Source organism: Bacillus sp. FSL K6-1033 (assembly GCF_038630765.1).
In the GTDB taxonomy this organism is placed as follows: Bacteria; Bacillota; Bacilli; order Bacillales; family Bacillaceae; genus Bacillus; species Bacillus altitudinis.
Genome location: NZ_CP152041.1, coordinates 346029 through 403699 on the forward strand (window position 1 = coordinate 346029; position 57671 = coordinate 403699).

Below are 57671 nucleotides of genomic sequence, written 5' to 3' on the forward strand. Positions count from 1 at the left end.
ACACACTTCGTGATGAAACAAAGGAAACCGTCAACCTGTATGTGCTGGATCACAAAAGCAGGGTATGTATTGAACAAGCCGAAGGGCTGCAATCGATTCGGCATCTTGTGAAAATCGGTGAGAAGCTGCCGTTATACGCTGGTGCTGGTGGAAAGGTGCTGCTTGCTTTCCAAAGCGAAGAGTTTCAACAGCAAGTTTTCGCGTCTGAGGCTGATCACATGACGATGGAGGAATGGCGAAAAGAATGTCGTCATATTCTTGAAACGCACACCGCTTGCAGTATTGATGAACGGGAAGTCGGATCGGCGGCAGTGGCGGCACCGATCTTTAACATTCATGGGGAGGTGCAGGCATGTTTATCCATATCTGGACCGACCCAACGATTTACTGAAGATGTCATCCCTCAGCTGCAGCAAAAAGTGAAAGAGCATGCCGAGAAGCTCTCCGAACAGCTCGGTTACGTCGTCAAACACAATTTTTAAGAATGCCTATCTTTTCTCAGTCCATTTATCATATAATAGAAACATTATGTAGCATTCCTTGTCGTAAGGAGGACGTGTCACGAACATGAAAAACAATAGAGAGATTCCTGTGAGACAGCGAAATATTGTCCTCATTGGCTTTATGGGCGTTGGGAAAACAACCATTGGGCAGCTGGTTGCCAAAAAGTTATATAGAGATTTTATTGATGTTGATCAGGAGATTGAGAAAAAGTACAACATGACGATTCCAGAAATGTTTCAGCAAAAAGGAGAAGCTTTCTTTAGGCAGGCTGAAAAGGACTATATCGTCGATTTATGTGAACATACTCAGCTAAAGATCGTGTCTCTTGGAGGCGGTGCGTTTAAACAGGAAGAAATCAAACGATCTTGCTTAAAGCATTGTACGGTTCTTTTCCTTGACCTATCTTGGGAGAATTGGAAACAGCGGCTGGATATTTTAATTGAAAACCGTCCTGTTCTTCATAACCGTACGCTTGACGAGATGAAAGAACTGTTTGAAGAGCGCCGGGAAATTTATTCCCTTCATAACTCAAGAGTGGAAACAGATCATCTAGAAGCTGAAGAAGTCGCCAATTATATTGTCGACACACTCAAGCTCGGCTGGGATTTATATTCGAAATAAAAAAGTCTATCCTAAGGGGATAGACTTTTTCTATTAGATCAGGAGTAGTCAAAGAAATGACAGTCTAAGTTGGATGATGGATGAAAAAAAGAAGTAAAAGATGTTTTTTTCTTCGTCATTATATCAAAATGTATGCATCCTTTATGTGGTGTGTCTAGCCATTTGAAAAAAGTGGTGATCAGACTACAACTAGGTCAAGATGATGAGGTTTTTTGATTGATGTGGGAAACGAAATATATCTCTCATTTTCTTTTTTTGAAAAAATTAAATAGTATCTAAATTCTAATAATAGTTTTTTGAATTATTATAATTTTTAAAAATGTTGTTGACACCTTCGGTTAGATCATTCTATGATTATTAACGTAAACGCTTACCGTAAACGTTTACTATAACGGATGGGGAGGAATTTGTTGATGAAAAATAAAGAAAAATGGAGCGGTGTATTCCCGGCAGTCTTAATTCCTTTTAAAGATGACTATTCAATTGATGAACCTGCTTTTCGTAAGCTTGTTCGCTGGGTGGCGGAGCACGAAGGGATTAATGGGATCGTTGTCAATGGACATACTGGCGAGATTATGACTTTGTTGCCACATGAACGAGCTGAAGCTGTGCGTATTGCAGCCGACGAATTAAAGGGAGAAGTTCCTGTCATTTCTGGGGTTTCAGCTGAAGGGACAATTGAAGCGATCCAGCATGCAAAAGCAGTGGAGGAAGCTGGCGGAGAAGGTATTCTTCTTATGCCGCCACATTCATGGCTGAGATTCGGTATGCAGCCTGAGTCACCTGTCCAATTCTTTAAAGATGTTGCAGAAGCAATTGACATTTCAATCATCGTCCATCAATATCCAACATGGACAAAAACCTCTTATACAACCAGTCAATTATTAGAAATGTCGGAGATTCCAAACGTTGTCTCATTTAAAATCGGTCAAAGAGACATGGCGCAATATGAAGTCGATGTGCGCGCACTGAAAAAGCATGCACCAGATGTATCGTTGCTCACATGTCACGATGAATATTTATTGCCAACATTAGTTCAAGGAATTGATGGGGCGCTTGTAGGTTTTGGCTGTTTTGTCCCAGATTTGATTGCTGAGCTTGTGAAATGTGTGGAAGAACAAGACCTTGTAGCGGCTAATAAAGTGTACGATAGAATCTTTGAATTAAAGCATGCTGTGTATAAAATGGATGAACCTTCCTCTACCTCTCATCTGCGAATGAAGGAAGCGATGTTCCAGCGAGGTTTGATCAGCAGTTCGCTTGCGAGGAAGCCAGTATTACCTTTAACTCAAAAGGAAAAAGAAGAGATTCGTCAGGGCCTTCAAAGTGTTGGTTTACTTAAGGAAAACGTTAGTAAATAATAGACCATTGATTTCATGATGAAGGTGAGTCAGGTTATAATAGAGTATAAAACAACAGACTCCCGGAGGTATGAAATGTGTCAGTAAGTATTAAAGATGTCGCATTGAAAGCTGGAGTATCTATCGCCTCTGTTTCCCGAGTATTAAGTGGCAAACCAGGAGTAGGTGCTCAAACGGCTGAAAGAATCAAACAAGTGATTGATGAATTAGGCTATCGTCCTAATTTAGGAGCTAGAGGGCTCGTTAAAAGAAAGACTGGCAATATTGCTGTCGTGGTTCCACGTGGTTCATATATTTTGAATAATCCATTTTTTTCGACGATTTTAGATGGGATAGCGAAGGAATTAGATGAGACTGAATTCAATATGTTGATGTCATTTACATCTGTACAGCAGCAGCGATTACTTGAAACGCAGGCTGTAGATGGTGCCATTTTATTTTCTCCAAGAAATGAAGAATTGAGCATGGATTGGTTAAAAAGTTTAGCTATTCCCATTATCGTTGTCGGAAGTTACTTAGAGGATTCTCCATTTCCATGTGTCAGGCCTGATGATGAAGAAGGTGTGTGCCAATCTGTCACGGCCTTATTTGATAAAGGTCATCGAACCATTGGACTGGTCAATGGTCCAATGAGTTCGATGCATAGTGTGAGGTATTACAAGGGGTATGAGCGTACACTGAAAAGTTTAGGATTAACAATGAACAAAGAGCTTGTGTTTGAGTTAGATGAATTTGATGGGGGAAAAGTAGTAGAAGTGGTTTCTCAATTTCTCCAAGGAAACCAGCACATGACTGGAGTTGTTTGCTCTTCAGATTTTTTGGCGATAGGGGTCATGAAAGCGGCAGATATCGCAAATGTGTCAATACCTCATGATTTGTCTGTCGTTGGTGCTGATGATGTGCCCATTGCAAGTTTTCTAACCCCTTCTTTATCTTCTGTTCATGTTGATTTAGTTGGAATGGGAAGAAAAGCGGTTTCTTTACTAACGCAGTTAGTAGAAGGAGAACAGTTAGAGAAAATGGAACATATCTTCCCGATGTACTATGTAGATCGTGGCACCACGGGAACGCCAAAAAAGAAATGATAGATGCTGAAAACTCATATGATCGCTTTAGAATGTCTCTTCATTTAAAATGTAAGCGATTTCTTTTGTGCTCATCAGCATGTACTTTTGCATCATTTCCTCTATTAAGGAGGAGATATCATGACGTTAGAACTCAGCGGAAATTCAAATTCTCATGATGAGCAAGTTGTTGATAGAGCTTCACAACTATTGACTAGGATGGAAAGTGTACCTTTTTCGAGATGGCATTTAAAACCTCGTATCATTATGGGATCTGCTACCTTTTTTGATGCTTTTGATGCGCTATCTTTAGCGTTTGTTCTCCCGGTTCTCATCGGCATGTGGAATTTATCACCTGCTCAAATTGGTCTTCTTATTGGGTCTGGTTATATCGGACAAGCGATTGGTGCTATTTTCTTTGGGTGGTTAGCAGAAAGACGTGGCCGTGTATTTAGTGCAAAGTGGACTGTATTTCTCATGTCTATTATGAGTATCGCATGTGTATTTTCAGGTAACTTTATGGCCCTTTTTATTTTTCGTTTTATACAGGGGATTGGAGTAGGAGGAGAAGTGCCAGTAGCGGCCTCATATATCAATGAGTTGTCCCGGGCCCAAGGGAGAGGGAGATTTTTTATGCTCTATGAGATGATTTTTCCATTAGGATTAATGATCTCAGCTCAAATTGGTGCATTTGTTGTACCTAGCTTTGGGTGGAAATGGATGTTCTTGATTGGTGGAATTGGCGGTTTAATCGTCTTTGTCTTCTTTTTCATGTTACGCGAGTCTCCAAGATGGCTTATTTCAAAAGGCAGGTTAGATGAAGCCGAAGGAATCATTGAAGAGATTGAAGCTAGTACAGACAAACGAATGCCTGTTGCAAAGCAAGTGTCCAGCAGCACTGAAAAAGGCGACTGGAAAGAGCTCTTTTCTACTTTTTATCGTAAAAGAACATTGATCGTATGGGGACTATGGTTTTCTGCCTACTTTGTATCGAATGGATTAAATAACTGGTTACCGAGTCTTTATAATACGGTTTATAATTTGCCAGTTGGAGATTCATTAAGGGCAGCCTCTCTCACAAATATTTTACAGACCATAGGGGTATTCGCTTGTGCATTTTTAATCGATAAAGTAGGACGGAAGCGTTGGGCAACCATTGCATTTATCGTAACAGGTGCTTTATTAACGGCTTTATGGATCAGCGGAGCAAATTCTCCAGAAAGCGTTATTTATTTAGGGTCCGCTGCCTACGGAATGATGGGGACAATTACAGTTCTTCTCTATTTATATACACCTGAAATCTATCCAACCCGTATGAGGGTAATTGGTACGGCATTTGCTACAGCGTGGCTTAGGCTGGCCTCAGCGATTGCTCCTATTATGATAGGTTTTATTTTAGAGGTGAGCGGTGTTTCAACTATTTTTATTCTTTTTGCAAGTGTGACTGTAGTGGGAGCAATTCTTGCTTTTAAAATGATCGAAACGAGAGAGAAAGTATTAGAGGATATTGCACCGTAAGTGATGCATGCAGTGAAGAACTTATTCTAAAGAGGGTAGGTTCTTTTTTTATTCAGAGGATTTACGTACACTTTTGAAAAAGCCTAACCTACCTCAGTTCAATTATCTTATAATAGAAACATCATGCAGCACTCCTTGTCACGAACATGAAAAGTAATATCTATCAGATAGTGTAAATGTAGAATCAAAATATAAAAGTCTACCGGCCAGGGTAGACTTTTTCGATCAGTTTAATGTTTGATCCCTTGAAGCAGTGCAGCTTTTAGGCAAAAGGATGTTGGCTGACGATGTTCGTCGAATTGCAGTTGAAACAGCTGTTTCGTTTCATCGTCTGCAGCATGAAGGTGGGCAACGATTTCCTTTTGAACATTTTCTGGTGTACGTCCTCGTATGATCCAGTCCTGATAATCAATATGCAGATCCCAGTAACGGATATCTTCTTTCGTCAGATGGTTGTCAGCGAAAAGCTCTTTCCATTCTGATAACGAGCTTTCTCGCACATGGGAGGGATCTCTCAGTCTATTTAAATGATTAATAAAGTCATCCTGTGCTTGGTTTTCAGGTGCATAATGATCGACAAGTAGAAATTTGCCGCCTTTCTTTAAGACTCGGCTGATTTCAGACATGGCTGCCGGGAGATGTGGAAAGTGATGAGCAGCAAATCGGCATGTGACCAGATCAAATGATGCATCAGAAAAGGGCAATGCGTCTGCGGATGCCTGCTCAAACGTAATGTGGCTCAACTGGCGCTCTTCCGCAAGAGCTGTAGCAACCTCGATCATTTTGGGTGTGACATCAATCCCGATTCCTTTAGAGATGACGTCTGAAAAGGAAAAAACGGTATGACCTGCCGCGCAGCCGATATCAAGTAGATGCTCATCGCCCTTTGCCTTCGCCGCCGTTTTCATCCATTCAAGTTCTTTTCCAGCTGCAAAGATGGGTGAATCTCGGTAGTTCTCTGCATTTTGTGAGAATTGTTTCTCGGCTTTTGAATATGGATTCATTCCTTTACCCCCTTTTTGTTGTTTCTTTATCGTAGGGTTCTTCCCGTGATTTGTCTAAGACATAAAAGATATGATATGAATAGTTAAAACCTATGAGGTGAGAGAAGTGGATATACGAATGATGGAATATGTCATGGAAGTGTACCGGCAGCAAAGCTTTACAAAAGCAGCGGAAAAACTTCACATTGCACAGCCCTCGTTAAGTCAGCAAATTAAAAAACTTGAGGAGGAATTAGATACTCCTCTGTTTATTCGGAAGTATGGACAAGTCACTCCTACACCTCAAGGAAACCGATTGATCAAAAGAGCAGAAACCATTTTGAAGGAACGAGATGATTTGTTGCGTGAGATGGGGGAAGCTGCTTATGAGGTAGGGAAAGAACTGAAGATCGGTGCGCCAGCTGTCACAGGGGGATATGTCCTGCCAAGTTTATTAAAAACCTATTGTCAAACGTATCCGCACGTTCACGTTCATTTGATAGAAGAATCGCCTCGTGAGCTAGAAAGACGTTTACTCGCTGGGAAACTGGATCTGGCGATTCTTTCTCTGCCTGTCGAGCATGAATCATTGAAAACAAAACAAATGCTAACAGAGCCGCTTCTCCTCGCCATTCCGCAAACGGCTCAGCCGTGGTTGACGGATGAACTGAATGAAATCATCAATCAAGCGGATCAAGAAGGGTCTGTCCCGTTTCACCTTCTGGAAAACGCCCCATTTATTATGCTGAAAGAGGGATATGGCTTTCGGCAAGTGGTCACGGAACTGTGCAGTCATCATGGCTTTCGGCCGAGAATTGCATTTGAAACAAGTCATATTCAAACAGCTCAGGCATTGGTTGAAAATGAGCTAGGTGTGACGGTGGTGCCGAAAATGGTGGCACAAGAGGAAAGGAAAGCAGTCACTTATTTACACATTGATTCATGCCCAACCCGTACTCTTGTGTTTGCATATATGGAAGAAAGATATTTAACGAAAGCCGCTCAAGCCTTCATGGACCTTCAACAGAATCAAGGAAAAGCTTAAACAAACGTTTAATTAAACGTAAAAAGCAGGGGAGTCCCCTGCTTTTACCTTTTTTCAGCGTGATAGAAAACCTTTGCAGTTTAGGAAGGACGAGTACCGACGCGGAGCGAATTTGACATTCGTGAGCACCGGCACGCAGGACTGACACCGAATGCGAGGGTTTGTCTACACGCTGAAAGCAGGGGGCCCCTGCTTTCTAATATAAATCCAGCCGCTGATCTGTCATGACGGGGATTTGTTGTCTCACTTCATCTACGAGCTGAAGATCAATGTTTGCATAATAAATGTCTTCTTCATCATTTGTCTCAAGTAGAATGCGTCCGAGCGGGTCAATCACCATGGAGTGACCAGGGAATTCAGTGTCTCTGCTTGTGCCCGTCCGGTTCACCGCAATCACAAATGACTGATTCTCAATGGCTCTTGCGATGAGCAGACTGCGCCAATGGTCCACTCTTGCTGACGGCCATTGAGCGGTATTAACAAGCACCTTCGCCCCTTTGTTCACGAGCGTCCGAGAAAGCTGAGGGAAGCGGAGGTCATAGCAGATCATCGCACCAATCTTGACATCTTCACCATAGTCAAATAAACCAAGCTGATCACCAGCGGTTAAATAGTTATGCTCATCCATTAAGCGGAATAAATGAATTTTATCATAATCTAACAAAAGCTCACCTTGGCGGTTAAAGACATACATTGTATTGGTGATGTTTTCATTTGTTGTCCGTTTATTCAAGACACTTCCAGCGATGAGATACACTTGGTGCTGACGAGCAAAGGAAGAGAAGAGTTGTTTTGTCCGCTCACCATCTGCATCGGCAAGCTCATCCGCTTGCTCTAACGCATAGCCGGTATTCCACATTTCAGGTAGAATAATCAAATCAGGCTGTTGGCGGATGGCTTCTTCTAAAAACGCTTCTGCTTTCTGAAAGTTTACATCAGGTTCTCCTATTTGTACGTCCATTTGAATCAGGGCGATGTTCATGTCGGTCTGCCTCCTTTATTCGTTTCATGCAATGAATGGTTCGGGTGATATTGCCTGAAGCATCTAGTCTTCAAGCCAGTTTCTTTATCATAAAGCTTTCCGCCATCTTTGCCAATAGAAATGTCAGAAGGTTTTGTTAAATGACTTTCTCAATCAAGAAATGAGTGGTATGATACTCATAACTAATAAAACAAAGGGGAATAGTATGATATGCAATTGTTCGATTTATCACTAGAAGAGCTAAAAAAATATAAACCAAAGAAAACAGCACGTCCTGATTTCTCAGACTTTTGGAAGAAATCGCTCGAAGAACTGCGCCAAGTGGAGGCAGAGCCAACACTTGAATCTTATGACTATCCAGTGAAAGGCGTCAAGGTGTACCGCCTGACGTATCAAAGCTTTGGACATTCTAAAATTGAAGGCTTTTATGCTGTGCCTGATCAAACTGGTCCGCATCCAGCGCTCGTTCGTTTTCATGGCTATAATGCCAGCTATGACGGCGGCATTCATGACATCGTCAACTGGGCGTTGCACGGCTATGCAACATTTGGTATGCTCGTCCGCGGTCAAGGTGGCAGTGAAGACACATCAGTGACGCCAGGCGGGCATGCATTAGGATGGATGACAAAAGGCATTTTATCGAAGGATACGTACTATTATCGAGGCGTTTATCTAGATGCTGTTCGTGCACTTGAAGTCATTCAGTCTTTCCCCGAAGTAGATGAACATCGTATCGGCGTGATCGGTGGAAGTCAGGGGGGGGCGTTAGCGATTGCGGCTGCAGCCCTTTCAGACATTCCAAAAGTCGTTGCGGCAGACTATCCTTACTTATCAAATTTTGAGCGTGCAGTTGATGTTGCCTTGGAGCAGCCTTATTTAGAAATCAATTCATACTTTCGCAGAAACAGTGATCCAGAATCTGAAGAAAAGGTATTTGAGACATTAAGTTACTTTGATTTAATCAATTTAGCCGGCTGGGTGAAACAGCCAACATTGATGGCGATCGGTCTGATTGATCAAGTGACACCGCCATCCACCGTGTTTGCGGCATACAATCATTTAGAAACAGATAAAGAGCTGAAAGTGTACCGATATTTTGGGCACGAGTTTATTCCTGCTTTTCAAACAGAGAAGCTGTCCTTTTTACAAAAGCATTTGCTTCTATCAACATAAGAGCATGACAAAGAGCTAAAATGACATTCATTTTAGCTCTTTGTCTTTTTCAGCTATTGGAGCGATCAGCTTAATAACTGGTGTTCTGTCTTGTTTTTTCATCAGGCACTAATGCTGTAACGATCAGGGCAAGGGCTGTGATGATGTGAAGGATGAATCCGAGAATCGGAATCCATGCAAGGCAGGATGTGACAATTCCAATGATACTTCCAATCATTGGTCCCTGGTCTCGCTTCGATAAGACGAGTGTGATAATATGCAGAATAAGCATGACCATGAGCGGTGAATAGCCATTGCTGATAACGAATAGACCTCCGATCACAGGGATAGCAAGGCAAGCTTCAAAAATCCCAGTGATCCATTTCATAATGCGAGATATAGACATCAGATCCAACTCCTTTTTCATATATGTCTTATTCGTATTTTCCCAAAAGGTGAAGAAGTCATGCAGAATTCTATAGAAAGAGTTGATGGACACTTGAGAGAGAGAATTAAGGAAGAGCTGAAAATCATCGAAGAAACGTATGACGTCAAGATTTGTCTTGCCGTCGAATCAGGCAGCAGGGCATGGGGTTTTCCCTCGACCGATAGTGATTATGATGTTCGCTTTTTATATGTTCCCCGGAAAGAATGGTATTGGGCGATGGAAGAGCATCGTGATGTCATAGAACGACCGATTGATGACATGCTTGATATCAGCGGCTGGGAGCTTAGAAAGGCACTGCGCTTATTCAATAAATCAAATCCGTCCATTATGGAATGGCTGTCTTCTGATATCATCTATGCTGAATCTTTCTCTTTGGCAAAGCAGCTAAGAGAATTAAAGGATCGAGCGTTTTATCCTGCGGCTTTGATGTATCATTACCTCAATATGGCGAAGCGGAATGAAAGCCGGCATTTACGAGGAGAGCAGGTGCGAATCAAGAAGTATTTCTATGTGCTTCGTCCGCTGCTTGCCTGTCAGTGGATTGAACGTTACCGAACAGTTCCACCAATGGACTTTCATGAATTACTCAAGGAGCTAGTGGAGGAAGGTCCGCTGTTAGCAGAAATTCACGAACTGCTCAAACGTAAAATGGACGGAGAAGAAATGGATGTAGAGAACCGTCTCGCTCATGTCCATCCATTTATTGATCAAGAGCTGGCGCGTTTTGATGAATTGGTGAAAAGCTACAATCAGCCGAAAGACAATCTGATGCAAGAATTAAATGAGCTTTTGCAGTCTACCCTTGATGAGGTGTGGGCGTAGGAGGGGAGAGTCAGCCGGATAGCGGCAGACTCTTTTTTTATCTCCTATTGTGATAAAACCACAAAAAAAGTCAGAATTTTTGTCATCTTCAAATATTGTAGCGGACAGCTCATGAGCCTTACAATAAAGACATAGCTTACAAAGAGTGGGAGGTGCCCTTTATGGAGTCGGTCACAAGAAATTTCTTCTTGTTTTTGTCAAAGAGCAGTCTCTTGAACCATATTGCTCGTAATTGGGGAAGTGCTGTTGCATCAAAGAAAATCATCGGTGGGAAGGATTTTGAGAGCGCTATCCCTGTCATCAAACGATTAAACGATCAAGGTATGGCCGTAACGGTTGATCACCTCGGTGAGTTTGTCACAAAGGCAGAGATTGCAAATGAGCGGACGAATGAGTGTATTCAAACCATTCAGCGAATTGCAGAGGCGGGACTCAATTCCCACGTGTCACTTAAAATGACATCGCTTGGCTTAGATATTGACGATGACCTTGTGTATCGCAATATGAAAAGCATTTTAGATACGGCAGAGAAACACCGTATTATGGTGACAATTGATATGGAGGATGAACAGCGCTGTCAAAAAACGCTGGACATTTTTAAAGAAATGAAATCTCAATATGAGTATGTCAGTACGGTTTTGCAAGCGTATTTGTACAGAACAGAACAAGATCTTGATGACCTAAATGAGTTGCAGCCATTTTTAAGACTTGTAAAGGGTGCCTATAAGGAATCCGCCGAAGTGGCGTATCCAAACAAAAAAGACGTCGATCAGAATTACAAGAAGCTGATCGAAAAGCAATTACTCTCAGGGAACTATACAGCCATTGCGACACATGACGATCAAATGATCGAGTTCACGAAACATATTGTGAAAAAACACAATATACAGACAAGTCAGTTTGAATTTCAAATGCTGTATGGCATGAGATCAGAAACGCAGCAAGCACTCGTGAAGGAAGGCTATCAAATGAGGGTCTACACCCCGTATGGACGAGAGTGGTATGGCTACTACATGAGACGTCTTGCAGAACGACCAGCAAACATTGCATTTGCTTTAAAAGGGATGACGAGAAAATAATTTGAAACGGGAGCGTGACAAAGATGACAACACCTTACAAGCATGAACCATTCACGGATTTTAGCCAGGAAGAAAATCGCCAAGCGTTTGAACAAGCATTAGCCAAAGTAACAGAATCACTTGGGCAAACCTATCCGCTTGTGATTAATGGAGAAAGAATCGAAACAATAGACAAGATTGTCTCGATCAATCCGGCGAAGAAGGAAGAAGTCGTGGGTACCGTATCAAAAGCTGGGAAAGAAGAGGCAGAGCAAGCGATTCAAGCTGCGGCAAAAGCGTTTGAAACATGGCGCTACACGTCTCCAGAAGAAAGAGCCGGCGTCTTATTCCGCGCTGCGGCAAGCATTCGCCGTAAAAAGCATGAGTATTCAGCCCTTCTCGTAAAAGAAGCAGGGAAGCCTTGGAATGAAGCAGATGCAGATACAGCAGAAGCCATTGACTTCCTAGAGTATTATGCCCGTCAAATGCTAGAGCTTGCGAAAGGCAAACCGGTGAACAGCCGCGAAGGGGAACGCAATCAATATGTGTACACACCAACTGGCGTGACGCTTGTCATTCCACCATGGAACTTCTTGTTTGCAATTATGGCAGGAACAACCGTTGCACCAATCGTCACAGGGAATACAGTCGTATTAAAGCCAGCAAGTGCGACGCCTGTCATTGCTGCCCGCTTTGTAGAAGAACTGGAGCAAGCAGGTCTTCCGAAAGGTGTTGTCAACTTCGTGCCAGGTAGCGGAGCAGAAGTTGGAGATTACTTAGTAGATCATCCAAAAACAAGCCTCATTACATTCACTGGATCAAGAGAAGTGGGCACACGTATTTTTGAACGTGCGGCAAAAGTACAGCCAGGACAACAGCATTTAAAGCGTGTTATTGCTGAAATGGGCGGTAAGGATACAGTCGTTGTAGATGAGGATGCAGATGTTGAATTAGCGGCTAACGCCATTTTCACATCAGCCTTCGGGTTCTCAGGTCAAAAATGTTCAGCTGGATCTCGTGCTGTCGTCCACGAGAAGCTGTATGACCAAGTCGTTGAGCGAGTGAAGGAAATCACAGAAACGAAAACAACAGCGAATCCGTTATCAGCTGATGTGTACATGGGACCTGTCATTGATCAAGCTTCCTTTGACAAGATCACGGAATATATCGAGATTGGCAAGCAAGAAGGTCGTCTAGTCACTGGCGGAACAAGTGATGATTCAGAAGGGTACTTCATTCATCCAACCGTGTTTGCAGATCTAGAGCCAACATCTCGTTTAATGCAAGAAGAAATCTTTGGACCTGTCCTAGCTTTCTCAAAAGTCTCAAGCTTTGATGAGGCACTTGAAGTAGCCAACAACACAGAATACGGGTTAACCGGTGCGGTCATTACAAATAATCGTGATCACATCAACCGTGCGAAGCAGGAATTCCATGTCGGGAACCTTTACTTTAACCGTAACTGTACGGGAGCGATTGTGGGATACCACCCATTTGGCGGCTTTAAAATGTCAGGAACTGATTCAAAAGCAGGCGGACCAGATTATCTTACTCTGCACATGCAGGCCAAAACGATCAGCGAAATGTTTTAATATGGAAAAGCATGAACTCGTGCAGGCGAGTTCATGCTTTTTTTACCTGTCTACGACTTGTTTCTATACAAATATGACTGGAAAGAAGTATGATAAATGTATCACTTATTCAGGGAGCAATCGGGATGGAAGAGATATTAGAAAAGCTTCATACATTTTTTGATGTCGATAAATTAATTGCATTTATTAGTGGTTATTTAAAAAAACCAGTCATTTTAGAAAGTACTGAATGTCAGCTGCTTGCTTATAATTCTTACAGCATCCAGCAGTTCGACCCAGTCAATCAGCAAACCATTTTCTCAAAGGAATGCCCGGGAGCTGTGGTGGATTGGTTAAAAAAAACAGGGGTCATTGAGCAGCTATATACAGATTCAAATCCTTTTTATGTGAATGGTCATGAGGAGCTCGGGTTTAATCGACGAGTGGCTGTGAGCGCCAAGCACAAACAAGAGGTTGTCGGCTTTATTTGGGTGCAGGACATTGAAGATTCTCTCTCTCAAGAGGAGCTGCAATTTTTACACGAGGCATCGTTTCAAGTTGGAAAAGTTATTTATAAAAATAAGAAACAGTTGGAGAAAAAGGAAGGCAAGATTGAAGAGTTCTTCAAAAAGGTCATGGATGATCATTTTTATACAGAAGAAGAGCTGAAATGGGAAGCTGAGAATTTAAGCATTCCACTGCCAGCTGTCTTTACTGTGATGGTTGTTCATGCCGCCGATAACAAAAGTGAGACGGCAGAAGATGTGAAGGATGTGATTAGAACCTATTTACAGCTAGAAGACAAGGTCAATCACGTCTACTCTGTGCAAGCAGACATCGTCGTGATATTAGGCAGTTTGTCAGATCGCCACTCACCAAAAGCGACCGCTGCGGATGTCGTCGCCCATCTTCAATCGAAAACGCATACACACCCATCTCCTTTATATATTGGGATGGGAAGAGAATATCGAGATGTCATGAAAATGAGCACAAGTCGATTTGAAGCGATAGAAGTCGTGAAAGCAGTGAAGATTGTCGGCGGACAGGAATTGATTCCATACGATTACGAGCATTTGGGGGTCTTCCGGTTCTTAGACCCGATTTACAGTCACCAAAAAAAGAAAAACGGCTTTAATCCAGATTTGTTGCGCCTAAAGGAAAAAGACCGTGACAGCCAAACATCATTTTTAAAAACCTTAGAGGTCTACTTATTGAATAATTGCAAGCTAAAACCAGCTGCAGAGCAGTTGTTTATTCATCAAAATACACTAAACTATCGAATGAAACAAATTTTTGAAATGACGTCTATTGATTTAAGTCATTTTAGCCAGCGATGTGAGTTATTTATTGAATTGATGCTGATGAAAAAAGATCAATAGGCGTGGACTCCGCAGGTGCAAAGGATGACCTGCGGATTTTTATGCGAGATCATAAAATGGCATACAATTGCCTTATTTCGTTGTATGATAGATAAAGATTTTATGAGGAAAGTGAAAGGAGGGCCACCTTTGGGATCAGTCACCTTGGCCATTTTAATTTTCATCATGACCCTCGTCCTTGTCATTTGGCAGCCAGGACGTTTAACCATTGGATGGTCAGCGTGCGGGGGAGCGATTCTTGCTCTTGCTTTTGGGGTCGTTCATTTGGGCGATGTATGGGAAGTTACCCAAATTGTCTGGAACGCCACCTTTGCATTTATTGGAATTATCATCATTTCATTGATTTTAGATGAGATTGGTTTTTTTGAATGGGCGGCACTTCATATGGCAAAAGCCGCAAAAGGGAACGGGGTCCGCATGTTTATTTATTTAACATTGCTCGGCGCTGTGGTAGCAGCTTTTTTTGCCAACGATGGAGCGGCACTTATCTTAACCCCGATCGTTTTATCTGTGGTCAGAGCGCTGAAGCTGGATGAGCGTATGATCCTGCCATTTGTCATGGCAAGCGGCTTTATTGCAGATACGACGTCTTTGCCATTTGTCATTAGTAACTTGGTCAATATCGTATCAGCCGATTATTTTCATATTGGCTTTCTTGAATATACAGCAAACATGTTCGTCCCAAACCTTGTATCGCTTGGCGCTAGTATGCTTGTGCTGTATGTGTTTTATCGGAAACTCATCCCGAAAACGTACGATGTTTCGCAGGCGAAGGAACCAGCTTCGGCCATTCGTGATCTGCGCATGTTCCGGTTATCTTGGTATGTGTTAGGGTGCTTGCTTGTTGGATATTTTGCTGGGGAATTGGCAGGCATTCCGGTGTCAATCATTGTAGGAGGCATTGCCATTGCTTTCTTATGGCTGGCAAAACGGAGTCCACAAGTAGCGACAAAACGAGTCGTCAAAGAAGCACCGTGGTCGATTGTGTTTTTCTCTATCGGCATGTATGTCGTGGTGTATGGACTGAAAAATGTCGGCCTGACAGAAATTTTAGCGGCGTGGATTGAACAGGGGGCGTCACACGGTTTACTTGCGGGAACGATGTTTATGGGGGTTCTGGCAGCAGTGCTATCTTCTGTCATGAACAACCTCCCAACCGTTTTAATTGATGCGATTGCCATCGGTCACACAGATACAGCAGGTGTGATGAGAGATGCACTGATTTATGCCAACGTCATCGGCTCAAACCTTGGTCCAAAAATGACCCCAATCGGTTCATTGGCGACATTGCTGTGGCTTCATGTCTTGAAGAAAAAAGGTGTGCATATTTCTTGGGGAGCATACATGAAAGCTGGAATCATTCTAACCATACCGACGCTGATCATCACGTTATTGGGGTTGTATGTGTGGTTATGGTTGATACATTAAAAAGCAGATCCAATGGATCTGCTTTTTGTTGTTATAGATATTTTGCATAGTGTTTTTCCAAAAAGTCTTGGAGCAATGAGACCACACTGCATATGCCCCAGTAAATCAAGGCAACCAATATATACATGGTCATATAATCGAATTCTCGTCCACCCACAATTTTTGCTTGCTGGAAGAGTTCGGGCACAGTAATCATTGCCGCTAGTGAGGAAGCTTTGATTAAATCAAGCATGACGTTGGTCAGGGGTGGCAGTGCAATGCGCACGGATTGAGGCAAAATGACTCCACGCATCGTTTGCCAATAGCTGAGACCGAGTGATTTGGCGGCTTCCACTTGACCACTTGGAACAGAGGAGAGAGCCGCCCGGTTAATTTCGGCAATGTATGCAGCACTATTGAAGCTGAATCCAATAATAGCAGCAGTGACAGCTGTAAATTCAATGCCGATGTAAGGGAATCCGAAATAAAGGATAAACAAAATGACCAGAATGGGAACCCCTCGCATGAATGAAATATACAGCCGTGCAGGCAGCCGAAGGAACCACGTATTTGCCATTCGAGCAAGGGCAATAAAAAAACCTAGAATCGTACCAAAAAACATGCTCACAAAAGAAATGAGCAGCGTCAGCCAGATGCCTTTCATCACAAACGGAAATGACGCTTTTGCCAGTGCAGGATTAAAGATATATTCTAAATGAATATCTCCCACGTCTGCGGCTCCTTATTTAGAAATGTCGACATCTTCGACATCAACATCAATTTTCTTTGAGACGTCAGCATGATTAAAGAATTTCTCTGAAATCTTTTTCATGGTTCCGTCTTTTTTCATCTCTTTTAATACACGATTTAATTCTTTTTGAAGCTCTGTATTGTCTTTTTTCATCACAAACCCTTGTTCATTCGGCATGTATTTTAGGTCTGGATGGATCGTAATATTTAGCTTAGGGAATGCAGCAAGCGCCAGTGTTTGTAAGTAATAGTCATTTAAAATGACATCTGTACGGCCGTTTGCGACATCCTTTAAATATTGCTCGTTTGTGGCATTATCATAAATGACTTCTTTTGCACCATACTTACGGGCAACATCCATATAAATGGTCGTTGCAGCACCTGCTGCTTTCTTTCCTTTTAAATCCTTTAGCGTTTTAATACCTGACAGATCATCTTTTCTAACGATAGCGGTTCCATAGGAGTATTTATAAGGTGTTGAAAAGGCGAACTTATCTTTCCTGTCATCTGTGATGTCGATATCGTTTGCAGCGGCATCCACCTGACCTGAATTAATGGCACTGAGCATACCGTCATAACCCATTTCTTTAAATTCTACTTTTACGTCAAGGCGCTTAAATGCTTCTTTGACGACTTCCACTTCATAGCCAGTCAATTGATCCTTGCCGTTCGATGTATCATGGTAAGACGTAGGATACAAGGTGCCTGAAGTAGCGACCACGATTTTCCCTTTCTTTTGAATCTGATCCCACTTTGATTCTCCAGACTGAGATGAGCCTGATTGATTGCAAGCAGACATGACAAGCATGAGAGCAGACACAACAAGCAGCACCCATATAGGTTTTCTATGATAAAAACGACTCATTTAAGAATCCTCCTCTATTTTTTATACAAAACAAAACATAGCACGCTTTTTCAGTTAGGACAACGTTTTCAGATGAAAAGCGAAAAAGTAAGAATATTATGTGCAATTTGATGCTGTGAATAATGTATAAAAAAGGAAAGAATGCGCAAATTAAAGTCGAATAAAGGAGGGAACGACAGAGATGAAAAAAACAAGTGGTTTGATCATACTAACGATGGTGCTATTATTTGGTTTTCAGGTGAATACGGCTCATGGAGAAACATCCCAAATGGAAAAGCGCCCCGTCACGCATCAAGTAAAATTAACGACAGAGCAACAAAAACAAATTGAAGTACTTGAACAGCAAATTTTGTCTAAACGAAAAGAAGTGATTGAAAAATACGTTCAGTATGGTGTGTTAACGAAGGAACAAGGCACGCACATCACAAAACGAATGGATGAACATTACAATCACTTAAAAAATAACGGGTTTGTTCCATTACTAAAAAAACCACAGCACCATCGACCATAAGTTCAAGAAAACCGGCAGCAAGGGGCCGGTTTTTATTGTTTATGTGTTAAAAGGTCAGCGTCTCACCATCTTGAGGGACAAAAATTGCCTGATCTGCATGTTTCTCTTGAATGTAAGATGTTAATGCCGCTCTTGTTAATAAACAATGATTCACGGCTTCAAGGTGACAGGCGATGATTTGAGCTTGTGGTTGAGTATGGTGAATGTCTACAATCTCTTCCTTTGTCATCGTAATTGGGTCTCCCTCTAAAAATTGGGCAGCCCCACTATTGACCACAATAATATCTGGCTGGCATGTATTCACAACCTCTTTCGGCTCATCACACCAAATGGTATCTCCTGCAATATAAAGAGTAGGCTCATCAGGATGAGAGAAAACAAAACCGCTCACTTGTCCCATCCGTTTAGCAGTTTCTCCTGTCCCGTGCTGCCCGCCAGTTCGTTTCATATGAACACCGCAAACATCCATTTCATCTTCAATGCATGTAACATGCTGAAATCCAGCTTCTTTCACTATCGTGCGATCTTTCTCTGATTGAGTATAGATCGGCAAAGTTTGCGCTAACCTCTTTTTTGCCTCGTCGTCAAAGTGATCTACATGTAAATGAGTGAGCAGGACAGCATCCGGCTGTAATATCTTGTCCAAATCAATGTTTGCAGGCAGATCCACAATTGGATTGTTTACATGTTGATTGGCGGTATGTGGGAACGGTGGATAGGTTCCTTTTGCTGCTAAAAAGGGATCGATTAAAAATGTTGACGGACCATATTGAAGGTATAAAGTAGCATTACGAATGAGTGTTATTTTCATTAGAAGGCCTCCTTTTTTTCTCATTAAGTTTACAGTATATTAAAAGAGCTTCATGTGACAGAGGATCATGAAAGTCTTTCAGCGGAACGACTTGATTTTTGAAAGAGGTGAGCCAATGCTAGACAAAACAGATATGGATATATTAAAAGAACTCTCAAAGAATAGCCGATTGACGATGAAAGCACTTGGTGAAAAAGTCCATTTAACCGGTCAAGCTGCTAAAAATAGAGTTTTAAAGCTTGAAGAAGAGGGGGTTATTGAAGCCTATACCATTTCAATTAACTGGCGGACACAGCAGAACATCCAAACATTTTTACAGCTCTTTACCCGAAGTCATGATCATGAACCGCTTTTATCGTTTCTCCATCAAAAGGAAGAAATCAAAAACCTGTTTAAAATAAGTGGAGAGGGCTGTTATATGGCTGAAGGACATTTCTCCAGTCATGATGAGCTTGATCAATTTTTAACGGAGCTAACAAAGCATGCAAATTATAAATTGTCTATCGCTGTGAAACGTCTCACTCATCAAGAATAGATGAGACGCAGGAGGAAATAACCGATGAAAAGATTAATTGAACATCAGGCTGAACCGATCACAAAGGAAAGAATCAAAGCGGATTTGGTTCAACTTGGTGTAAGGAAGGGCATGATCTTATGTGTCCACTCATCCTTGTCATCTATTGGCTGGGTGAATGGAGGAGCTATAGCCGTTATACAAGCTATGATGGATATTTTAACAGATGAAGGAACACTGATTATGCCGGCACAAACATTAGAGCTGTCGGATCCTGCTGATTGGATCAATCCGCCTGTTCCTTATTCTTGGTGGAAACCGATCAAAGACACGATGCCTGCATTTGATCCGGCTTACACAGCTCCAACAGCAATGGGAAAGGTAGCGGAGACCTTTTGGAAATACCCGGGCGTAGAAAGAAGCAATCATCCTCATTTCTCATTCACCGCCTGGGGGAAAAGGAAAGATGAAGTGTTGAAACACCATGCGCTTCCTTATGGTTTAGGAGAAAATTCACCTCTTGGACGTATGTACGATCTTGATGCAAAAGTGCTGCTAATTGGCACGTCATTCGAGAGTGTGACAGCTTTTCACTTAGCTGAATATCGAATCTCACAGCAAGACCTCATGACACGAGGGGCCCCCATTTTAGAGAATGGTTGGAGGGTGTGGAAAGAGTATCAAGATATCATCACAAGAGAAGAACTATTTGAACAGATTGGTCGTGATTTTTTACAATCAGGATGTAGTTATAACCACAGTCGAATCGGGCTAGCCAATTCGTATTTATTGCCAATGAGAGAATCGGTCGATTTTGCGGAAAAATGGCTTGAACAGTACGACCAGGCGTGATCTAAGCAGTCTGAAAATCAAAATAATAGAGATCTTGATCAGGGTGCTCAGATATATAGCAGGTGAGCTGATAGTCTCCTTTTGGAATGGAGAAAGACAGTACCTGTGCCATGACGCTTGTCAGATAAACATGATCACTTGAATGAGTAAATGGCACTGTGATGACTCTATCAACGGATGATGGAGGCTCATGGCTGTTTAATGTCACGATAATAGAAGCTTTTCCGTTATTGATGCCTTCAAAAGAAATACCTCGATCCCCAGTTGCGAATCCTTGAAGAATATCGTCATCTGTCCAATCAATCACAGGTGGCGTCGTGCTTCCAGTGTATACAGTGATTTGGTGATAGGAGATAGATAGGGGATACGTTTGATTTAAATCATTCATATAGATAACTCCTTTATTCATAAAATTTGTCCAGCTGGCGATCATGTTGAAAAGTGAATGTTTGAAAGTAAGATTATTGAAGAGAATGTTAGGCAGCAAGACGATTGTCGCCGTCTTGCGCTACTGTTTGAGGGATCTAGATGTGAAATTGCGAAACCATTTCTTTTAGGTCTCCTGCTAAATGGGCGAGAGCCTCTGATGAAGCTGTTACTTCTTCCATTGCTGCGAATTGTTCTTCTGTTAAACCTGCTACTTGTTGTGAATGTTCACTCGTCAGTTTAACGCCTTCTGTGATAGAGGCAAAGGTTTGCTTCGCATCATTTGTATAAGCTGCGATTTTTTGGGATGCATCTGATAAATGTTTAATGCCATCTGCCATTTCCTTCATTGACTGCTGAATGTCAATAAATGAATCCTCTGTATGAGAAATAAGAACAGCCCCTTGAGCCGCTTCCTCTCGTACTCGTTTAATGGCACTCGTCGAATGATTCATCTCTTTTTGTATTTCGGAAATGAGATGTGAAATCATGTTGGATGATGTTTGCGATTCTTCTGCGAGCTTCCTCACTTCGTCTGCCACAACGGCAAAACCTTTTCCATGTTCACCTGCGCGTGCTGCCTCAATGGCCGCATTAAGAGCAAGTAGATTTGTTTGGTTAGCGATATCTGTAATCACTTTGGAAATTTGATCAATCTCGGCTGAACGTGTTTCTAGCGCTTGAATTGCTGTACCGTTCTCTTCAATTGATTTTGCAATAGATGTCATTTGTGAATTGACTTCACCGATATTTTGTACACCTTTTTGGGCCATTTCTTGTGCGGACTGGCTTCTTGTTGCCATTTGTCCCGCATTTTCAGTGATGTTTACCAGCTCGTTAGATACTTGTCTCATCGTGTGCTCACTAGCTGTCATTTGGGCTGATTGCTGTTCAGACGATTGAGCGACTTCTTGAATGGTATGGGTAATCTTTTCTGATGCTGCACTCGTTTCTTCTGCGCTAGCTGACAGCTCCTCAGAAGAAGTGGCTACTAATTCAGATGTTTTGATCACATTTAAAATGGTTTGATTTAATTTCTCACGCATCTTATTAAAGTGACCTGCCAGCTCAGAAAGTTCATCGCCTGTGTGATCTGTCACGTTGATGGTTAAATTTCCTTCGCCTGCACTCTTAATAGCAGATGCCATATGTTTGAGACGTGTCTGAATCCGCTTTGTGAAAATAGAAATAATGATAACAGAAACAATTAAACTTAACAGTAGAACCGTGACAAATTGAATAAAGAAAGACTGAAGCATTTGTGAAATCATGCTTTGATTTGCACCGGTATAGAAAATACCAATCGTTTCCCCTGTATCATTTTTGATGGGCATATAAGCCGTTTGGTAGTCTTTCCCGGCAACATTGGCTGTTCCGTAATAATTCTCGCCTTTATCCAAAACAGCGGCCTTTACTTCAGGTGAGACTTCGGTTCCTACAGCTCGTTTCCCGTTTAACATGACATTTGTGGCAACACGGGTATTTCCTTGGAAGATCGTGATTGTATCACCAGTATACTCGGCTAATTGATCAACCAATGTGTCATGGTTATTGATTTGAGTATTTCCTTTGTAAAGCTTGCCATCTTTTATCTGCCACGAGCCAGCAACCTTCTCAGTTAGGTAAGCGTATCCTAGCTTTAGATCGCCTTTTGCTTTTTCGGTGGCCATTTGCTTAATGTTCTCTGTCATTTCGCGGTTCACTACATAACCAACCACTGCTGAAAATACGATGAGGACACTTAAAAAGATCAGCATTATTTTGGCGCCAAGCCTCAGTTTTCCTTTTTTCTTCATGTTTTTTACTCCTTTAGGTATAAGGTAGGGTATCCCTCCTTAAGGATTATCGGCATGAAAAAAATGTTTGATATACGTGAATGCACTTACACAGAAATTTTTGTTGTGAAAAAAGGAAAGATCGTGCTACTCGATAACAAATTGGATTCTTGTGCCATCAGGATCATCTGATAATTGATGACTTACCCAAGAGCCTGCCCCCCTATTATCCGAAGGACGTACATATTTGACAGAAGCCCCTGCTCCACCTTCTTTACACATCGCCATTGGCCATTCATCACGATCATAACCACGCTTTGTTGGAATGCCATGAAGTGATTTGTCTCTTTGCTCATCACTATTTTTTCGATCAATAGTGCAAATGGAAGAATGCCCTTCATCAATTGCTTCTTCTATGTGTTTTGCGGTTTCTGGATATCGATCTGATGGAAAGTGAATGGTTTTGTCATAAGAAGAGTTTGTCGTCTCTTGTTTATGTTGCCCTAGTTGGACATAGCCTGTCGCTATACCAATGACAATCAATAAAAGCAAGAGAATGGTTTTAAGAAGTTTCATAGATGCTAGCTCTCTTTCTCTTTAGCGTATTTTGTAAACAGAAGTATAGCAGAATTACTTACCAATTTCTCCTCGTTTTGAAAAAACGTCTTTTAAAGTTCGAAAAACGTTTTTTACCTGTTTATTCTCTTTTCCTATTTGAACAAAAATCACAAAAATTTTAATTTTGCTGCTCATATTACAATTCTGCTTATGTAAAATGGCTTTATCACAGGTTTTTGGGCTAATTTCAAGATTTTAACACACAGAAATTTTAAAAAAATAAAATTGACTAGACCGATATGCTTTAATAATATGGAGTCAAATATCAAAAAATGTCGTAATTTATCAAAATATGATTCCATTTACATTGCAGGAGGGAAGTACAAATGGCGGATGTCTCTTATCGGCTCGGAATAGACATAGGTGGAACATTTACTGATTTATCGCTGATGAATGAAGCAACAGGGGAGCTGACTGAACTCAAGACACCTACAGTGACAGATGACCCAGCTCAAGGAATTATCAATGGGCTAAAACTTCTAAAAGAAAGAGGTGTCGATTTATCCAACATCCAATATCTCGTACACGGAATGACGATCGGTCTTAATACTTTATTGCAGAGAAAGGGAGCAGATTTAGCCCTTTTTGTAACGGAAGGTTTTCAAGACATTTTGTCATTACAGCGTTTACGTCTACCCATCCCTTATGACTTCAATTCTCGATTGCCAGAACCATTGATACCACGAAAACATGTATATCCAATCTCTGAAAGGCTCATACACGATGGTTCGATCAAAAAACCTCTCCAACTGCAGCAATTAGATGATGCTGTCCAGCAGGTCATGTCTAAAAAACTAGCAGGCATTGTCATTTCTTTTTTACATAGTTATCAAAATCCAGTTCATGAATTACAAGCTAAAGCCTATATTCATCACCATTACCCACAGTTAGAAGTTCTGACGTCTTCTGAATTATGGCCACAAATGAGGGAATATGAGCGGACAGTGATGTCTGTTGTCAATTTGTACATTCAACCAAAGGTGAAACAATATTTACAAACGTTGAAAAACCGTTTGAAAGAAGAAGGTGTACCAATTTCTCCATACATTACCCAATCAAATGGTGGTTTAATGGATGCAGAAAGTGCAGCCACTTCACCCGTTAAAACACTTTTTTCTGGCCCGGCAGCTGGTGTCATTGGTGCGGCGAGAATTGCAACATCTGCAAATGAACCCAATTTAATTACGTTTGACGTTGGTGGCACAAGTGCAGATATCTCGATCATTCAAAATGGACAGCCTACAATGGCTCAATCGAATCAGCTTTCAGGATTTCCGATCATTCTTCCATCTGTTGCAATGTATTCGATAGGGGCTGGCGGAGGTTCTGTCGCATGGCTTGATCAAGGCGGGCTTCTTAAAGCAGGACCGGAATCAGTTGGCTCGCAGCCTGGACCTGCTTCGTATGGAAAGGGAAAAAAAGCAGCATTAACCGATGCATTTCTCATATGCGGTTACCTCAATCAAGATCGGTTTGCCGGAGGACATTTACAATTGCAGCGGTCTGCAGCGGAAATAGCCTTTCAGCCAATTGCTGATCAGCTTCATAAAACGGTCGAACAGGCGGCTGACCAGTTGATTCAAGTGGCTGTTGCCAATATGTACACAGAACTAAGCAATGTCATGGAGCAGCAAGGATTTGATCCTAGAGATTTTAGTTTGCTGGCATTTGGCGGGGCAGGGCCTGTTGTTGCGAATTTCCTTGCCAGAGAAATTCATGCAAAAAATGTGGTCGTCCCTCCAAGTCCAGGGACATTATGTGCGTTAGGTGCACTTACAGCCGATTTTATCCATGATGCTGTGTTGTCTAAGAAAATCTGCTTACAAGACTATACAATTGACCAATTAAAACAAGATTATGAAATGCTTTCCCGCAAAGCAACGGATTGGTTCAGCCAGCAAAACATTCAACATATCAAACAGACGTCCATTTTGTTATTAGCAGATGCCCGTTATCAAGGACAGGCATTTGAGATTGAATTGCCATTATCGGTGGATTGGCTAAAGCAGGAACAAGACGTCTATCATCTGATTGAAGCTTTCCACAACCTGCATGAGCGTCAATATGGCCATAGAGATGATCAGGCGAACATTGAATTTACTCATTTGCGAGTTCGGGTTATAGGTGAAACGCCTCCACTGCCTGTCTCTCCTGTTGATGAAAGCAGCGGACAGCCTTTAATACCACAATCATACAGACGAATCTTTATAGAAGAAAAAGAGTACGAAGCATCTGTTTACAATCGGAGTACTTTGTCATTAGGTGCTGTTGTGCATGGACCTGCCATCATTGAGCAAGATGATACGACAACATTGATTTTGCCAAACTGGGCAGGCAGCATAGACCATTCAGGAAACTTGGTGATTTCAAGGGAGGCGGCTTTACATGGGAACTGATCCAGCAAAGCTTGAGATGATGAGGAGTTATTTTAATGCGATTGCATCAGGCATGGGACATGTCATTGAGCGGACATCCTTTACAACATTCGTAAAAGAATCGGCGGATTTTGCCACAGCATTAGCCACGCCTTCTGGAGATTTCTTTGTTTACCCAAAAACAGTCGGTGTCACGATTTTTTTAGGGCTGAGTCTCAAAAAAGCGATTGAAGAAAGCGAACCGATGCAGCCGGGTGACATTATCATCACAAATGATCCTTATACGACAGACGGTTTAGCGACTCATTTGCCAGATGTCCATATCATCAAACCCATTTTTATAGAAGATGAAATTGTCAGCTATGCCTGGTCTTTTGTTCATGTAAGTGATGTGGGAGGTCTTGTCCCTTCAAGCATTTCTCCAACTGCAACAGATGTTCATCAGGAAGGATTAAGAATTCCGCCAGTGAAAATCTATGAAGGTGGAAAAGAGAATCAGGTTGTTCGTACCTTTTTAAGAGCTAATAGCCGGGCGAGTCATTTAAATGATGGCGATATTAATGCGATGATTGCCGCTGTTAATACAGCAGAAATCAGACTAAAAGAAATGATCGAGAAATTTGGAAAAAACGAAGTGAAGCAAGGAATGATTGATCTGCTGAAGCAAGCAGAGGATCGGGCAGGAAAAGTAATTGAAGCCATCCCTGATGGAACGAGTGAATTCGCTGATTACTTGGATGATGATATGATTTCGGACGTGCCAATCCGATTAAAGATCAAGCTGACGGTCAAAGGGAAACAGCTGACACTGGACTTCTCTGAGTGTGACCCGCAAGTTAAGACAGCTTTTAATCTTGTCACCAATGGTCAAAAGCACTCCTTCTTATATCAAGGGTTGATCAATTACATCATTAGTAAAGATCCTTTTATTCCGATTAATGGTGGGATTACGTATCCGATAGACGTGATTTCACCTAAAGGAACGCTTGTCCATCCAGAATATCCGGCTTCTGTCGGTATTCGGCATTCCATTACAATGAGACTGTATAATGTCGTGCTAGGTGCTATTGGTAAGCTGTTGCCTGAAGCAGTGCCGGCGGCAGGTGCAGGTCAATCCGCTATCGTCGTTCTCTCTGTTCCTGATGATCAAACAGGAGGCAGAAAAATGTCTGTGGTCGAACCGTTAGGCGGAGGCGGCGGTGCTCAAAAAGGGACTGATGGAGTAGATGGAATTGATCATTCGTCAGGCTTTTTAAAAAATACACCTATCGAGAGCTTGGAACAGCATATTGATATTCATGTACACCGATATGAACTGCTGCCGAACACAGGTGGAGCAGGGGAACATAGAGGGGGACATGCGATTGGTTTAGAATTTGAAATGATCAAGCCAGAATCGATGGTGACGGCACGAGGAATGGAACGAATGAAGTTTCAACCTTGGGGGTTAATGGGCGGCCGAGCAGGAGCAATTGGTGAGGTGAAATTGACCAAACCAAATGGGGAGACACAAAACCAGCCGAAAATTGATGTTATGCGTCTTGAAAAAGGCGATATTGTTCAATTGGTTTCACCAAGTGGGGGAGGATGGGGGAATCCATTTGCTAGAAAGAAAGGAAAAGTCCTTCATGAAGTGGAAGCAGGGCTATTAAGTGAAGAAAGAGCACTTCAGCAATATGGCGTCAAAGTCTATCGAGATCATAACGAATGGAAAATTGATGACGAACAGACGAGCAGGCTTCGTGAAAAGATGAATGATGCTGATGCTGTCGCTTGGGATTTTGGAGAGCAAAGAGCAACTTATGAGAAAGTGTGGACGGACGAAGCCAGCAGTGAGCTTGCTGTGCAGCTTCGTTCATACCCAGCAAATGAGCGTACGCACTATAAACATGCGGTTCATTCTCATTTTAGTCATAGACAAGAACCGTTAACAAAGATGGATATTATTCAAGCACTTCATCAGTTGAATCAACAAAAAGGGGGAAACGAATTATGAAAAGAAGATTAATGATCATATTTGCAGGTGTCCTATCCGTCATGTTACTGCTGTCTGCATGCGGTGGAAATGGGCAGGACCAAAGTAAACAGCAGCAGACTGTGATCGTTGGTGTCTACGGAGGGGATTGGGAAAAGAATATTAAGCCAATCCTCGAAAAGTTTGAAAAGGATACAGGCATTAAAGTACAAACGGTCTCTGGGGCAGATTCTGAATGGTTTACAAAATTAAAAGCATCTAATGGTAAAAATCCACCGTATGATTTGCTTATTTTACAGCCTGATACGATTCAAAGAGGTATTGCGGCAAACGTTCTTGCGCCTATTGATGAAGATCAAGCGCCAAATGTGAAAAAGCTTTATCGTTCTGTTCAAAAGAAACTCACTGTTGATGGAAAACAATATGCAGCAGGCTTTAGTATGGGACAGCTTGGAATTGCTTATAGAAAAGATCTTGTCAAACAGGAGCCAAACAGCTGGACAGATTTATGGAGCGATCAGCTGAAAGGGAAAGTGGCGATTTCTTCCCCAACTTATTCAGCGGGCTTACAATTTTTCTCTGCACTTGTCCATGCTCAAGGAGGGACAGAATCAAATCCTAAGGATATTGATAAAGCATTTAAAAGCCTCGCACAATTAAAAGGGCGTGTAGCTGCTTTTCCTGATAACCCAGGGTCTATTCAAACGCTGTTAGAACGTGGTGACGTGACGGCAGTTCCATATTGGGATGGCCGATCATTTGCACTTGAAGAAGAAGGGATGGATATTGGATTCTCATATCCGAAAGAAGGTGCTGTGGCAGCAGTTGCGAGCTGGGCGTTAACAAAGGGAAGTCAGCATGAGGAAGCGGCTTATAAGCTATTAAACTACCTTAGTGGGAAAGAAGCTCAAGAAGCCTTCTCAGAAAAATCTTACTATGGCATGTCGAATTCTGATGTGAAATACGGAGACAAAATTAAGGGGAAAGTGAAGGTTGGCGAAAATTATTATAGCAAGCTGACTTGGGTAGATTACGAAACAGCGACTTCAGAGCTCGGTCAATGGACGAATCGATGGAATGAAGTATTAGGCGGAGGAAAATAGGTGATCGCATGAGTGGAATCAATTTAGAACATATCAGCCAGCATTTCGGCGAACAGATTGCTCTTGATGATGTCAGTCTTACGGTAAAAGAGGGAGAGTTTTTCTCCCTTCTTGGCCCTAGTGGCTGCGGAAAATCAACTTTACTCAATATCATTGGCGGTTTTTTAGAACCAACAAAAGGAGTCGTCTATATTGGTGATCAGGATGTGACGACTTTACCTCCTTATCAAAGGAAAACGGGGATGGTCTTTCAAAGCTATGCACTTTTCCCACATCTCACCGTATTTGATAATGTTGCATATGGGTTGAAGGTTCAAAAGAAAAAGAAGGCGGAAATCAAGCAAAAGGTGATGGAGAGCTTGTCTCTTGTTCAATTAGAGTCATTTGCCAAACGTATGCCGCACCAATTAAGTGGTGGTCAGCAGCAACGGGTCGCAATTGCACGGGCACTTGCTATCCAGCCGGCTGTTCTCCTTCTGGATGAACCACTCAGTAACCTAGATGCAAAGCTAAGAAAAAATATGCAGACGGAGCTGCGAAATATTCAACGGAATGTCGGAATTACGACTATTCTTGTGACGCATGATCAGGAGGAAGCCTTAAGTCTTTCCGACCGAATTGGGATATTAGGTGAGGGGAAAATTCAGCAGATTGGGACACCTTTAGAAGTATATCGTCAGCCAAATAATCGTTTTGTTGCTGAATTTATCGGACAGGTCAATCTATTTGAAGCGGAGTATGATGAAGTTACTTCCACATACACTGTTCCACATTTCACTCAATCAAACGGGAAGCAAGTTCAGCTAAAAGCCGCATTTAAAGAGAAGAGCGAGAAGCGTTTACTCATGCTGCGTCCTGAGAGAATCAAGTTATCTTCTGGCGGGGAGGAAGTTCAGCCAAATCATGTCACAGGAATGTTGGCAGATGTCAGTTATATTGGGCACTCTTTACGTTTGGTCGTTGGACTTGATCAAGGTGAAATCATTGTCCATGCATCAGACGCAGCATTTCCCGAGCTGCCTCAAGTTGGAGAAACTGTGCATATTCATTGGCAGCCTGAAGATATTGTTTTCTTAGATTCGAAGGTGCATGCGTGATGCGAATCAAAAAAAAGAATCAGCGCTTTCATTGGTTTATGCTGCTGCCAGCTTGTTTGTTTCTAGTTGTATTCCTTCTTGCTCCGCTTGTGATGATGTTTGTCCTCAGTTTTCGTGATGTGGATTCGATGATGAATACGTTACAATCCTATAGTTTGTCTCAATATTTACATGTATTTACGACAGATGCATATGTGAAAGCAATTGGAAGTACTGTGTGGGTGGCCTTACAGACAACGGTGATTTGTTTATTGATGGCATATCCTACAGCTTATGTGCTAGTGAAAGCACCTCATCCAAGATTGCGGGCTTTTTTCTATATCTTACTTGTATCGCCGCTTTTGACGAGTGTCGTCATTCGGACATTTGCATGGATCGTTCTTCTTTCGCAAAATGGCTTGATCAATGGTATGCTGATCGATTTACATCTGATTGAGAAACCGCTATCGATGCTGTGGAATATGAATGCGGTCATTATTGCTTATGTTCAAGTGATGCTGCCTTTTGCAGTGCTGCCTATTGCAACGAGCTTAACTGATATGGACCGTCACTTAAGACCGGCTTCTATGAGTCTTGGTGCTGGGCGTATACGGACATTTTTTCATGTGACCTTGCCGCTTACGATTCCAGGCATGATCACCGGAGCAATTATTGTCTTCTCACTTGCAGCAGGAAGTTATATTACTCCTCTGCTAGTCGGCGGACGGATGCAGCCGCTCTTGCCACTGTCCATTTATCAGCAGGTCATGCAGGTGTATAATTTGCCTCTTGCCGCTGCGATGTCCTTTACTTTATTGATTTGTGTGCTAGCGGTCGTCAGTCTATTAAGCTATCTATTGAAGCGATGGGAGGCGAGGATGCATGCGTAAAAAATCAATAAGTGACCGTTTGCTTTCGGTTCTGATATGGACCGCAGGCTCACTCGTTTATCTCTTTTTAACCGTACCTGTTCTTGTCATTGTTCTTTCTGCTTTTAGCCCGAATGCCTTTCCTGAATTCCCGCCGACTTCATTTTCCGTTCGTTGGTTTCATGAGGTCGTGTCGAATCCAGAATGGATGGAATCTTTGCGTATCAGCGTGATTCTGTTATTGATTGTGACGCCGCTTACTGTTCTTTTAGGAACGATGGCTTCTTATGCTTTAGCAAGGCTTTCCTTTAAGGGAAAGGAAGCTGTTCAAGCCTTTATTTTGTCACCTCTTATGATTCCTCAGGTGGTATTAGGGATTGCGATGCTGTATTTGTTTACGGCTATGGGTTTTACAGGGTCTTTGTGGGCATTAGTCATTGGACATGTCATCATTGGTTTTCCTTATGTGGTACGAACCGTGGGTGTCAGTGTTTCAAATCTTGATCCACGTCTTGAGCTAGCTTCCATGAATCTTGGTGCAGGGCCCATACGTACTTTCTTTCGTGTGACACTGCCCTTGATCAAGCCGGGCATTATCGCAGGTGGGGTGTTTTCTGCTGTGACATCATTTGGTGAAATCTCGATTAGTTTGTTCGTTTCTTCACCTCAAACCATTACGATTCCCGTGAGGACGTTTAATTACATTGAGCAAACTTTTGATCCGAGTGTCAATGCGATATCTGTCATATTTATTATCATTTCTATCATTGCGTTGCTCATTATTGAGAAAACGATTGGTCTGTCTAAGGTGATGTAAATATAATGAAGAAACAAGGAGCTGTCATTTGAAATGACAGCTCTTTTTGTATTGTTTTTTATGGTAAAAATATTCAAAGTTTTAGGGAATATAGTTCTTAAGATTTAAGAAAATGCGAGGCATGATAGGAGACCTCTCTCCTACATTTTCGGTCATATTTGCAAAATTTAAGGAAAAACATGAAATTTTTGCGGTAATTGGTCATTTATTTTCGGTGGAACGCAACTATTATTAGTTATTTTCGGTAAATATCGTAAATTATGATGTGATCCCTTCGGCATAACGCATGAATCTTTACACCCATTTTTCGGTGAAAAAAACAATAATTTCATATAAAGTGGACGTAAATAGAAAATATCTAAAAGAAAAGAAGAAAAAGGCAAATCTATGGAAACATAGAGACGCAAAGCCATGTCCTAAGGTAAAAGTTTCTTTTTTACTATGGTCGGCAGGTTACCGAATCAAAATGGGAGTCCCTCCGTTTTATTCGGGGTGGGCTCCTTTTCTGTTATTCCGTCTATTTTAATGAAATAGACTTGGTTCTTTTGATATAGAGGGTGCAGGGTATCACATTTGGTGGAGAAAACATAGAAGAGCGGAGGATAAGAATGAGTACAGTTTATTACCCCTTAACACATGCGCAAAAGCGAGTATTCTACACGGAAAGATTTTATCCAGGCACAAGTATTTCTAATTTGGGTGGGTTTGCCAAGTTAAGATCGGTATCAGGTCTAAATCCTTCTTTGATCGTTGATGTGCTTCAAGCGTACATTCGTGAAACTGATTCTCTTCGTTTAAGGCTGGTGTATCAACATGAGCAGGAGGAGCCCGTTCAATATATCAAGCCATATGAAAAACAGCCGATTCGTTTGGTGAAAGGATGGAGTGAAAAGGAAGTCAGGGCGTGGGCGAACGAGGAGATTCGTGAGCCGATGGAACTGATTGGCCGTTCCTTAATCGAATTTACGGTCTTTCAAATCAGTGATCAAGAGTGCTGGCTGTTCTGTAAAGCGCATCATATTGTGGCTGATGGTATTTCAATTATCTTGATGGGAAACCGAATCATTGATCTATACCATGACATGCTGCAGGGGACAGACATCTCCCCAATTGAAGACATTTCCTTCGTTGATCACATCATGAGTGAGCAAACGTATGAATCTTCTAAACGTTTTCAGAAAGACCAAGCTTTTTGGAACGAGCAATTTGCCAATATTCCAGGTTTCGCTTCTTTAACACCGCATAAAGGTTACGAGATGAGTTTACATGCGGAGAGATTTTCAGGGGATATTCCAGATGCTTTAAAGGAGAAGCTTCGCGTTTTTTGTGAAGAAGAGAAAGTCAGTATGCTTTCTATGTTTATGTCCGCTGTCTATATTTACTTGCACCGATTTAGCGGCATGGAGGATGTGGTCCTTGGCACTTTTATGGGCAATCGGACAAATGCAAAGGAAAAAAAGATGATTGGGATGTTTGTGTCGACCATTCCGATGCGCGCATCTGTGCAAGGATCCCTCACGTTTCTTGATTTCGTGAAGAAGGTCATGGCGGATCAGATGAAGATCTTGCGTCATCAAAAATATCCTTACAATGTGCTCATGAATGATTTAAGGGAAAGAGATGGATTTACAGGACGCCTGTTTGATATTTCTTTAGAGTATCAGGTCATGCAGTGGCAGAAAAAAGAGAATCTTTCGTTCATTACGGAGCCGATTTTTAGTGGAAGCGGAATGAATGATATATCGATTCATGTGAAAGACCGCTGGGATACAGATACATTGACCATTGATTTGGATTACCGTACAGATCTATTTAGTAAAGACGATATGAGTAAGCTGTTTGATCGATTGATGATTTTGCTGGAGGCGGCAGTCTCTCAGCCAGATCAGCTGATTGGGGCTCTCTCTTTACTGCCAGCAGATGAACAAAAGCAGCTGCTTCAATTATCTAAGGGAGAAGCATTTGATTTACCAGGAGCGAAACCAGTTCACCACTTATTTGATGAGGCAGCTAAAAAGTATTCAGAACGGGCAGCTGTGGTAGCGGAAAATGGAACGTTCACTTATGGAGAGCTGTATCAAAAAGCGGACAAACTGGCACGGTTTTTACAGATGAAAGGTGTCTCGTGTGATGTACCAGTTGCCGTTTTAATGGAACGGACGGCAGATACGATGATTGCCATTTTTGGGATATTAAAAGCTGGCGGTGCATATGTACCGATCGATCCGGCATTACCTGAGGAACGCATTCAATTTATTGTAGAAGATTCTGGTGCTTCTATCGTTTTAACAGAAGAATCGTTTGTTCAGCGATATTCATCCATTGCGGAAAAAATGGTTGTCCAGCAGCATATGGAATTAGAAGATCGTCCGCTGCCTGAGCTGATCGATCAGACGACATCACAGGATTTGGCTTATCTCATTTATACATCGGGTACGACTGGAAAGCCGAAGGGAGTGATGATCGAGCATCTTCAGCTGCATCATTTGGTTCATGCTCTGCATCACGAAGTGTATGAGGGGGCAAATCAGCTTCAAGTGGCGCTTCTTGCACCATTCCATTTCGATGCATCTGTTAAACAAATCTTTGCTGCTCTTTTATTTGGACATACGCTTCATATTGTGCCAAGAGAAACGACACGAAACGGTGTACAGCTAGCGACTTATTACAAAGAACATCAAATCAAAGCAACAGATGGAACGCCAGCACATGTGCAGCTTTTACTTGCAGCGGATTTGGATGGGCTTGCACTGACTCACATGCTAATTGGGGGAGAAGCACTCCCTGCGAAAGCAGCGCAGGCGCTGATTGAAGCTGTGCGTGTCAGCCAGCCCGATTTTGCCTTGTGGAATGTGTATGGTCCGACAGAAACGTGTGTGGATGCGGCGGTTCACCGTCTAGATCTCAGTGAGATGCAGAAGTCACCAGAACAGCGATATGTGTCAATTGGAAAGCCACTGGGCCATCACCGGATTTATATTTTAAATGAACATGAACAACTACAGGTGCAGGGAGCTGTGGGAGAACTATGCATTGCGGGAATAGGAGTGGGACGGGGCTATGTGAATCAGCCTGAATTAACGGAGAAGGCATTCAGACCAGATCCATTTTTCTCTGAAGACCGGATGTATCGCACAGGTGATGTAGTGAGATGGCTTCCAGACGGCACTATTGATTACCTTGGAAGAATAGATGACCAAGTAAAAATAAGAGGTTACCGCATCGAAACAGGTGAAATTGAGGCAGTCATGGAGCAGGTAGACGGAGTCGATCAGGCTGTCGTGCTTGTCGTGGATGAACCGGACGGTGGAAAGGCTTTAAGTGCTTACTATCAAGCACGACAAGAATTTCTTTCCGTGGACACCCTGCAAGCCGCTATCAAACATCAGCTGCCAGCTTATATGATGCCGCTTTATTTCAAGCAGCTTGAGGCATTTCCACTGACAGTTAGCGGGAAAGTCGACCGGCGTGCGCTTGCTGCATTAAAAGGAGACAAGGCTGTCAGTGCTGTTTATGTAGCGCCTAGAAACGATGTAGAAACGAAGCTTGTTCGTTTGTGGGAAGACGTTCTTCATCAAGAGAACATAGGTGTGTACGACTCATTCTTTGACATAGGCGGGCATTCACTCAAAGCGATGAAAGTTCTTACACTCGTTCAGCGGGCTTTTCAAGTGGAGGTCCCTTTATCTGTTTTATTTGAACAGCAAACGATTGCAGCACTTGCTGTTTATATTGAACAAGCGGAAAAGTCTTCACAAGTGGTCATACCGAAAGCACCGACTGCCGCCGATTATCCACTGTCACCAGCGCAGCAGCGTGTTTATATGGTGACTCAGCTGGAGCAGAGCATCGCCTATCATATGCCTGCCGTTGTGAAATTAAGAGGAACGCTGCAACGAGAGAAGTTGGAGGGAGCTTTTGAAAAACTGATCGCACGTCATGATATGCTGCGAACTTCTTTTCATACAGTCAAAGGAGTCCCTCGTCAGCGGGTAGCTTCATCCGTTCCATTTCAAATAGAACAGGTGACAGGCAGCACGATGGAAGAGAACATGCGTCAATTTGTCCGACCTTTTCATCTTGAGCAGGCTCCGCTTTTGCGTGTTGGGCTACAGTCTTTACATGATCAGGAGCATCTTCTCTATTTCGATATGCATCATCTGATTTCAGATGGTCTTTCAATTGATTTGATGCTGGGTGAGCTGTCTGACGCATATGAGGGATTAGTGAAAGCGCCATTGAAGCTTCAATATCAAGATTATGCTGTTTGGCAAGAACAACAGGCAGAGCAAGGCGGTCAAATAGATGAAGCATTCTGGCTGAAAGAATTTTCAGGAGATATCCCTGCTTTGCAGCTGCTAACGGATTATCAGCGTCCGGCTGTGCAGTCTTTCGCTGGAGATCGCGTTCTCAGGGACATCGATGAGACGTTAACAGGCCGTTTGCAGGAGCTTGCAGCGAATCATCATACGACGCTGTATACCGTGTTGCTTTCTGCTTACTATACATTGCTTGCGAAATACACAGGTCAAAAGGAGTTTGTGGTGGGGACGCCAACAGCAGGCCGGGTGCATGCAGATTTGAATGACATGATCGGCATGTTTGTCCAAACACTTGCTTTACGTTCAGAGGTAGATCCGAACGGTTCAATGACACAGTTGATTGAGCAAGTAAAGGAAAAGACGATGAGGGCGTTTGAGCATCAGCAATATCCATTCGAGCGGCTGCTTGAAAAGCTAAATGTGCAAAGAGATTTTAGCCGTCATCCATTATTTGATACGGTCTTTACTCTAACGCCAGATCATTCAACAGCCCAGCATATTGGAGAGATGAAAGTCGAAGTTGAGGAAACCAATTTCCATATTGCGAAGTTTGATCTCACACTTCAAGCGACGGAGTCAAGTCATGGTCTTTCCTTTGTTCTCGATTACAGTACGGCGTTATTTAAACGAAGTACAGCCGAGCAGATGCTCAAGCATTATGTTTATCTTCTGGAGCAGATGGTCGAAGTACCGGAGCAAGCGATTCAATCATACCGCTTACTGTCTGAACAAGAGGCAGCTGCTCAATTGAAGATGTGGAACCCGTTACCTACGCCTTATCCTGCGGAAGAAACCATTGTGACGCAATTTGAATCACAAGTACAGCAGCATGGTCATCAGCCTGCTTTGCAATGTAAAGATGAGGTTCTTTCTTATCAAGAGCTGAATCGCAGAGTGAACCAGCTGGCTCATTATTTACACGAACATGGTTTTGAAAAAGGGATGAAAGCGGCTTTATTCTTTGAACGTTCTAATGAGATGGTGCTGTCCGTTTTAGCTGTGCTAAAGGCTGGCGGTGTCTATGTGCCAATTGATCCTGACTTCCCTGATGAACGTATCAAGCACTTTTTGACAGATAGTGGTGCACAGTTTGTCCTGACCCATCAGGTGCTGCGTCATCGTTCTGTGCTTACTGCGTTTGAAGGGAAAATCATAGAAACAGAAGATCAAGCCGTTGATCAGCAGTCAGAGAGCAATCCAGTTGTATGTGTTTCGCCTTTGGACTTGGCGAATTTGACCTACACATCTGGTACGACAGGCAAACCTAAAGGGAACATGGTGACGCATCGGAACATTTTGAGAACAGTGAAGCAGTCGAATTATCTCACCATTCATCATGAAGACACGGTGATGAGCCTTTCAAACTATGTATTCGATGCATTTATGTTTGATGTGTTTGGTGCTTTATTGAACGGAGCGAAACTCATTGTTTTGCCAAAGGATCAGATTTTAAATATGAATGAGCTTTCTGGCGCGATTGAGAAGGAAAAAGTCAGTATTTTAATGATCACGACCGCTCTATTTCACTTACTGATTGATATGAAAAAAGGCAGCCTGAAAAACGTCAGAAAAGTGCTGTTTGGCGGGGAACGTGCTTCTGTGCCGCATGTTGTGGCAGCCCTTGAAACGGTTGGAGAAGACAAACTTATTCATATGTATGGACCTTCTGAAAGCACGATTTTCACAACGTATTATCCGGTGAATCACATTGAAGAACAAGCACTGTCGATTCCGATCGGAAAGCCGGTGAGTCAAACGGCTGTTTATATTGTCGATGAGTTTGGACATGTGCAGCCGCCGGGAGTAGCTGGAGAGCTTTGTGTCGCAGGTGACGGACTGGTCAAGGGGTATTATCACCAACCAGAGTTAACGAGCGAAAAGTTTGTTGAAAATCCTTTCCGACCTGGTGAAGTCATGTACAAAACGGGCGATCTCGCACGATGGCTGTCAAATGGAGATATTGAATTCATTGGGCGAATCGATCATCAAGTCAAGATTCGAGGGCAACGTATTGAGCTTGGCGAAATTGAACACCAGCTATTGCAGCATCCGCAAGTGAAGGAAGCCGTTGTCATTGCGATATCAAATGATACATTGTGTGCATATTTCACAGCAGAAGGTGCTGTTCCGCTGTCGGATTTACGTGAGCAAGCAGGACGAGAACTCCCTGTTTATATGATGCCAGCTTTCTTCATGCAATTAGACGAGCTGCCACTAACGGGGAATGGCAAGGTAGACAGACGGGCATTACCGGTACCTGATGTAAGTGAGCAGGCGGCAAATGAATACGTCCCTCCTCAATCAGATACAGAGCGTATATTGGCACACATTTGGGAGGAAGTTCTTGAGGTGCCGAAAATCGGCAGACATGATCATTTCTTTGAATGCGGTGGTCATTCACTGCGCGGCATGAAAATGCTGAACAGGCTCTATGAAGAGATGCATGTGGAATGTACTTTGAAAACATTATTTGAATCACCCACTTTAGAGGCGTTTGCCCTTGCGGTGGATCAAACAGATCGAACTGAAATCAGGCGAGTGGAAAAAGCGGAAGAAGCGGCTTTTTATCCTGTGACATCTGCTCAGAAAAGATTGTTTGTTCTGCAAAAAATGACAGATGCCGAGCAGAGCTATCATATGCCAGCTGCTTTAAAGCTTGAAGGTGTATTTGATGAAAAACGATTTAAAACAGCCATTGACCAGCTTGTTCATCGTCATGAAGCATTCCGTACGAGCTTTGACTTCGTTCAAGGTGAACCTGTTCAGCGAATTGAAACGAATGTTTCTGTGAACATTGAAAACATCGAAGGGAACGGAAGAGACATTCAGCAATTAATGAATGATTTTATTCGTCCATTTGATATAGAAAAAGCGCCGCTGCTTAGAGTGGGGCTTGTGTCTGAATCGGAGAGTGTTCATTATTTGTTGATTGATATGCACCACATCATTTCAGATGGTGCGTCTGTCGGTATTTTAATTGATGAGCTATCGATCTTGTATCGAGGAGACGAACTTGATGAATTGCCTATTCAATATAAGGACTATGCGGTTTGGTCAAACAGTGAAGAATCTCTTGTGAAAAAAGCGGAAGAAGCGGCGTTTTGGTTGGAACAATTACAAGGAGAACTGCCTGTTTTGGCGCTGCCTGAGGATCTTCCGAGACCAATGGTTCAGACGTTTGAAGGGGACCGCGTCGAATTCTCTATAGACGGTGCGCTTAAAGCGCAATTGGATGAGTTGGTTAGATCACTCAACAGTACAACGTATACAGTGCTGCTTGCTTGCTACAGTACGCTTTTAAGCAAGCTTTCGAGACAAGAAGACATCATGATCGGTTCTCCAGTGGTGGGCAGAACCCATCCTGATATTCAATCAGTCATCGGCATGTTTGTGAATACGCTGGCACTCAGAACAAAACCAGAAGGACATCAGACATTTTCTCAATTTGCGTCAACAGTTCATGAGCTTGTGTTAGAGGCAAATGAACACCAGCTTTACCCATTTGAAGAACTGGTGGACCAAGTGCAAACAGTTCGCGACACAAGCCGCCATCCAATCTTTGATGTGGTGTTTTCGATGGAAAATGCAGATATTCGTGACCTGTCGATGGATGGACTTGATATCATTCCACAGCCGTTCAATGAGAACATAGCAAAATTTGACTTGACCTTAACTGGAAACGAATCTGACGATCAAATCGAGCTTGTGTTTGATTATAATTCTTCTATCTTTGAACGGTCGTCGATTGAGAAGTGGAAGGAGTATTTCCTTTACCTGATAGAACAAATGGTGTCAGCACCAGATCAATTATTAGATCAGATGCAATTATTATCACCAGCGCAGCAGCAAAAACTGCTTGATGATTGGTCGGGCCCTTATCTAAATGTCCCGACAGATCAAACGGTTCATGCATTGATTGAGGCGAAGTCACAAGAAGTACCTCATCAAAAAGTCGCAACTTTCTGCGGCACAAGCTGGACGTATGAAGAACTGAACAACCGGGCGAATACAGTCGCCGCAAGACTTATGTCCAGTGGCACAAAACCGGGAGACCGCATCGGCATTCTCACGCGTCCATCGCTTGAGATGACAGCCGCTGTTCTCGGAGTTCTCAAGGCAGGTGCGGCATTTGTGCCGATTGATGCTGATTATCCAGCGCAGCGCATTGCCTACATGCTGGAAGATTGCGGGGCAGAGGTCCTTCTGATTCAGAATGGGCTCACTGCACCACCTTCATTCACAGGCCATACCCTCTTCATAGAAGAGGCAGTAGAAGGAGAAGCACACGAGATTCAGGTTCCTATCAAACCAACAGATCTCGCTTATATGATTTACACATCTGGAACGACTGGACAGCCGAAGGGTGTCATGGTCGAGCACCAGTCCCTTGTCAATCTGGCCTACTGGCACAATGATGCTTTCCAGGTGACGAAACAAGACCGAACCGCCAAATATGCCGGCTTTGGCTTTGATGCCTCCATTTGGGAGATGTTCCCGACATGGATGGCCGGCGCAGAGCTCCATATCATCGACGAAGCGATTCGCCTCGATATGATCAAGCTCAATACGTATTTCAATGACGAAGGCATCACCATTGCGTTCCTGCCAACACAGCTATGTGAGCAGTTTATGTCGATGGACAATCATTCTCTCCGTTACTTACTGACAGGCGGGGACAAGCTAAAACAGGTGAAGCCTGTTCCATACAAACTCGTCAATAACTACGGCCCAACAGAAAATACGGTCGTGGCGACAAGCGGGATCATTGATCCAGATCAAGGCACGCTTCCTATCGGAACAGCGATTGCCAATACTCGTTTTTACATTATGGGTTCGTTATATGACCTCTCGCCGCAAGGCGTACCGGGTGAGCTCGTGATTGCGGGGAAAGGACTGGCAAGAGGCTACTGGAATCTCCCAGAGGAAACGGACAAACGGTTTGTCCCAGATCCATTTTATCCTGGAGAGCGCATGTATCGTACAGGCGACTTGGTGAAATGGACAGAGGATGGCGACCTGATCTATCTCGGTAGAAAAGACCATCAAGTGAACATCCGCGGATTCCGGATTGAGCTGTCAGAAATTGAAGCACAGCTCCTTGCGCTAAATGAAGTGAAAGAAGCCGTCGTGACAACGGTCAAAGACGCAAGTGATCAAGACGCTCTTGTCGCTTACGTCATCACAGATAAAGAAGGGGCCACTTTGAAAGAAAGCCTAAAGCGCACCTTGCCTGACTATATGGTGCCATCATGGATCATCAAGCTAGACCAACTGCCGATGACGGCAAATGGCAAAGTGAATCTCAAAGCACTGCCAGCACCTGATATGGAAGCGAATCAAACAGCATACGAAGCGCCAAGAGATGAAGTGGAAGCACTGCTTTGCGGCATTTGGGAAGATGTGCTTGGCGTCAGCCAAGTTGGTATTCACGACCACTTCTTCTTCCTTGGCGGAGATTCGATTAAAGGCATCCAAATGGCAAGCAGACTCACGCAAGAAGGCTGGAAGCTCGATATGAAGCTTCTTTTCCAGTACCCAACGATTGCGGAGCTTCGCCCATATATCGAAGAAGCGGATCTTCTCACAGCCGATCAATCACCTGTCGAAGGAGAGGTTATTTTAACACCAATTCAGCGCTGGTTCTTTGAACGGAACTTCAGCAGCCAACATCATTGGAATCAGTCCGTTATGCTCCATGCGGCAAATGGTTTGGATGAAGTGCTTGTCAAACAAGTGCTCGAGCAGATGATGACCCATCATGATGCTTTGCGATTGGTTTATCCGATAGAAGAAGGACGCATCATCCAGCGTCATCGTGGAGTAGACGAAAACGATGTAGCGGTGGACGTGATAGAAGTACAAGGAGAACGACCACAGCAAATCCAGCAGGTAGAAAAGCTGGCAAATGAAGTGCAGGCGAGTATTTCTTTAACAGAGGGACCATTAGTCAAACCTGCGATTTTCCGTACGGATCATGGAGATCACTTATTGCTCGTTGTACATCATCTTGTCATTGATGGTGTGTCATGGCGTATTCTCCTTGAAGACTTCATGGCTCTTTATGAGCAGGCGAAGCGTGGGGAGGAGCTGACACTTCCTGAAAAAACACATTCATTCCAAGCATATGCCCAGAAGTTGACGGAATATGCAGTGTCAGATGAGCTGCTGGCAGAAAGAGACTATTGGAAAAAGGTACTTGGGCATTTAACTGCACCTCTGCAAAAGGATCATGTTACAGAGGATCAAAGAATGCTGCATACAAAAACCATTCGCTTTACGCTGTCTGAGGAAGAAACAAGCAGCCTACTGACAGAAATACATGAGGCGTACCACACGGAAATCAATGATATTTTGCTAACCGCTTTAGGATTGACCCTGAAAGAGTGGACGGGAGAAGACAGACACTTTATTCACCTTGAAGGACATGGAAGGGAAGACATCCTTCCGGCGGTCAATGTGTCGCGGACCATCGGCTGGTTTACGAGCATGTATCCTGTGCTGCTTGATTTGTCGCGTGCGGAGGATCTTTCGTATCAAATCAAGCTTTTGAAAGAAGAGCTCAGACACATTCCGAACAAGGGAATCGGCTATGGCATTTTAAAATACTTAACGCCTGACAAAATGAAGGACGGTATCGCATTTGATGTCACGCCAGATATCAGCTTTAACTATCTTGGTCAGTTTGATGAACAGATTGGCGGGGGTGAACTAAGTCGATCCACTTGGCAGGCAGGTCAATCATTAAGTCCAGAATCAGAGAAACCTCATGCATTAGATATTGTTGGTTTCGTAGAACAGGGCTTGTTCCATATGACGATTTCATATCACCAGCTTGAATTCGAAGAGCAAACGATGGAGCAGTTCAAGGACCTTTTAGAAAAGAACGTGAAGGCACTCATCTCACATTGTGTATCACAAGATGAAGCGCAAATTACGCCTAGTGATGTAGGAGACGATGACCTGACCATGGATGAACTTGAAAAGCTAATGGATATATTTTAAGCAAACGAAGAGGTGGACTATGAGCAAACAGAAGATTCAAAAGGTATATCCTTTAACACCAATGCAAGAAGGCATGTTATATCATGCCATGCTAGACCCTAATTCTTCCTCTTATTTCACACAGCTGGAGCTTGGAATAAGAGGGGAATTTGATCTCGATCTTTTTGAAAAAAGTCTCAATGAGCTCATCGGCACATATGACATTCTCCGTACAGCCTTTGTCTATCAGCAATTACAGAAGCCTCGTCAGGTTGTACTGGCAGAGCGCAATCTAGATGTGTATAGAGAGAATCTATCTCACCTGAATCATCAGGAACAGCAAAAGGTACTAGATCAATATAAAAAGCAAGTGAGAAAGCAAGGCTTCCATTTAACGAATGATTTGTTATTAAAGGTCGCTGTTTTTCAACTGAATGAAACAAACTGGCATCTCATTTGGAGCAACCATCACATCATCATGGATGGTTGGTCCATGGGAGTTTTGATGAAAAAATTGTTTCATTACTACGAATCTTATCGAAACGGCAAAACGCCGGATCGCTCACAAGGAAAACCTTATGCAGATTATATCCAGTGGCTTGGCAAGCAAAATCAACAAGCAGCGGAAGGCTATTGGAAGGATCGCTTAGACGGTGCGGTTCAGCATCAAGGGCTTTTGCAGCAAAAAGAAGCGAACGGACAATATGACCATCAAGAATGGACGTTCACATGGGATGCTGAAATGGTCAGCAGCATTCAAGAGATCGCAAGGAATTGCCAAGTGACAGCACCAAATCTATTCCAGGCTGTTTGGTCGGTTCTTTTAGGCACTTACCATGCGGCAAATGATGTCACTTTCGGAACAGTCGTATCTGGCAGGCCGCCAAGTGTGGCTGGTATAGAACAGATGGCAGGGCTTTTTATCAATACAATACCGGTCAGGGTAGAAATGAATCAGGAAGACACCTTCAAACAGCTGTTTCAAAAAGTTCAGCAGCATGCGCTGGAAGCGGAAAACTATGATTTTATGCCGCTTTATGACATTCAGCAACAGACAGCTGCAGGAGGACAACTCTTCGATCACTTGGTCGGGTTTGAGAACTATCCTTTAGATCAAGAGCTATCTGGTGACACCATGTCGGAACGTCTAGGGTTTTCCATTGATGTAAAAGACGGATTTGAACAAACGAATTTCGATCTAAATGTCCTCGTATATCCAGGTGAAACATGGACATTGAAAATCAAATACAATGCGGTGGCTTTTGAAGAAGAGGTCATTGAAAAAATATCGAAACACCTCACTAATCTCATGAAGCAGATCATCGAAAATCCGGAAGTTCGCCTTCATGACGTGACGTGTATCACCGAAGAAGAAAAACAGCAGATTGAAGCATGGAACAAGACCGAACGAGATTATCCAAAGCATCTGTCTATTCCTGAGCTTCTTAAAGAACGCATTCAAACGCAGCCAGACCATCTGGCGTTAGTCGAAGGAGAGCGGGCATTCACCTATGAAGAGCTCGGCCAAGAAATCCATCGTGTTGCGGGACATTTGATTGATAGCGGAGTGAAACAAGAAGATGCCGTCGCAGTGTATATGAATCGATCTGCTGAAGCAGTGATCGCCATTTTAGCGGTTCTTCAAGCAGGGGCTGCTTATGTACCAATTGATCCAGCCCAGCCAGAGGAGAGAATCCGCTTTATGCTTGAAGACAGCGGTGCATCCGTGTTGCTCTATGCGGACAGCCAGCCGCCAGTTCATGAAAGCATCCAAGCCGTTCATGTGTCAGACATATCGAATCAGTCAATCGTACCATTGGAAGTCGAGACCTCTCCTTCGCAATTGGCATATATCATGTACACGTCGGGGTCAACCGGCCAGCCAAAAGGTGTTCAAATTGAGCATCAGCATATTGTCAGATTGGCATGTTCTCAGGAGACACTGGGCTTGAACAAGTCGGATCGTATGGCACATACAGGAGCAGTCAGCTTTGATGCCATTACCTTTGAAATTTTTACAACACTGCTGAACGGTGCAACGCTTTATCCTGTTGACCGTGACACGTTGTTAGACATCAACCGGTTTGAACGATTTATCCAAACGAATCAAATCTCGGCGCTCTTTTTAACGACAGGTTTGTTTAATCAACTCGCTCAGCAGCGGCCGCATATGTTTAAAGGATTGTCCAAATTGATCACAGGCGGTGATGTGATCAATGTGAAAAGTGCAGAGCTTGTGAAGAAACATCATCCATCACTTGTTTTACTGAATGCGTATGGCCCCACAGAAAACACCACCATCTCAACCATTTATGAGGTGAGAGGGGATGAAACGGGCACGATTCCAATTGGTCAGCCGATCAATCATTCGTCCGCTTACATTTTAGATGACAATCAAAGACTTCAGCCAATTGGTGCGCCAGGAGAGCTGTATGTCGGCGGAGACGGTGTCTCAAGAGGATATCTCCATCGTCCAGAATTAACAGAGCAAGCATTTATCGCTGATCCTTTTAAGGCAGAAGGGCGTTTGTATCGAACAGGAGATTTGGCTAGGTACGGTTCAAATGGTCAAATCGAATTCCTCGGACGGACAGATGATCAAGTGAAAATCCGCGGCTTCCGTATTGAGCTCGGTGAAATTGAAACGGTTCTTCAACAAGAGACAGGGATCGATGATGCGGTTGTGCTCATCCATGAGTCTCCTTCAGAAGAAAAAGAAATGAACGCTTACTATACGGGAACGATCACAGAAGAAGAAGTGCGGGCTCTATTTCATCAAGCACTGCCAGCATATATGGTACCTCATCACGTCATGAAGCTAGATGCTTTTCCGCTTACAGCAAACGGAAAGGTCGATCGAAAAGCTTTACCAACGCCTGACGAAGCTGATCGTGAAGAAATCAGGATCATTCCACCTGAAACCGAGACTGAAAAGGCGCTTGCTCAAATTTGGGAGGAACTGCTTGGGAAAGCGGTGGGAATAGATGAGCATTTCTTCATGACTGGCGGACATTCACTCAAAGCAATGATGATGTCAGCCAAAATTCAAGAAGTGTTCCAAAAGGAAGTTCCGATTCAAGTGATATTCGAAAAGCCAACGGTTCGATCGCTTGCGGCATACATTGACCAGGACGGTCAAGAAGAACAAGGACATCCGATCTTACCCGCAGCGAAGGCGGAGGACTACCCAGTGTCACCAGCTCAGCGGCGCTTATACATTTTACAAACACTTGAACCTAAGAGTACGAACTATCATATTCCGATCGTCTTAACGCTTGAAGGTACGCTTGATCATCAGCGGCTCACCTCAGCATTTGATGAATTGATTCAAACGCATGAAATCTTAAGAACGAGTTTTCATATGAAAGGCGAGAACGTCGTCCAAAGGGTACATGAACGAGCGGCATTTGATCTCCCTGTTCATGATGTAAAGGAAGAAGAGGCCGAGGCATTTCTTGCTGAACGTCAGGCGCCGTTTGATTTGACAGCCGCTCCCCTCCTGCGGGCACAGCTGCTCAAAGTGAGTCATGATCGTCATCTATTAGTCTTGGAAGCACATCACCTGATTACAGATGGCAGTTCCATGAAGACGTTCATTCAGGATTTGGCGAAAGCCTATGATGGAGAGGCACTTGCAGAAAGAGCCATTCATTATAAAGATTACGCTGTCTGGCAGTTAAGTGAAGAAGAAACAGAGAAACAGCGTGCGCATGAAGCGTATTGGCTGAAACAATTCGAAGGAGATGTACCGGTTTTAGATTTGCCGACAGACTACCCGCGTCCAGTGGAACGTGATTTTTCTGGAGAACGGGTGATGTTTGGCTGTGATCAAGCGACGACTCAGCGTATTCATGAGCTGCTCAAGAATACAGATACGACGCTGTACATGTTCTTGTTATCTGCATTTCAAGTGCTGCTCGCTTCCTACAGCGGACAGGAAGATATCATTGTCGGATCTCCTGTTGCGGGGCGAACACATCCAGATATTCAGGACATGCCGGGGATGTTCATCAATACCATTGCGATGCGCGGGAAACCGGAACAAACAAAGTCATTTTTACAGCTGCTTAAAGAAATAAAAGAAACGAGTGTAGATGCTTTTGCACATCAAAGCTATCCGCTCGAAGAGTTAATCGCGCGTCTACCGCTTGATCGTGATACAACCCGAAGCCCGCTCTTTAGTGTTTCGTTTAATATGCAGAACATGGATGTTCCTGCACTAAAGCTCGGCGATCTGAACATTTCGCCTTATGCAATGCAGCACCGATCCGTCAAATTTGATCTGTCTCTAGAAGCATTTGAACGTGAGGGAGAAATAAAACTAAGCCTAGACTATGCAACGGCATTATTTAAAGAGGAAACCATCCGCCGGTTCGGAACACATCTTCTTGCGATTATTCGTGAGGCGGTCCAGCATCCGAATGAACAAATTGGCTTGTTCAACCTCTTGGATCAGCATGAGCAAATGGAGCGGCTGGAGAAAAGGGATGGGGAACAAACAGGTCAACATGAGCCGTACCATGTGCAATTTTCACGTCAAGCCATGGAAACGCCTGATGCCATTGCGGTGATGGATGGTGAAAGGAAGCTGACCTACCGTGAACTAGATCACATGTCCAATGCTCTTTGCAGTGAGCTGAAGATGCAAGGCGTAGAGAAAGAAAGCACAGTCGCACTTATTCTTGATCGCTCTGTCTATGTCATTGTCTCCATGCTAGGTGTAATGAAAGCAGGCGGTGCATTTGTACCAATTGATCCAGCTTTTCCTGCGGAACGTATTCGTTACACATTAAAAGATTCAGGGGCAAAAGTCATCGTGGCAAATGAGTCTCTTGGCGATTCGTATCAGCATCTCAAGTCGATTCAGGTCGTACATGTGGAGAAAGCCGTCCAACGAAACGATTCTCTAGACCTGCCAGACGTATCGGTTGATCAACTGGCTTATGTGATTTACACATCTGGAACAACAGGGAAGCCAAAGGGTGTACAGCTCACGCATCGTAATCTATCACACTACGTCAATTGGTTGACACATGAAGTGACTTTACAAGAATGCGATCGAACGGCACTCCTGTCTTCTTATGCATACGACCTTGGTTACACAAGCATTTTCCCGGTTCTAAAAGCAGGCGGGACACTCTATATTCCTCATGAAGACGTGTATACAGACCCTGTACGTCTCATGCGTTTTATTGATGAACAAGAGCTGACTTATATCAAAATGACACCATCCTTATTTCATATGATGGCAGATTCGAAGGGTCATACATTTGACGCTTTACGGCTTGTGGTATTGGGAGGAGAACCGATTGTCTCTGAAGATGTTGAGACATTTATGAAGCAGCATCCATGCGTTGCAGTGATGAACCATTACGGTCCGACAGAAACAACGATTGGTACAGTGAGCAAGCTAATGACACCGCATGAACTGGACGCTTTAAAGGAGCGTTCTATCATCGGAAAGCCTATTGCTCATACAAGAGCGCTCGTATGCAATCGCGAGCAGCGCCTTGTTCCTTATGGTGCACCGGGTGAGCTCTACATTTCAGGTGATGGTGTTTCAAAAGGTTATTTGAATCAGCCTGAATTAACAGGGGAGCGTTTTCTTGAAAATCCTTATTTCCCTCAAGAGCGGATGTATCGAACGGGAGATTTGGTCAGACAGCATGTAAATGGGGAGATTGAATTCCTTGGAAGAGTAGACGATCAAGTGAAAATTCGCGGCTATCGAATTGAGAAACAAGAAATTGAGCATGCCGCACGTGCCCTTTCAACCATTCAAAAAGTGTATGTCAAAGTGATCAACACATCTCGTTTACCGGAGCTGGCGTTATATTATACAGCACCTGATCACATTGGAACGCTGACATTTAGAGAAAAGCTTTCAGAGACGCTGCCGGATTACATGATTCCTACTTATTTTGTCAAAGTGGATCATATGCCGCTGACACAAAACGGAAAAGTAGATGCAAAATCTCTGCCGCTTCCTCATGAGGCACATATGAACCGCACGGCACACGTAGCACCAGAAACGGCGCTTGAGCAGACGCTTTGTGATATGTGGTCAGATGTTCTTGAAATTGAAAAAGTCGGCATTGATGACCATTTCTTTGAATTAGGCGGGCATTCTCTGAAAGGCATGGTGCTCATTTCGAAAATGCAAGCCAAACTGAATCAGCATGTTCCACTCAAGGTTCTTTTTGAAAAGCCAACGATACGGGCGATAGCTGCCTATTTGGAAGAAGCTGATGCTTCGCTCGTCACATCCATTCAGCCAGCGGAAAAGCAAGATTTCTATCCAGTCTCTTCCGCACAAAAGCGAATGTACGTATTACAGCAGTTGCATCCAGAATCCGTCACCTACCATATGCCAGCCGTTTTCATGATGGAAGGAAACCTTGATCTGAAGCAGCTAGAAGGAGCGATTCAAGCTTTAATTGATAGACATGAGTCATTGCGGACAGCCTTTGTTGAAATTGATGGCAGTCCCGTCCAAAAAATCTATCGCCGTGTGCCGTTTACGTTACAGATGGTTGAAGTAGAAAGCGATCAGGTACAATCCGTCGTAGATAACTTCATGACACCATTCTCATTACATCAAGCACCTCTAATGAGAGCGAAAGTGGCAAAGTTGTCTGATGATAAATATGTGTTCATGATGGATATGCACCATATCATCGCAGACGGGGTGACACGCAGTCTGTTCATTCAAGAATTAGCGGAGTTGTATGAGCATAAGACGTTACCGCCAGTTCAGTTGCACTACAAGGATTATGCGGTATGGCAGCAAGAGGAAGAGCAGCAAGTAGCACTTGAAAAACAGCGGCAGTATTGGCTGGAGCAATATGCACAGCCACCAGAAGACTTGGCACTTCCGCTTGATTTCCCGCGGCCTAGCGTGCAGTCATTTGCAGGAGACCGGGTTGATAGATGCCTGTCTGCTGAAAAGGCGCAGCATGTCAAAGCGCTCATGGCTGAAAAAAATGTGAGCTTGAACATGGTGATGCAAACGGCCTTTGCCATTCTCCTTCATAAATTGACTGGGCAGCATGACATCGTCATAGGTGCTGTAACGGCTGGCCGTACACATGCGTCAATCGAACGGATTCCGGGCATGTTTGTGAATACACTGGCCCTTCGACATGACGTTCAGTTAGAAGAGACAGCAGAGCATCTGCTAGAAAAAATAAAAGATCACAATCTATCAGCTTATGAGCATCAAGGATTCCCGTTTGAGGATTTGGTCGCGCAGTTAGACCTTTCGAAAGACACGAGCCGCAACCCGTTGTTTAGTGTCATGATTACAACGGATGACCGTGATCTGACGTTACCGAATTTGAATGGACTTACGCTTTCACACAAACAGCAAGAAGCCGTTCAGGCAAAGTTTGATTTAACGCTCGGCATCTTTGAGGAACAAGATCAAGTGGGCTTGCGCTTTGAATATGCAGCGGCACTATTTAAAAAGAGTACCATTCAGCGATGGAGTCAATATGTTGAGCGAATCATAGACGAAATGATCGCGAAATTGAATCAGCCGATCTCAACCATCTCCATCTTAACAAAAGAAGAAGAGCGAGAACTGCTTAATGAATGGTCAGGACCTATCCTAGATGTCCCGACAGATCAAACGGTTCATGCATTGATTGAGGTGAAGTCACAAGAAGTACCTCATCAAAAAGCCGCAACTTTCTGCGGCACAAGCTGGACGTATGAAGAACTGAACAACCGGGCGAATACAGTCGCCGCAAGACTTATGTCCAGCGGCACAAAACCGGGAGACCGCATCGGCATTCTCACGCGTCCATCGCTCGAGATGACAGCCGCTGTTCTCGGAGTTCTCAAGGCAGGTGCGGCATTCGTGCCAATTGATGCCGATTATCCAGCGCAGCGCATTGCCTACATGTTGGAAGATTGCGGGGCAGAGGTCCTTCTGATTCAGAAAGAGCTCACTGCACCACCTTCTTTCACAGGTCATACCCTCTTCATAGAAGAGGCGGTAGAAGGAGAAGCGCACGAGATTCAGGTTCCTATCAAGCCAACGGATCTCGCTTATATGATTTACACATCTGGAACGACTGGACAGCCGAAGGGTGTCATGGTCGAGCACCGGTCCCTTGTCAATCTCGCCTACTGGCACAATGATGCCTTCCAGGTGACGAAACAAGACCGAACCGCCAAATATGCCGGCTTTGGCTTTGATGCCTCCATTTGGGAGATGTTCCCGACGTGGATCGCCGGCGCAGAGCTCCATATCATCGACGAAGCGATTCGCCTCGATATGATCAAGCTCAATTCGTATTTTAATCACGAAGGCATCACCATTGCGTTCCTGCCAACACAGCTATGTGAGCAGTTTATGTCGATGGACAATCATTCTCTCCGTTACTTACTGACAGGCGGGGACAAGCTGAAACAGGTGAAGCCCGTTCCATACAAACTCGTCAATAACTACGGCCCAACAGAAAATACGGTCGTGGCGACAAGCGGGATCATTGATCCAGATCAAGGCACGCTTCCTATCGGAACAGCGATTGCCAATACTCGTTTTTACATTATGGGTTCGTTATATGACCTCTCGCCGCAAGGCGTACCGGGTGAACTTGTGATTGCGGGGAAAGGACTGGCAAGAGGCTATTGGAATCTCCCAGAGGAAACGGACAAACGGTTTGTCCCAGATCCGTTTTATCCTGGAGAGCGCATGTACCGTACAGGTGATTTGGTGAAATGGACAGAGGATGGCGAGCTGATCTACCTCGGCAGAAAAGACCATCAAGTGAGCATCCGCGGATTCCGGATTGAGCTGTCAGAAATTGAAGCGCAGCTCCTTGCGCTGGATTCAGTCCAAGAAGCCGTCGTGACAACGGTCAAAGACGCAAGTGATCAAGACGCTCTTGTCGCTTACGCCATCACAGATGAAGAAACGGGCACTTTGAAAGAAAGCTTAAAGCGCACCTTGCCAGAATATATGGTGCCATCATGGATCATCGAGCTAGACCAACTGCCGATGACGGCAAATGGAAAAGTGGATCTCAAAGCACTGCCAGCACCTGATGTGGAAGCGAATCAAACAGCATACGAAGCGCCAAGAGATGAAGTGGAAGCACTGCTTTGCGGCATTTGGGAAGATGTGCTTGGCGTCAGCCAAGTCGGTATTCACGACCATTTCTTCTTCCTTGGCGGAGATTCGATTAAAGGCATCCAAATGGCAAGCAGACTCACGCAAGCGGGCTGGAAGCTCGATATGAAACTGCTTTTCCAATATCCAACGATTGCGGAGCTCCGCCCATATATCGAAGAAGCGGATCTTCTCACAGCCGATCAGTCAGCTGTCGAAGGAGAGGTGATTTTAACACCGATTCAGCGCTGGTTCTTTGAACGGAACTTTGATCACCAGCACCACTGGAATCTCTCAATGATGCTTCATGCACCAAAAGGGTTTGACTTGGCTGTCACAGAACAAGTTCTGCAAAGGCTGCTCTCACATCATGATGCACTGCGCATGGTGTTCAGACAGGAGCACGATGACATTCTGCAATACAATCAGCGGGAGCTGACAGAACCATTTTCAATTATTTCTTGTGATGTTTCAAAAGCGCAAGATGTGAAACAGGCGATTTCCACATACGCCAATGAGTATCAGCGTCAACTGAATCTTGAAAAAGGTCCGTTGATGAAAGTGATTTGTTTCCATACAGAAAACGGTGATCACTTACTCATGATCACACATCATCTAGTGATTGACGGCGTTTCATGCCGGATTTTACTAGAAGACTTTATGTCTCTTTATCATCAGGCAGAAAAAGGAGAAGCGATGGTTCTGCCGCCAAAAACGCACTCTTTCAAAGAATGGGCAGAAGCGGTTGAACGATACGCGCAGTCACAGCTGCTAAAAAACCAAAAGGGGTATTGGGCAGCGATTGAAAATAGACCGTTTACGACTTTACCTGTTGACCATGAAGTAAAAGAAAGAAAAGTCGCGAATACGAAAGCGGTCAAAATGCAGCTGACAGAAGCAGAAACCGAGCATCTGTTAACGAATATCCATCTTCCGTACACAACAGAAATGAATGATATTCTTCTATGTGCGCTCGGACTGGCCGTTCAGGAATGGACAGGTCAATCTCATGTACATGTACAGCTTGAAGGTCATGGAAGAGAGGACATTTTATCAGGATTAGATATATCCCGCACAGTTGGCTGGTTTACGAGCATGTATCCAGTCGTTCTTGAAGCGAAACCGAATCAGACCATTGCAGACGCTATCAAAGGAACGAAAGAGATGCTGCGGCGTGTACCGAATAAAGGGATTGGTTACGGTATTTTAAGATACATGACACCATCCGAACCGTCAGTCAAACACGTGCAGCCTGAAATCAGCTTGAACTATCTGGGGCAGATTGATCAGGAAGTGACGACAGAACTCTTTGGGCCCTCAACCTATGATATGGGCCGTCAAGCAAGCCCTGAATCAGAAGCTGTTTATAAGCTGAACCTCAGCGGTCTTGTTCAGCACAATCAATTCATTCTGTCGTGCTCATATTGTGCAAGTGAATATGAAGAACAAACGATACAGCAGTTCATCGCATTGTTGAAGGAGAAAATCAGATCCATCATCACCCATTGCTTAGCGCATCAAGAGCGAGAATTTACGCCAAGTGACTTCTCGGCTGCAGACCTTGAAATGGATGAAATGGACGATATCTTTGACATGCTCGAGGAGAAATTGACCTAACACCACTAGATCAGTCATGAAAAAGGGAAAGGAGGAATGAAATAGATGAGTCAATTTAAAAGGGATCAAGTTCAAGATATGTACTATCTGTCACCGATGCAAGAAGGAATGCTGTTTCATACCCTCCATCATCAAGAAAAAGGCTTTTATGTAGAACAAATGGATATGAACGTGAAGGGCACACTTCGGCATGATTTGCTTGAGAAAAGCATGAATATCATCGTGGAACGGTACGATATTTTTCGTACCGTGTTCCTCCACGAAAAAGTGAAGCGTCCTGTCCAAGTTGTATTAAAGAATCGACCTTTCCAGCTTGATGTTGTGGACATACAGGACCTTTCTGAAAGTGAACAGTTTGAACGTATTGATCGTTTTAAACAAAAGGATCAGCTGAGAGGATTTGATCTCTCAAAGGATCTGCTCATGCGGGCCTCTGTTTTTCAAACGGGTCCTTCAAGCTATCGCTGGATATGGAGCTATCACCATATCCTTCTAGATGGCTGGTGTTTTGGTCTAGTTGTGCAGGAATTGTTTGCGATTTATCATGCACTTTTGCATGACATCCCTTACAGGCTGGAGCCAGTCAAGCCATATAAAGAATATATTCATTGGCTGGAAAAACAAGATAAACAAGCCTCACTTGAATATTGGACGCAATCTTTGGCTGGCTTTGAGGGGCAATCGACTTTTAAAGAACAGCGAAAGCAAACAAATGAGCATGAATTAGGCGAAATCGAATGGGCCATGAGTAAAGAAGAAACAGCTGCTTTATCAGAGTTAGCCTTGCAGCAGAATGCCACGTTAAGCAGTGCGCTTCAATCGGCTTGGTCCATTTTACTAAGCAGGTATCAGCGGTCAAATGATGTTTTGTTTGGAACAGTTGTGTCAGGACGTCCGTCGGATTTGGCTGGTGTGGACCGGATGGTGGGGTTGTTCATCAATGTCATTCCAAGACGAATTCAGCTGACAGACCAAATGACGTTCCGTTCTCTATTATCAGAGACGCAGCAGCAGTCTTTAGCGGCTGAACCGCACCAATATATCCCGATTTATGATATTCAGGCTAAGGCAGGTCAGCAGCAGCTCATTGATCATATTGTGGTGTTTGAGAATGTCCCTGCTGCAAAGAAAGACGAGCAGGAGTCACTGCTTGGCTTTACAGTAGAAGACATGAATGTCTATGAAAAATCGAACTATGATCTCAATTTACTTGCATCACCTGGGGAACAATTGCAGCTGAAGCTGGCCTTTAATCAGCGTGCATTTGACCCTGCATTTGTCCGTAAATTAAAGGATCAGCTGACCCTTTTGATCAAAGGGGCCATCAAACATCCAGATCAGTCAGTTCATACACTGACACTTGTGACAAAGCAGGAAAAACAGCGAATGTTAGAGGAATGGAATGCACCTGAGCTGGAGCATGATCAGCTATATTTGACAAAGTGGTTTGAGCATAATGTCCGAAAACAGCCGAATGCAGTGGCATTATCAGCAGGTGATCACACGATGACATATGCGGAGCTGAACGAACAAGCCAATCGACTGGCAAGGCATTTGCAAAAAAATGGGGTCAATCATCAAACAGTGACCGCCATTTTAGCAGAGCGGACACCTGAACTCATTGTCAGCTTACTCGCTGTCTTAAAAGCAGGTGCCACCTATGTGCCGATTGATCCAGATTATCCAGAAAGCCGTATCCAATATATGCTGAAAGACAGCGGAGCGACGCATCTTCTGACTCATTCATCCTTTATCAGTCAGACGAGGTCACTCGCATTTGGTGGCACGTATCTTTTTGCAGATGATCAAGAAATTTTACTGATGAGCTCAGAGAATCTGCCACTTGAAGCTGGTTTAGATGATACGGCATACATCATGTATACATCTGGAACAACCGGACAGCCAAAAGGCATCATGACGACCCATTCCAATATTGCCCGGGTGGTCAAAAATACGAATTATTTAACCATTTTAGAAACAGATACATTGCTGTCGTTATCAAATAGCGTATTTGATGGCTTTACATTTGATGTATATGGTGCGCTTTTAAACGGAGCAAAGCTTGTCCTGCCGCAAAAAGAAACCATCTTAGATATGGGGAAGCTCACTGAGCTGATAAAAGGAGAGCATATTTCTGTCATGTTTGTTCCAACCGCTTTATTCCATCTTCTCGTTGATGAAGGAACAGACTGGATGCGCGGTGTGCGTAAGGTGCTGTTTGGGGGAGAGAGGGCATCAGTTCAGCATGTGAGAAAAGCCTTTGATGTGATGGGAAAAGGCAGATTGTTGAATGTATACGGACCAACCGAATCAACGGTTTTTGCCACGTATTATCCAATAGATGAAGCAATCCCTTTAGAGGCACATTCTATTCCAATTGGGAAGCCGCTCAACCAGACGGGCGCTTATATATTGAGTGAGCACAGGCAGCTTCAGCCGATTGGAATGGTTGGAGAGCTTTGTCTGAGCGGCAAAGGACTGGCAAAAGGATATTTGAATCGTCCTGATCTGACAAAACAAGTGTTTATTCCTCATCCTTTCGCTTCGGGTGAGCGCCTGTATCGCACAGGGGATTTAGCCTATTTTCGAGAAGACGGTCTGATTGAGTATGCAGGCAGAGTCGATGATCAGGTGAAAATTCGCGGGCACCGAATTGAATTGACAGAAATTGAAGCCAACCTTCTCATGCATCAAGGTGTAAAACAAGCTGTACTCCTAGCGGATCATGATGAAACAAATCATACAAGACTGCTTGCCTACATCACGTGTGATGATGCATGGAAAGGGAAACTCGATGACATCAAATCAGGGCTGAAAGAGCGTCTTCCAGCTTATATGCTGCCTCATGAGCTGATTGAACTGGAGAACCTCCCACTTACGCCAAACGGGAAGGTTGATAAACGCCAACTACCAAAACCAGAGGCGCCGCAAGGAAACCGCCGTGTGAAACTGCCCGCAAATGAAGTGGAACAAAAGCTGCTTTTGATGTGGCGGGAAGTACTTGAACGAGAGGATATTAGCACAGATGACCATTTCTTTGAGCTTGGCGGACATTCTTTAAAAGCGATGTCTCTATTGTCCAAAGTATCAAAAGAGTTTGAGGTTCAGGTGCCGATCCATTTGTTGTTTGAGACCCCGACGATTGAAGCGCTTAGTCGTTATATTCAGCATCAGGACGGGGAAACCGCTGGCTATCTTGTATTCAATGAATCTCAAACATCAACAGTCTTTGCTCTTCCGCCATTACCAGGCTACGGCTTTATCTATCAGGAAGCAGCAAAAACGCTTGATGATGTTCGGTTGATCGCCTTTGATTTTATTGAAACGAATAACCGAATGGCGCAGTACGTTCAGCATATTCAGCACCTTCAGCCAAAAGGGCCGCTGACGTTGATGGGGTACTCAGGCGGATGTTACCTCGCCTTTGAGCTTGTTCAAGCGCTTGAACAAGGAGGGCGGACAGTCGAGAAGGTCATCATGATCGATTCCTATAAGAAAATTGGAGAAAGTGATTTAGAAGGACGATCCATTGATGATGATATTGAAGCGATTGTTCATCAAACGAAACAAAGCGAACTTGCTCAAGGGGAGATCGTTCAAGAAGCGCTTGCCCAAAAGACGCGCGCCTACTATGAAACGTTTGTTAAGGGGGTGAATCAAGGCAAAATACAGGCAGATATTACGTTCATCCAATCTGAAGAACAAATAGCGATCCCGGACTGGATGGAAGAGTGGACACAGGCAACGGCCGGATCTTTTACTCAATACCAAGGCTATGGCCGGCATGCTGATATGTTCAAGCATAAAGAATGTGCAGCTCAAAATGCACAGCTGATCAAACATATTGTCAATCAAACAAATAGAGAACGAGTCTTGTAAACTTTAGATTAGGCAGGATGCAGCCTTGCAGTCCTGCCTAACAAAAAAGGAAAGGAACTCATATGAAACCATCAACCATTAACCAAACGAGTATACATGTATCAATGGATGCGATTTTACAAGATGTAAAAACAACCATTTTACAAACTAACGAAATCGAACGCTTCGCTGTTTTTTCACGTGAAAAAACCATTCGACCGCGGCCGTATCACCTCTCTCATTTATTTCTCGACAAGCACATTGAGCAGGAGGCCGCAGCGGAAACGATACAGACGAAAACGGCTGTACCTGCTTTGGCCGACATGCCGCCCGCTCTTTCCTATGGAGGGGATCTCGACGTCACACAAGGCGCACAGACCTTACAGGACGTCTTAACAGAGGCTGCAAAAACGACAAATGGGCTTACGTATATCGTGAATAGCAAGAACGAACTCACACAATCTTATGCGCAGTTACAAGGAGACGCCGAGAGGGTTCTGACTGGGTTAAGGGCACTGGGGCT

At 43.6% G+C, this 57671-nt stretch carries 34 protein-coding genes and 1 riboswitch (2 of these 35 cut by a window edge); of the genes, 25 read left to right on the forward strand and 9 right to left on the reverse strand.

Translation table 11 applies throughout. From position 1 onward, the window contains the following. From MHH31_RS01840 to MHH31_RS01860, 5 genes are all read left to right on the forward strand, one after another. Positions 1-482 carry the 3' portion of an IclR family transcriptional regulator gene (locus MHH31_RS01840; protein ID WP_008342083.1) on the forward strand. The gene continues 292 nt to the left of window position 1, outside the view, so the window shows 482 of its 774 coding nt (coding positions 293-774); its start codon lies off the left edge, out of view; its stop codon occupies positions 480-482. An 85-nt stretch (positions 483-567) separates the two neighbouring features. Beyond that, positions 568-1125 (forward strand): shikimate kinase, encoded by a 558-nt coding sequence (locus MHH31_RS01845; RefSeq protein WP_007498270.1) that lies wholly within the window; start codon positions 568-570, stop codon positions 1123-1125. A gap of 413 nt (positions 1126-1538) precedes the next feature. Continuing rightward, positions 1539-2486 (forward strand): dihydrodipicolinate synthase family protein, encoded by a 948-nt coding sequence (locus MHH31_RS01850; protein ID WP_342495193.1) that lies wholly within the window; start codon positions 1539-1541, stop codon positions 2484-2486. A gap of 77 nt (positions 2487-2563) precedes the next feature. Next, positions 2564-3571 (forward strand): LacI family DNA-binding transcriptional regulator, encoded by a 1008-nt coding sequence (locus tag MHH31_RS01855; protein WP_017358562.1) that lies wholly within the window; start codon positions 2564-2566, stop codon positions 3569-3571. A 120-nt stretch (positions 3572-3691) separates the two neighbouring features. After that, positions 3692-5068: an MFS transporter gene (locus tag MHH31_RS01860; protein WP_058336338.1), complete on the forward strand. Its 1377-nt coding sequence runs from the start codon at positions 3692-3694 to the stop codon at positions 5066-5068. A gap of 230 nt (positions 5069-5298) precedes the next feature. Here the strand turns inward: MHH31_RS01860 and MHH31_RS01865 are convergent, their stop codons facing one another. After that, positions 5299-6072, reverse strand: coding sequence for a class I SAM-dependent methyltransferase (locus tag MHH31_RS01865; RefSeq protein WP_274660763.1), 774 nt, complete (start codon positions 6070-6072; stop codon positions 5299-5301). A 118-nt stretch (positions 6073-6190) separates the two neighbouring features. Here MHH31_RS01865 and MHH31_RS01870 point away from each other — a divergent pair, with 118 nt between their 5' ends. Next, entirely contained in the window at positions 6191-7096 is a 906-nt protein-coding gene (locus tag MHH31_RS01870) for a LysR substrate-binding domain-containing protein (protein WP_342495484.1), read from the forward strand. A gap of 196 nt (positions 7097-7292) precedes the next feature. Here MHH31_RS01870 and MHH31_RS01875 read toward each other — a convergent pair whose 3' ends face one another. After that, the gene (locus MHH31_RS01875) at positions 7293-8078 is read right to left on the reverse strand and encodes a carbon-nitrogen family hydrolase (RefSeq protein WP_256688985.1); all 786 of its coding nucleotides are present in this window, start codon (positions 8076-8078) and stop codon (positions 7293-7295) included. Between the two features lie 210 nt (positions 8079-8288). Here MHH31_RS01875 and MHH31_RS01880 point away from each other — a divergent pair, with 210 nt between their 5' ends. Then, positions 8289-9251 carry an acetylxylan esterase gene (locus MHH31_RS01880; RefSeq protein WP_217967575.1) on the forward strand — a complete coding sequence of 321 codons (963 nt, stop codon included), beginning with the start codon at positions 8289-8291 and terminating at the stop codon, positions 9249-9251. 70 nt (positions 9252-9321) lie between these two features. Here the strand turns inward: MHH31_RS01880 and MHH31_RS01885 are convergent, their stop codons facing one another. Next, on the reverse strand, positions 9322-9636 hold the full coding sequence (locus MHH31_RS01885) for a hypothetical protein (protein WP_008342068.1): 315 nt from the start codon (positions 9634-9636) through the stop codon (positions 9322-9324). Positions 9637-9696: 60 nt separating this feature from the next. Between MHH31_RS01885 and MHH31_RS01890 the strand changes: the two genes are divergently transcribed. The 5 genes from MHH31_RS01890 to MHH31_RS01910 all read left to right on the forward strand — a co-directional run bounded on the left by MHH31_RS01890 (position 9697) and on the right by MHH31_RS01910 (position 15936). Then, positions 9697-10500: a nucleotidyltransferase domain-containing protein gene (locus MHH31_RS01890; RefSeq protein WP_017358557.1), complete on the forward strand. Its 804-nt coding sequence runs from the start codon at positions 9697-9699 to the stop codon at positions 10498-10500. A gap of 161 nt (positions 10501-10661) precedes the next feature. Further along, on the forward strand, positions 10662-11579 hold the full coding sequence (locus MHH31_RS01895) for a proline dehydrogenase (protein WP_024718963.1): 918 nt from the start codon (positions 10662-10664) through the stop codon (positions 11577-11579). 23 nt (positions 11580-11602) lie between these two features. Next, the gene (gene pruA, locus MHH31_RS01900) at positions 11603-13150 is read left to right on the forward strand and encodes an L-glutamate gamma-semialdehyde dehydrogenase (protein ID WP_342495194.1); all 1548 of its coding nucleotides are present in this window, start codon (positions 11603-11605) and stop codon (positions 13148-13150) included. A gap of 125 nt (positions 13151-13275) precedes the next feature. Next, on the forward strand, positions 13276-14508 hold the full coding sequence (locus MHH31_RS01905) for a helix-turn-helix domain-containing protein (RefSeq protein ID WP_342495195.1): 1233 nt from the start codon (positions 13276-13278) through the stop codon (positions 14506-14508). Positions 14509-14637: 129 nt separating this feature from the next. Then, a complete protein-coding gene (locus tag MHH31_RS01910) occupies positions 14638-15936 on the forward strand; it encodes an arsenic transporter (protein ID WP_306794201.1) in 1299 nt (432 codons plus the stop codon). 31 nt (positions 15937-15967) lie between these two features. Here the strand turns inward: MHH31_RS01910 and MHH31_RS01915 are convergent, their stop codons facing one another. Both MHH31_RS01915 and MHH31_RS01920 read right to left on the reverse strand, forming a co-directional pair. Then, positions 15968-16645, reverse strand: coding sequence for an amino acid ABC transporter permease (locus MHH31_RS01915; RefSeq protein ID WP_096880980.1), 678 nt, complete (start codon positions 16643-16645; stop codon positions 15968-15970). 12 nt (positions 16646-16657) lie between these two features. Beyond that, on the reverse strand, positions 16658-17530 hold the full coding sequence (locus tag MHH31_RS01920; protein WP_008347852.1) for a transporter substrate-binding domain-containing protein: 873 nt from the start codon (positions 17528-17530) through the stop codon (positions 16658-16660). Positions 17531-17711: 181 nt separating this feature from the next. On the opposite strand from MHH31_RS01920, the gene MHH31_RS01925 reads away from it, so the two are divergent. Then, complete coding sequence (locus tag MHH31_RS01925; protein WP_342495196.1) at positions 17712-18041, forward strand: YckD family protein; 330 nt, start codon at positions 17712-17714, stop codon at positions 18039-18041. Between the two features lie 46 nt (positions 18042-18087). Here the strand turns inward: MHH31_RS01925 and MHH31_RS01930 are convergent, their stop codons facing one another. Then, complete coding sequence (locus MHH31_RS01930; protein ID WP_216895540.1) at positions 18088-18852, reverse strand: MBL fold metallo-hydrolase; 765 nt, start codon at positions 18850-18852, stop codon at positions 18088-18090. Positions 18853-18967: 115 nt separating this feature from the next. Between MHH31_RS01930 and MHH31_RS01935 the strand changes: the two genes are divergently transcribed. Both MHH31_RS01935 and MHH31_RS01940 read left to right on the forward strand, forming a co-directional pair. Next, positions 18968-19387, forward strand: coding sequence for an Lrp/AsnC family transcriptional regulator (locus MHH31_RS01935; protein WP_024718958.1), 420 nt, complete (start codon positions 18968-18970; stop codon positions 19385-19387). Between the two features lie 24 nt (positions 19388-19411). Then, positions 19412-20218: an AAC(3) family N-acetyltransferase gene (locus MHH31_RS01940; RefSeq protein ID WP_342495197.1), complete on the forward strand. Its 807-nt coding sequence runs from the start codon at positions 19412-19414 to the stop codon at positions 20216-20218. Position 20219: 1 nt separating this feature from the next. On the opposite strand, the gene comJ is transcribed toward MHH31_RS01940, so the two are convergent. The 3 genes from comJ to MHH31_RS01955 all read right to left on the reverse strand — a co-directional run bounded on the left by comJ (position 20220) and on the right by MHH31_RS01955 (position 22995). After that, positions 20220-20606 carry a competence protein ComJ gene (gene comJ / locus MHH31_RS01945; RefSeq protein ID WP_039166300.1) on the reverse strand — a complete coding sequence of 129 codons (387 nt, stop codon included), beginning with the start codon at positions 20604-20606 and terminating at the stop codon, positions 20220-20222. A gap of 136 nt (positions 20607-20742) precedes the next feature. Continuing rightward, the gene (locus MHH31_RS01950; protein ID WP_017358550.1) at positions 20743-22440 is read right to left on the reverse strand and encodes a methyl-accepting chemotaxis protein; all 1698 of its coding nucleotides are present in this window, start codon (positions 22438-22440) and stop codon (positions 20743-20745) included. Positions 22441-22566: 126 nt separating this feature from the next. Further along, on the reverse strand, positions 22567-22995 hold the full coding sequence (locus MHH31_RS01955) for a NucA/NucB deoxyribonuclease domain-containing protein (protein WP_342495198.1): 429 nt from the start codon (positions 22993-22995) through the stop codon (positions 22567-22569). Between the two features lie 368 nt (positions 22996-23363). Between MHH31_RS01955 and MHH31_RS01960 the strand changes: the two genes are divergently transcribed. The 10 genes from MHH31_RS01960 to MHH31_RS02005 all read left to right on the forward strand — a co-directional run. After that, positions 23364-25433, forward strand: a complete 2070-nt coding sequence (locus MHH31_RS01960; protein ID WP_342495199.1) for a hydantoinase/oxoprolinase family protein — start codon at positions 23364-23366, stop codon at positions 25431-25433. After that, a complete protein-coding gene (locus tag MHH31_RS01965) occupies positions 25423-27408 on the forward strand; it encodes a hydantoinase B/oxoprolinase family protein (protein WP_342495200.1) in 1986 nt (661 codons plus the stop codon). Before MHH31_RS01960 ends, MHH31_RS01965 begins: the two co-directional genes overlap by 11 nt. Then, entirely contained in the window at positions 27405-28490 is a 1086-nt protein-coding gene (locus MHH31_RS01970; protein ID WP_342495201.1) for an ABC transporter substrate-binding protein, read from the forward strand. The genes MHH31_RS01965 and MHH31_RS01970 overlap by 4 nt, the downstream gene beginning before the upstream one ends. 8 nt (positions 28491-28498) lie before the next feature. Further along, positions 28499-29587, forward strand: a complete 1089-nt coding sequence (locus tag MHH31_RS01975; RefSeq protein ID WP_342495202.1) for an ABC transporter ATP-binding protein — start codon at positions 28499-28501, stop codon at positions 29585-29587. Then, positions 29587-30456, forward strand: a complete 870-nt coding sequence (locus MHH31_RS01980; RefSeq protein ID WP_342495203.1) for an ABC transporter permease — start codon at positions 29587-29589, stop codon at positions 30454-30456. Before MHH31_RS01975 ends, MHH31_RS01980 begins: the two co-directional genes overlap by 1 nt. Then, positions 30449-31252 carry an ABC transporter permease gene (locus tag MHH31_RS01985; RefSeq protein WP_008347828.1) on the forward strand — a complete coding sequence of 268 codons (804 nt, stop codon included), beginning with the start codon at positions 30449-30451 and terminating at the stop codon, positions 31250-31252. The genes MHH31_RS01980 and MHH31_RS01985 overlap by 8 nt, the downstream gene beginning before the upstream one ends. 368 nt (positions 31253-31620) lie before the next feature. Then, positions 31621-31713, forward strand: a riboswitch (cyclic di-GMP riboswitch). A 147-nt stretch (positions 31714-31860) separates the two neighbouring features. Next, complete coding sequence (locus MHH31_RS01990; RefSeq protein ID WP_342495204.1) at positions 31861-42576, forward strand: amino acid adenylation domain-containing protein; 10716 nt, start codon at positions 31861-31863, stop codon at positions 42574-42576. A 19-nt stretch (positions 42577-42595) separates the two neighbouring features. Continuing rightward, positions 42596-53290, forward strand: coding sequence for an amino acid adenylation domain-containing protein (locus MHH31_RS01995; RefSeq protein WP_342495205.1), 10695 nt, complete (start codon positions 42596-42598; stop codon positions 53288-53290). A 45-nt stretch (positions 53291-53335) separates the two neighbouring features. Further along, entirely contained in the window at positions 53336-57169 is a 3834-nt protein-coding gene (locus MHH31_RS02000; RefSeq protein WP_342495206.1) for an amino acid adenylation domain-containing protein, read from the forward strand. Positions 57170-57231: 62 nt separating this feature from the next. Next, positions 57232-57671: the 5' portion of an amino acid adenylation domain-containing protein gene (locus tag MHH31_RS02005; RefSeq protein ID WP_342495207.1), read on the forward strand. 9703 nt of this gene lie beyond the right edge of the window; 440 of the gene's 10143 nt are visible here — the first part of the coding sequence; it begins with the start codon at positions 57232-57234; its stop codon lies off the right edge, out of view.

Excerpts from the sequence above, each read along its gene's own strand:
- pruA (WP_342495194.1), top strand. The coding sequence starts at position 11,603 with ATGACAACACCTTACAAGCATGAACCATTCACGGATTTTAGCCAGGAA.
- MHH31_RS01880 (WP_217967575.1), top strand. The coding sequence starts at position 8,289 with ATGCAATTGTTCGATTTATCACTAGAAGAGCTAAAAAAATATAAACCA.
- MHH31_RS01970 (WP_342495201.1), top strand. The coding sequence starts at position 27,405 with ATGAAAAGAAGATTAATGATCATATTTGCAGGTGTCCTATCCGTCATG.
- MHH31_RS01875 (WP_256688985.1), bottom strand. The coding sequence starts at position 8,078 with ATGAACATCGCCCTGATTCAAATGGACGTACAAATAGGAGAACCTGAT.
- MHH31_RS01930 (WP_216895540.1), bottom strand. The coding sequence starts at position 18,852 with ATGAAAATAACACTCATTCGTAATGCTACTTTATACCTTCAATATGGT.
- comJ (WP_039166300.1), bottom strand. The coding sequence starts at position 20,606 with ATGAATGATTTAAATCAAACGTATCCCCTATCTATCTCCTATCACCAA.
- MHH31_RS01950 (WP_017358550.1), bottom strand. The coding sequence starts at position 22,440 with ATGAAGAAAAAAGGAAAACTGAGGCTTGGCGCCAAAATAATGCTGATC.
- MHH31_RS01845 (WP_007498270.1), top strand. The coding sequence starts at position 568 with ATGAAAAACAATAGAGAGATTCCTGTGAGACAGCGAAATATTGTCCTC.
- MHH31_RS01850 (WP_342495193.1), top strand. The coding sequence starts at position 1,539 with ATGAAAAATAAAGAAAAATGGAGCGGTGTATTCCCGGCAGTCTTAATT.
- MHH31_RS01980 (WP_342495203.1), top strand. The coding sequence starts at position 29,587 with ATGCGAATCAAAAAAAAGAATCAGCGCTTTCATTGGTTTATGCTGCTG.
- MHH31_RS01990 (WP_342495204.1), top strand. The coding sequence starts at position 31,861 with ATGAGTACAGTTTATTACCCCTTAACACATGCGCAAAAGCGAGTATTC.
- MHH31_RS01895 (WP_024718963.1), top strand. The coding sequence starts at position 10,662 with ATGGAGTCGGTCACAAGAAATTTCTTCTTGTTTTTGTCAAAGAGCAGT.
- MHH31_RS01865 (WP_274660763.1), bottom strand. The coding sequence starts at position 6,072 with ATGAATCCATATTCAAAAGCCGAGAAACAATTCTCACAAAATGCAGAG.
- MHH31_RS01890 (WP_017358557.1), top strand. The coding sequence starts at position 9,697 with ATGCAGAATTCTATAGAAAGAGTTGATGGACACTTGAGAGAGAGAATT.
- MHH31_RS01995 (WP_342495205.1), top strand. The coding sequence starts at position 42,596 with ATGAGCAAACAGAAGATTCAAAAGGTATATCCTTTAACACCAATGCAA.
- MHH31_RS01920 (WP_008347852.1), bottom strand. The coding sequence starts at position 17,530 with ATGAGTCGTTTTTATCATAGAAAACCTATATGGGTGCTGCTTGTTGTG.
- MHH31_RS01965 (WP_342495200.1), top strand. The coding sequence starts at position 25,423 with ATGGGAACTGATCCAGCAAAGCTTGAGATGATGAGGAGTTATTTTAAT.
- MHH31_RS01925 (WP_342495196.1), top strand. The coding sequence starts at position 17,712 with ATGAAAAAAACAAGTGGTTTGATCATACTAACGATGGTGCTATTATTT.
- MHH31_RS01935 (WP_024718958.1), top strand. The coding sequence starts at position 18,968 with ATGCTAGACAAAACAGATATGGATATATTAAAAGAACTCTCAAAGAAT.
- MHH31_RS01885 (WP_008342068.1), bottom strand. The coding sequence starts at position 9,636 with ATGTCTATATCTCGCATTATGAAATGGATCACTGGGATTTTTGAAGCT.
- MHH31_RS02000 (WP_342495206.1), top strand. The coding sequence starts at position 53,336 with ATGAGTCAATTTAAAAGGGATCAAGTTCAAGATATGTACTATCTGTCA.
- MHH31_RS01905 (WP_342495195.1), top strand. The coding sequence starts at position 13,276 with ATGGAAGAGATATTAGAAAAGCTTCATACATTTTTTGATGTCGATAAA.
- MHH31_RS01985 (WP_008347828.1), top strand. The coding sequence starts at position 30,449 with ATGCGTAAAAAATCAATAAGTGACCGTTTGCTTTCGGTTCTGATATGG.
- MHH31_RS01955 (WP_342495198.1), bottom strand. The coding sequence starts at position 22,995 with ATGAAACTTCTTAAAACCATTCTCTTGCTTTTATTGATTGTCATTGGT.
- MHH31_RS01870 (WP_342495484.1), top strand. The coding sequence starts at position 6,191 with ATGATGGAATATGTCATGGAAGTGTACCGGCAGCAAAGCTTTACAAAA.
- MHH31_RS01960 (WP_342495199.1), top strand. The coding sequence starts at position 23,364 with ATGGCGGATGTCTCTTATCGGCTCGGAATAGACATAGGTGGAACATTT.
- MHH31_RS01975 (WP_342495202.1), top strand. The coding sequence starts at position 28,499 with ATGAGTGGAATCAATTTAGAACATATCAGCCAGCATTTCGGCGAACAG.
- MHH31_RS01860 (WP_058336338.1), top strand. The coding sequence starts at position 3,692 with ATGACGTTAGAACTCAGCGGAAATTCAAATTCTCATGATGAGCAAGTT.
- MHH31_RS01940 (WP_342495197.1), top strand. The coding sequence starts at position 19,412 with ATGAAAAGATTAATTGAACATCAGGCTGAACCGATCACAAAGGAAAGA.